Annotated in this window: 51 protein-coding genes, 1 tRNA gene and 1 pseudogene (1 of these 53 running past the window's edge); 32 read left to right on the top strand and 21 right to left on the bottom strand. The window is 45.6% G+C overall.

From position 1 onward, the window contains the following. From AACR11_RS09250 to AACR11_RS09175, 16 genes are all read left to right on the top strand, one after another. Window positions 1-277: the end of a MotA/TolQ/ExbB proton channel family protein gene (locus AACR11_RS09250; protein WP_009696843.1), read on the top strand. The gene continues 1,091 nt to the left of window position 1, outside the view; the window shows 277 of its 1,368 coding nt (coding positions 1,092-1,368); its start codon lies off the left edge, out of view; the stop codon is at window positions 275-277. Continuing rightward, the gene (locus AACR11_RS09245) at window positions 277-831 is read left to right on the top strand and encodes a MotA/TolQ/ExbB proton channel family protein (RefSeq protein WP_005453261.1); all 555 of its coding nucleotides are present in this window, start codon (window positions 277-279) and stop codon (window positions 829-831) included. The genes AACR11_RS09250 and AACR11_RS09245 overlap by 1 nt, the downstream gene beginning before the upstream one ends. Further along, the gene (locus AACR11_RS09240) at window positions 828-1,232 is read left to right on the top strand and encodes an ExbD/TolR family protein (protein ID WP_029789615.1); all 405 of its coding nucleotides are present in this window, start codon (window positions 828-830) and stop codon (window positions 1,230-1,232) included. The genes AACR11_RS09245 and AACR11_RS09240 overlap by 4 nt, the downstream gene beginning before the upstream one ends. Next, window positions 1,232-1,852 carry an energy transducer TonB gene (locus AACR11_RS09235; protein ID WP_005453264.1) on the top strand — a complete coding sequence of 207 codons (621 nt, stop codon included), beginning with the start codon at window positions 1,232-1,234 and terminating at the stop codon, window positions 1,850-1,852. The genes AACR11_RS09240 and AACR11_RS09235 overlap by 1 nt, the downstream gene beginning before the upstream one ends. Next, entirely contained in the window at window positions 1,849-3,021 is a 1,173-nt protein-coding gene (locus tag AACR11_RS09230) for a tetratricopeptide repeat protein (protein ID WP_005453266.1), read from the top strand. Before AACR11_RS09235 ends, AACR11_RS09230 begins: the two co-directional genes overlap by 4 nt. Window positions 3,022-3,233: 212 nt before the next feature. Further along, window positions 3,234-4,079, top strand: coding sequence for a CPBP family intramembrane glutamic endopeptidase (locus tag AACR11_RS09225; protein WP_009703273.1), 846 nt, complete (start codon window positions 3,234-3,236; stop codon window positions 4,077-4,079). A gap of 136 nt (window positions 4,080-4,215) precedes the next feature. Beyond that, complete coding sequence (locus AACR11_RS09220; protein WP_009696845.1) at window positions 4,216-4,845, top strand: PepSY-associated TM helix domain-containing protein; 630 nt, start codon at window positions 4,216-4,218, stop codon at window positions 4,843-4,845. 25 nt (window positions 4,846-4,870) lie between these two features. Beyond that, window positions 4,871-5,410, top strand: a complete 540-nt coding sequence (locus AACR11_RS09215) for a DUF2271 domain-containing protein (protein WP_009696846.1) — start codon at window positions 4,871-4,873, stop codon at window positions 5,408-5,410. A gap of 16 nt (window positions 5,411-5,426) precedes the next feature. After that, complete coding sequence (locus AACR11_RS09210) at window positions 5,427-6,257, top strand: DUF4198 domain-containing protein (RefSeq protein WP_005453274.1); 831 nt, start codon at window positions 5,427-5,429, stop codon at window positions 6,255-6,257. 44 nt (window positions 6,258-6,301) lie between these two features. After that, complete coding sequence (locus tag AACR11_RS09205; protein WP_005453276.1) at window positions 6,302-6,622, top strand: hypothetical protein; 321 nt, start codon at window positions 6,302-6,304, stop codon at window positions 6,620-6,622. Then, window positions 6,619-7,170 carry a DUF6162 family protein gene (locus AACR11_RS09200; RefSeq protein WP_029789614.1) on the top strand — a complete coding sequence of 184 codons (552 nt, stop codon included), beginning with the start codon at window positions 6,619-6,621 and terminating at the stop codon, window positions 7,168-7,170. Before AACR11_RS09205 ends, AACR11_RS09200 begins: the two co-directional genes overlap by 4 nt. 24 nt (window positions 7,171-7,194) lie before the next feature. Further along, window positions 7,195-8,118, top strand: a complete 924-nt coding sequence (locus AACR11_RS09195) for a metal ABC transporter solute-binding protein, Zn/Mn family (RefSeq protein WP_114145636.1) — start codon at window positions 7,195-7,197, stop codon at window positions 8,116-8,118. Then, window positions 8,118-8,843, top strand: a complete 726-nt coding sequence (locus AACR11_RS09190; RefSeq protein ID WP_079324680.1) for a metal ABC transporter ATP-binding protein — start codon at window positions 8,118-8,120, stop codon at window positions 8,841-8,843. The genes AACR11_RS09195 and AACR11_RS09190 overlap by 1 nt, the downstream gene beginning before the upstream one ends. Next, a complete protein-coding gene (locus AACR11_RS09185) occupies window positions 8,843-9,718 on the top strand; it encodes a metal ABC transporter permease (RefSeq protein WP_005453280.1) in 876 nt (291 codons plus the stop codon). The genes AACR11_RS09190 and AACR11_RS09185 overlap by 1 nt, the downstream gene beginning before the upstream one ends. A gap of 16 nt (window positions 9,719-9,734) precedes the next feature. Beyond that, the gene (locus tag AACR11_RS09180; protein ID WP_029789611.1) at window positions 9,735-10,604 is read left to right on the top strand and encodes a metal ABC transporter solute-binding protein, Zn/Mn family; all 870 of its coding nucleotides are present in this window, start codon (window positions 9,735-9,737) and stop codon (window positions 10,602-10,604) included. A 213-nt stretch (window positions 10,605-10,817) separates the two neighbouring features. Next, a complete protein-coding gene (locus AACR11_RS09175) occupies window positions 10,818-11,828 on the top strand; it encodes a porin (protein WP_005453282.1) in 1,011 nt (336 codons plus the stop codon). 74 nt (window positions 11,829-11,902) lie between these two features. On the opposite strand, the gene AACR11_RS29860 is transcribed toward AACR11_RS09175, so the two are convergent. From AACR11_RS29860 to speA, 5 genes are all read right to left on the bottom strand, one after another. After that, window positions 11,903-11,989, bottom strand: coding sequence for a zf-TFIIB domain-containing protein (locus tag AACR11_RS29860; RefSeq protein ID WP_114145635.1), 87 nt, complete (start codon window positions 11,987-11,989; stop codon window positions 11,903-11,905). A gap of 17 nt (window positions 11,990-12,006) precedes the next feature. Beyond that, window positions 12,007-14,172 carry a S9 family peptidase gene (locus AACR11_RS09170; RefSeq protein ID WP_029789610.1) on the bottom strand — a complete coding sequence of 722 codons (2,166 nt, stop codon included), beginning with the start codon at window positions 14,170-14,172 and terminating at the stop codon, window positions 12,007-12,009. Between the two features lie 253 nt (window positions 14,173-14,425). After that, complete coding sequence (gene emrD, locus AACR11_RS09165) at window positions 14,426-15,631, bottom strand: multidrug efflux MFS transporter EmrD (protein ID WP_009696852.1); 1,206 nt, start codon at window positions 15,629-15,631, stop codon at window positions 14,426-14,428. A gap of 262 nt (window positions 15,632-15,893) precedes the next feature. Next, complete coding sequence (gene speB, locus AACR11_RS09160) at window positions 15,894-16,814, bottom strand: agmatinase (protein WP_005432598.1); 921 nt, start codon at window positions 16,812-16,814, stop codon at window positions 15,894-15,896. A 1-nt stretch (window position 16,815) separates the two neighbouring features. After that, window positions 16,816-18,726 carry an arginine decarboxylase gene (speA, locus tag AACR11_RS09155; RefSeq protein WP_009699853.1) on the bottom strand — a complete coding sequence of 637 codons (1,911 nt, stop codon included), beginning with the start codon at window positions 18,724-18,726 and terminating at the stop codon, window positions 16,816-16,818. A 336-nt stretch (window positions 18,727-19,062) separates the two neighbouring features. Here speA and AACR11_RS09150 point away from each other — a divergent pair, with 336 nt between their 5' ends. After that, window positions 19,063-19,821, top strand: a complete 759-nt coding sequence (locus AACR11_RS09150; protein WP_026138192.1) for an MBL fold metallo-hydrolase — start codon at window positions 19,063-19,065, stop codon at window positions 19,819-19,821. A gap of 59 nt (window positions 19,822-19,880) precedes the next feature. Here the strand turns inward: AACR11_RS09150 and AACR11_RS09145 are convergent, their stop codons facing one another. The 3 genes from AACR11_RS09145 to AACR11_RS09135 form a co-directional block, all read right to left on the bottom strand. Further along, a complete protein-coding gene (locus AACR11_RS09145) occupies window positions 19,881-20,309 on the bottom strand; it encodes an ATP-dependent zinc protease family protein (protein ID WP_005432588.1) in 429 nt (142 codons plus the stop codon). Between the two features lie 63 nt (window positions 20,310-20,372). Then, window positions 20,373-21,278, bottom strand: coding sequence for a 30S ribosomal protein S6--L-glutamate ligase (rimK, locus tag AACR11_RS09140; protein WP_005453290.1), 906 nt, complete (start codon window positions 21,276-21,278; stop codon window positions 20,373-20,375). Between the two features lie 323 nt (window positions 21,279-21,601). Beyond that, the gene (locus AACR11_RS09135) at window positions 21,602-22,216 is read right to left on the bottom strand and encodes a TetR/AcrR family transcriptional regulator (RefSeq protein ID WP_005453294.1); all 615 of its coding nucleotides are present in this window, start codon (window positions 22,214-22,216) and stop codon (window positions 21,602-21,604) included. Between the two features lie 155 nt (window positions 22,217-22,371). On the opposite strand from AACR11_RS09135, the gene AACR11_RS09130 reads away from it, so the two are divergent. Both AACR11_RS09130 and AACR11_RS09125 read left to right on the top strand, forming a co-directional pair. Then, on the top strand, window positions 22,372-23,385 hold the full coding sequence (locus tag AACR11_RS09130; protein ID WP_017188527.1) for an MBL fold metallo-hydrolase: 1,014 nt from the start codon (window positions 22,372-22,374) through the stop codon (window positions 23,383-23,385). Between the two features lie 96 nt (window positions 23,386-23,481). Next, window positions 23,482-23,829 (top strand): DUF5329 family protein, encoded by a 348-nt coding sequence (locus AACR11_RS09125; protein ID WP_026000151.1) that lies wholly within the window; start codon window positions 23,482-23,484, stop codon window positions 23,827-23,829. Here the strand turns inward: AACR11_RS09125 and AACR11_RS09120 are convergent. Both AACR11_RS09120 and AACR11_RS09115 read right to left on the bottom strand, forming a co-directional pair. Continuing rightward, window positions 23,794-24,696 carry a LysR family transcriptional regulator gene (locus AACR11_RS09120; RefSeq protein ID WP_009699844.1) on the bottom strand — a complete coding sequence of 301 codons (903 nt, stop codon included), beginning with the start codon at window positions 24,694-24,696 and terminating at the stop codon, window positions 23,794-23,796. The two genes, AACR11_RS09125 and AACR11_RS09120, sit on opposite strands and share 36 nt — an antisense overlap. A gap of 543 nt (window positions 24,697-25,239) precedes the next feature. After that, on the bottom strand, window positions 25,240-25,485 hold the full coding sequence (locus tag AACR11_RS09115; protein ID WP_029789608.1) for a hypothetical protein: 246 nt from the start codon (window positions 25,483-25,485) through the stop codon (window positions 25,240-25,242). Window positions 25,486-25,651: 166 nt separating this feature from the next. Between AACR11_RS09115 and AACR11_RS09110 the strand changes: the two genes are divergently transcribed. Next, entirely contained in the window at window positions 25,652-26,518 is an 867-nt protein-coding gene (locus AACR11_RS09110) for an AraC family transcriptional regulator (RefSeq protein ID WP_079324678.1), read from the top strand. A gap of 714 nt (window positions 26,519-27,232) precedes the next feature. On the opposite strand, the gene AACR11_RS09105 is transcribed toward AACR11_RS09110, so the two are convergent. Then, window positions 27,233-27,571, bottom strand: a complete 339-nt coding sequence (locus tag AACR11_RS09105) for a YggL 50S ribosome-binding family protein (protein WP_005453308.1) — start codon at window positions 27,569-27,571, stop codon at window positions 27,233-27,235. A 255-nt stretch (window positions 27,572-27,826) separates the two neighbouring features. On the opposite strand from AACR11_RS09105, the gene AACR11_RS09100 reads away from it, so the two are divergent. Further along, window positions 27,827-29,863, top strand: a complete 2,037-nt coding sequence (locus AACR11_RS09100) for a PhoX family protein (RefSeq protein ID WP_029789606.1) — start codon at window positions 27,827-27,829, stop codon at window positions 29,861-29,863. A gap of 115 nt (window positions 29,864-29,978) precedes the next feature. Here AACR11_RS09100 and AACR11_RS09095 read toward each other — a convergent pair whose 3' ends face one another. Both AACR11_RS09095 and AACR11_RS09090 read right to left on the bottom strand, forming a co-directional pair. Further along, window positions 29,979-31,370 carry a glycoside hydrolase family 1 protein gene (locus AACR11_RS09095; protein ID WP_009700749.1) on the bottom strand — a complete coding sequence of 464 codons (1,392 nt, stop codon included), beginning with the start codon at window positions 31,368-31,370 and terminating at the stop codon, window positions 29,979-29,981. Between the two features lie 146 nt (window positions 31,371-31,516). Further along, window positions 31,517-33,577, bottom strand: coding sequence for a sensor histidine kinase (locus AACR11_RS09090; RefSeq protein WP_079324676.1), 2,061 nt, complete (start codon window positions 33,575-33,577; stop codon window positions 31,517-31,519). Between the two features lie 178 nt (window positions 33,578-33,755). On the opposite strand from AACR11_RS09090, the gene AACR11_RS09085 reads away from it, so the two are divergent. After that, window positions 33,756-35,105 (top strand): sigma-54-dependent transcriptional regulator, encoded by a 1,350-nt coding sequence (locus tag AACR11_RS09085; protein ID WP_029789604.1) that lies wholly within the window; start codon window positions 33,756-33,758, stop codon window positions 35,103-35,105. A 64-nt stretch (window positions 35,106-35,169) separates the two neighbouring features. Here AACR11_RS09085 and brnQ read toward each other — a convergent pair whose 3' ends face one another. After that, window positions 35,170-36,480 (bottom strand): branched-chain amino acid transport system II carrier protein, encoded by a 1,311-nt coding sequence (gene brnQ, locus AACR11_RS09080; protein ID WP_029789603.1) that lies wholly within the window; start codon window positions 36,478-36,480, stop codon window positions 35,170-35,172. 836 nt (window positions 36,481-37,316) lie between these two features. Between brnQ and AACR11_RS09075 the strand changes: the two genes are divergently transcribed. The 3 genes and pseudogenes from AACR11_RS09075 to lhgO all read left to right on the top strand — a co-directional run bounded on the left by AACR11_RS09075 (window position 37,317) and on the right by lhgO (window position 41,774). Next, window positions 37,317-38,327 (top strand): TAXI family TRAP transporter solute-binding subunit, encoded by a 1,011-nt coding sequence (locus AACR11_RS09075; protein WP_005374185.1) that lies wholly within the window; start codon window positions 37,317-37,319, stop codon window positions 38,325-38,327. Window positions 38,328-38,415: 88 nt separating this feature from the next. Then, window positions 38,416-40,539 (top strand): annotated as a pseudogene (locus AACR11_RS09070) (TRAP transporter permease). An 8-nt stretch (window positions 40,540-40,547) separates the two neighbouring features. Continuing rightward, complete coding sequence (gene lhgO, locus AACR11_RS09065) at window positions 40,548-41,774, top strand: L-2-hydroxyglutarate oxidase (protein ID WP_017188535.1); 1,227 nt, start codon at window positions 40,548-40,550, stop codon at window positions 41,772-41,774. 47 nt (window positions 41,775-41,821) lie between these two features. Here the strand turns inward: lhgO and AACR11_RS09060 are convergent, their stop codons facing one another. After that, the gene (locus AACR11_RS09060; protein WP_029789600.1) at window positions 41,822-42,229 is read right to left on the bottom strand and encodes a cystatin; all 408 of its coding nucleotides are present in this window, start codon (window positions 42,227-42,229) and stop codon (window positions 41,822-41,824) included. 169 nt (window positions 42,230-42,398) lie between these two features. On the opposite strand from AACR11_RS09060, the gene AACR11_RS09055 reads away from it, so the two are divergent. Together AACR11_RS09055 and AACR11_RS09050 are read left to right on the top strand one after the other, a co-directional pair. Next, window positions 42,399-43,643: an NADH:ubiquinone reductase (Na(+)-transporting) subunit B gene (locus AACR11_RS09055; protein ID WP_029789599.1), complete on the top strand. Its 1,245-nt coding sequence runs from the start codon at window positions 42,399-42,401 to the stop codon at window positions 43,641-43,643. A gap of 296 nt (window positions 43,644-43,939) precedes the next feature. Continuing rightward, entirely contained in the window at window positions 43,940-45,340 is a 1,401-nt protein-coding gene (locus AACR11_RS09050) for a tryptophanase (protein ID WP_005453331.1), read from the top strand. Window positions 45,341-45,437: 97 nt separating this feature from the next. Here the strand turns inward: AACR11_RS09050 and AACR11_RS09045 are convergent, their stop codons facing one another. Continuing rightward, window positions 45,438-46,049 carry a DUF2913 family protein gene (locus tag AACR11_RS09045; protein WP_009703776.1) on the bottom strand — a complete coding sequence of 204 codons (612 nt, stop codon included), beginning with the start codon at window positions 46,047-46,049 and terminating at the stop codon, window positions 45,438-45,440. Between the two features lie 29 nt (window positions 46,050-46,078). Next, window positions 46,079-46,162 (bottom strand) — tRNA-Leu (locus AACR11_RS09040). 561 nt (window positions 46,163-46,723) lie between these two features. Here AACR11_RS09040 and AACR11_RS09035 point away from each other — a divergent pair. From AACR11_RS09035 to AACR11_RS09025, 3 genes are all read left to right on the top strand, one after another. Then, window positions 46,724-47,932, top strand: a complete 1,209-nt coding sequence (locus AACR11_RS09035) for a NupC/NupG family nucleoside CNT transporter (RefSeq protein ID WP_029789598.1) — start codon at window positions 46,724-46,726, stop codon at window positions 47,930-47,932. A 208-nt stretch (window positions 47,933-48,140) separates the two neighbouring features. Then, a complete protein-coding gene (locus AACR11_RS09030; protein ID WP_005453335.1) occupies window positions 48,141-49,415 on the top strand; it encodes a sugar phosphate nucleotidyltransferase in 1,275 nt (424 codons plus the stop codon). Between the two features lie 101 nt (window positions 49,416-49,516). Further along, a complete protein-coding gene (locus AACR11_RS09025) occupies window positions 49,517-50,314 on the top strand; it encodes a helix-turn-helix domain-containing protein (protein ID WP_029789597.1) in 798 nt (265 codons plus the stop codon). 39 nt (window positions 50,315-50,353) lie between these two features. On the opposite strand, the gene AACR11_RS09020 is transcribed toward AACR11_RS09025, so the two are convergent. Continuing rightward, window positions 50,354-51,439, bottom strand: coding sequence for a DUF3541 domain-containing protein (locus AACR11_RS09020; RefSeq protein ID WP_029789596.1), 1,086 nt, complete (start codon window positions 51,437-51,439; stop codon window positions 50,354-50,356). 69 nt (window positions 51,440-51,508) lie between these two features. Further along, on the bottom strand, window positions 51,509-52,117 hold the full coding sequence (locus AACR11_RS09015; RefSeq protein ID WP_029789595.1) for an alpha-ketoglutarate-dependent dioxygenase AlkB family protein: 609 nt from the start codon (window positions 52,115-52,117) through the stop codon (window positions 51,509-51,511). A 139-nt stretch (window positions 52,118-52,256) separates the two neighbouring features. Between AACR11_RS09015 and AACR11_RS09010 the strand changes: the two genes are divergently transcribed. Then, a complete protein-coding gene (locus tag AACR11_RS09010; protein WP_005453344.1) occupies window positions 52,257-53,615 on the top strand; it encodes a diguanylate cyclase in 1,359 nt (452 codons plus the stop codon). Between the two features lie 378 nt (window positions 53,616-53,993). Here AACR11_RS09010 and AACR11_RS09005 read toward each other — a convergent pair whose 3' ends face one another. Next, the gene (locus AACR11_RS09005; RefSeq protein ID WP_009696875.1) at window positions 53,994-55,550 is read right to left on the bottom strand and encodes a DUF3612 domain-containing protein; all 1,557 of its coding nucleotides are present in this window, start codon (window positions 55,548-55,550) and stop codon (window positions 53,994-53,996) included. Window positions 55,551-55,724: 174 nt separating this feature from the next. Here AACR11_RS09005 and AACR11_RS09000 point away from each other — a divergent pair, with 174 nt between their 5' ends. Continuing rightward, window positions 55,725-56,303, top strand: coding sequence for a malate synthase (locus AACR11_RS09000; RefSeq protein ID WP_009696876.1), 579 nt, complete (start codon window positions 55,725-55,727; stop codon window positions 56,301-56,303). 124 nt (window positions 56,304-56,427) lie between these two features. Here the strand turns inward: AACR11_RS09000 and gefA are convergent, their stop codons facing one another. Continuing rightward, entirely contained in the window at window positions 56,428-57,441 is a 1,014-nt protein-coding gene (gene gefA, locus AACR11_RS08995) for a diguanylate cyclase GefA (protein WP_005453351.1), read from the bottom strand. Between the last annotated feature and the right edge of the window lie 230 nt (window positions 57,442-57,671).

Here is a 57,671-nt window from a genome sequence, read left to right as displayed (position 1 = left end):
AACGGGTATGATCGAAACTTTCCAAGTTATCACTCAGTTTGGTAATGGCGATCCAAAAGTTATGGCGGGTGGTATCTCAATGGCACTTGTGACAACTGTCCTTGGTCTTGTGGCTGCGATGCCATTGCTTCTTGCTCATAACGTATTGAGCTCTCAAGCAGAGAACATTCGCAATATTCTAGAAAAACAAGGTATTGGTCTTGTGGCAGAGCAAGCTGAACGTGATATGCCAAAGGGTAAAAATGCCTCTAACACGGTAGCGGAGAACGCAGCGTAATGGAGCAGATCCTACTCAACACATTGGGTTTGATCAGTGAGGATTGGGCCTCGACCTTGGCGAGCTTTATGCAGCAAGGCGGGCAGATCCTATGGTGGCTGGCTGCCGTTGTAGCGGTATGCTGGCTGCTGGTTATGGAGCGTGTTCTTTATCTGACAACGGAATTTCCGAAGGTGAAGAGACAGCTTTGTGAACAGTGGCTCGCAAGAGCAGACCACCACTCTTGGTACGCGCATCAAATCCGCGAAGGATGGATTGCAAAGGCACAAATTGAACTGCGCCAAAACCTATCAACCATCAAAGTATTGGTTGCAATTTGCCCAATGCTAGGTTTGTTAGGCACGGTAACGGGCATGATCACGGTTTTTGACGTGATGGCAACACAAGGCAGTAGCAATCCGAAATTGATGGCTTCCGGTATTTCACTTGCAACACTACCTACAATGGCAGGTATGGTTGCAGCACTTGCAGGTATGTTTGTACATGCTCGTTTAAGCAAAGTGTGTGAACGCAAAGCCCTCCAGTTAGAACAATCTTTAAGGAGTCAGAAGTGAGACTCGGACATAGACCAAATCAACAAGATGAAGCCCAGATCGATTTAACCTCGATGCTGGATATCGTATTCATCATGTTGATATTCTTCATTGTGACTAGCTCATTTGTACGTGAGTCAGGTGTAGAAGTTAATCGCCCACAAGCTTCCAATGTGGTCAGTCAAAAAGACGCAGGCATCTTTATCGCCGTGACGGCAGCAAATGATGTCTACATCGATAAACGTTTAGTGGATATTGAGCGTGTTGAAGCCACCATTGAGCACTTACTGCTGGAGCAACCAGACGCAGCGCTTGTAATTCAAGCGGATGAGCATGCTTACAATGGCACAGTTGTGAAAGTCATGGATGCCGCGAAAGGCGCTGGTGTGAAGAACATTGCTTTGGCGGCGGAGAAACCTTAATGAAAAGGCTATTACTCGCGCTACCCGTGTCAGTTTTGATTGCGGTGAGCTTGTTTAGCTTTATGGCGTGGATGGTCGATAAAGGCAATCAGCGAGCACCAAAGCCCTCTGAAGCGGTGCGCTTTGATATGGTTATGATCGAGAATGATGCGGATGTTCAGCGTCGTCAACGCTCGGTTCCTGAACAGCCAGAGCCACCAAAAGCGCCAGAGCCGATGGATTTGTCTCAGGCTCAAACGCAAGTTGAGCCGATGAGTCAAGTGACGCCAATCAGTGCATTGGGCTTGAACACTTCTCTTGATGGTATTGCTATTAGTGCTCCAAACTTGAAAGGCACTATGGGTAATCAGCAAGCGATCCCTTTGTATAGCCCAGAGCCACGCTATCCAAGTAAGGCACTGAAACGCAAAATCGAAGGTTACGTGATGCTACGTTTTACTATTGATGCTGCGGGGCGTCCAAAGGATATCGAAGTGCTTGATGCCAAGCCAAAACGTATGTTTGAGAAAGAAGCGATTCGAGCATTGAAGAAGTCGAAGTATCAGCCGAAGGTTGAAAACGGTGTCTCAATTGAGCAGTACGGGCAAACCCGAAAAGTGGAGTTCAATTTAGCCAAATGATGAAGAAATTCTTAATCGGTGCAGTATTGAGCCTATGCGCTTTTACGACGACTGCCAATGAACTGAGTCAATACACCGCGACTCGTGTTCAACGTGCGCATAATTTGGTTCAAGACGAAAAGTTGCAAGAAGCCATTTCAACGCTTGAAGCATTAGAGTTATCGCGCGGTTATGATCGTGCATTTGTCGCGCGTATGCTTGGGATTTTGTACTGGCAAAATGAGCAAGTGAAGTCGGCTATCAAGCAGCTAGAGATTGCGGTTAATAGCGGTCTCTTAGACGATGATCAAGCTTGGCAAACGCGCAAGATGTTAGCGGATATGTTGCTTAACGAGCAGCAGTTTTCAAAGGCATTACCTCATTACTACGACTTAAGTAAATCTGTTCCTGAAACTCAGAAGGCATATGAGATTTGGTTGCGTATCGCTCAGTCTCACTACCAGTTGAGTCAATGGAACAAAGTCTTGTCTGCGATGGGGCGCTATGAAAAGTTTGGTCAGCCAGATGAAATTGGTCCTTTGTCTATCAAGTTGTCAGCCGAACTTGAGCTGCAAAAATGGAAGCCAGCCATCGGTACGATTAAGCGTTTGATTGCGATTGAACCTGAGCGTGTGGAGTGGTGGCGTCAGCTAGCTGCGCTCTATCTTCGTGTTGATGATAACAAACGCGCTCTTGATGCATTGGCACTTGCAAAACTAAAGGGTGTCGCACTTAGTCAAGATGATTTACGACTTCTTGCTCAGTTATATGGTGCGCGTGGTATTCCAGAGCGCGCAGCTTTGGTGCTAGAAGAGGTGAAAGACATCAACTCAGACAGCAAGTTAAAAGCGCAGCAAGCGACATATTGGCAAATAGCAAAAGAGTGGGACAAATCGATTGAGAGTTGGCATGTTGCGGCTCAATTGGACAGAAAATATAACTGGAACTTGTCCCAGTTATTAGTGCAAGAAGGTCATTACAAAGAAGCGTTAGCGACGTTGGATAAAGTGACTGGTCGTAAGGCTGATGTGGCGCTGGTGAAAGCCCGAGCTTACTACAAGTTGAAACGCTTTGAGGATGCGCTTGCAAATGCGAAACGTGCCAATGAAATTAAGCCTTCGACTCAAGCTGAGAGTTGGGTGAAGTACCTAACGCAATTGCGCAAAGCCAAAGCAAGCCAGAATAGTTAATGCGTATTTCATAGCATCGAAAGACCCGAGTCAGATCTCGGGTCTTTTTGTTTTTATAGAAGTGAGCAGGTTCGATTTCTTTTAATCGCTGCTGCGTTTACAAACTAAGTCATTCTCGTTGCAGCAAATATCTCGAGGTTACTTGGGGACAAGGTTATATTACAACTACCCAGCACTAAGACTGGACCGTCAGTTTTTATAAGGATAAATACATGATTCTTGATTCTGCCATTTTGATTTGGCTACCGCTTGTATTAGCAATTGGCGCGGCATTTGCTCGGCAACAAAGGGCAGCCTTCGCATTGCTTGGACTTACACTGCTAGGTGCATTTGTTTTTGATCGAATTGAGCTCATCGCGCTGATCAGTTCGTTGGTTGTTCTTGGAGTCTCATACCGGTTGCCGATGCTGGCATTGAATCCAAAGATGAAACCTATTTACTACCTAGGGTGGGGGATTGTCGTCCTTTGGTGTGTGATGCTTTTTGTCCATTTGATCCCTGGCTTTAATAATCTGCAAGTTCTCGACAAGGTATCCGCGGGACCACAGAGTGCGCCATTCTCAATGTATCTTAATCTGGACAAGCCACTTGCCTTCTTTGCTCTCCTTCTTGCTTATCCTATGCTGCTTAGCGGTGAGTCAAAAATAAGAATAAAACCTGCGCTGCTGGTGATGATACCCCTGCTTTCACTATTGCCAGTTGCCGTTATGCTTGGTGCTCTAAAACCGGAGTTTAATTTGCCGTCATGGTGGTGGCTGTTTGCTTTGAATAACCTCGTATTAACTTGTGTTGCAGAAGAGGCTTTATTCCGCGGGTTTATCCAGCAGTCATTATCTCGTCGTTTTGATTGGCGATTGGGTTTGGTGGTGGCGAGCATTTTGTTTGGTTTAGCTCATTTTGCAGGCGGTCCACTGTTGATGGTATTTGCTGGACTTGCAGGGATAGGGTACGGTCTTGTTTTCCACTTCACTGGGCGCCTATGGTGTGCTGTGTTAGCCCATTTTGTGTTCAACTTCTGTCACTTGGTTTTCTTTACTTACCCAATCTTAGCTCGATAAGATTTTCCTATAGGCTCTTGCCTCCATGTGCGGGAGCCTTTCTATTCTATCAAACGTAAACAATGTAAATTAAATGCCAATAAGAATGATTATCACCTAAATTAAGCCCTCATTTATTGGTGATGATTGTTTTTTTATGTTGCTCAAAAGCAAAGGCGTCCAAACTTGGGCTCGCCGTCTGCACATTTACGTTTCCATGGCTCTTTTATTGGTGACCTTGTTTTTTGCCTTAACGGGCATCACCTTGAACAGACCAACATTGTTTGAGCGCAGTGAGCCAATCATTCAACAACACACACTCACGATCCCTTCAAAGCAACTTTTTGCAACTGAAGGCAGCTTCCAACCCAATCGTTCGGCTCTATTGAACTTCCTAACTCAAGAAACCCATTTGCGTGGCACTCCGTCGGCTTTGGATGTTTATACCGAAATCGAAGATGGAGAGTTAGTGATTGGCGAGCTTTCTTTGGATTTTAAAGGTCCGGGTTATAACGCTACCGTTTTTGTCGATATGACCACGGGAGAGGCTGAAGTTGAAACAACGAATTACGGCATTGTCGCGCTACTGAATGATCTGCACAAAGGTCGCAATAGTGGCGATGCTTGGAAGTGGTTCATTGATATCACTGCATTATTGATGGTGTTCTTTGTTCTAACCGGAGTGTGTTTGCTACTACCAAAGAAAAAGACTTTAAGAACGTCGATGCAGTGGATGGCTTTTGGCACCTTGCTGTCGCTCGTTATTTATTTTGTTGCTGTGCCATAACAGCCTCTATTCAGAGAATTCCCCTATGTTAAACACAGACCGATTTTTGCGTCGCAACTCATTAAGCAAACTAACACTTATTGCTGCGCTGATGCCTCTTTCGCTTTTTGCTGCCCCCTTGCCTGATCGTGCCAAAGTCGATTTTGAATTCGAGTTGCCAAAAATTGATACATCAATGTACGCCCGCCCTTATGTTGCAGTATGGATTGAAGATGATAAGCGCAAGCCGGTAAAAACCATCCAGTTATGGGTTGGTAAAGATGAATGGCTAAAAGATCTTCGAAGCTGGTGGCGAAAGGTGGGTCGTTATGATCGCGAATTAGTGGACGCCGTGACGTCTGCTACTCGTCCCGCTGGTCAATACCGTTTTATTTGGGATGGCACCAATGATGAAGGTCTGCGACTCGAACAAGGCACTTACACGTTGCATGTTGAAGTGGTACGCGAGCACGGTGGACGGAATTATTTGCGACAAAAGATGCAACTAGCGGACAGCGAAGTTCGTTATCAAATCAAACCAACCCAAGAGACGGGCATGATTACCGTCAACTACCAAGTTAAGTAATAGAGAAGGAATAACGATGAAAACCAAAATGAAAGCGGTGGCACTAGCAAGTGTAATGGCGATGGGGCTAGCAGCTGCAACAACAGCACAAGCGCACCCTCGTTGGGTTTTGCCTTCTCACTTTACAGTATCAAAAGAAGGTGGTGATTGGCTGACGTTTGATGTGACTGCCTCTCACGGTACGTTTGTTTTTGATAAACCAGCGGGCAGCGATCAAGCATTTGTGATCATGCCGGATGGTCGTTCGGAGCGTCCGAACTTTGTTGTTCGTGGTAAACGTCGTTCGATGTTTGATTTCTACTTTGAGGAAGAAGGCACACACAAGGTCGCGATCAACAACCAACCAAGCTACTACACCCAATACAAAGCGGGTCGCCGCGACACAGTTAAGTGGGCTCGAGCAAGTAAAGCTGATCGCGCAAGTGTTATTCCAGAAAAAGCACGTGATGTTGTTACGCAACTGAGCTATACCCGAGCGGAAAGTTACGTGACTGTGGGGATGCCGACAGAAAAAGCGCTGGAAATTGAAGGCAAGCTGCTAGAGATGAAACCGATCACTCACCCATCAGACATCATTGAAGGCGAAGCGGTGACTTTCCAATTCTTCTTTAATGGTGAGCCTCAACAAGGTGTCACAGCCGAAATTACTCGTGAAGGTACCCTTTACCGAAACCACCAAGAACAAATGGATGTCGTGAGTGATAAAGAAGGCAAAATTACGTTTACTCCAGAGGTGGCTGGTCGCTATTTGATGAAAGCCAACTACAAAGGTGAGCTGAAAAACGATCCTCTCGCAGATAAAGCCAGTGTGAATGTTCATCTAACGTTCGAAACGCAATTAAATTAATCAAGTTTAGGCTCAGAGCTCCACTGAGCCATTTTGGATACACCATGAAAAACAGCTCTATTCTTATCGCTTCCGCTCTTTCGGGCGGCTTACTGTCCTTTCAAGCTGCGGCGCACTTTCCATTAATGAGCTGCCATTTAGAACAAGACAAAGTCATCTGTGAAGCAGGTTATTCCGATGGTTCTACCGCAGTGGACTATGACGTTGAAATGTACGATTACGATGACAACTTGATTGCCAAAGTAACCACAGACAAGCGCTCTATTGCTGAGTTCACTCATCCTCAAATGGATTTTTATCTTGTTTTCGACGCAGGGCATGAAAACCCAGTAGAAGTTGATGTGGTTGAGTTGAAAGAGAAATGATCACTCAGAAAATTCGACCGGATAATGGCAGTCGTGAAGGTAAATGGGTGGCATTAACTATCGCCGGCATTCTTGCTGTGTCTGCCGCCTTATTACCCTATCATCAAACCGAAGTTGAGCACGCAAAAGCACTCGAGCATCAAGTGTTGATGACTGACCTTGGGCAAGAAGAATTGGCAATGGTTGCAGAGCTTAAACTTGCCCATGAGGAAATTCGTGATCTCCACATTGATGAGGGTAAGTGGCCTGAAGTCAGTGAACTCGAAACGTTTTGGCTCGCTCCATTTGTTAAAGACCAAAGTTGGCAGCGCAAAGGTTCTCATCAATGGCAGATGTTGGATGCAGGACTTTATCTTGGCTTGAGACAGGACGATGAAGGTTCAGCTTCGATGCTACTTGATTGCCGTCACGAGCATGCTGATATCTGGTTTTCTACGGCTGTTTCTATCGATATCGAGGGTTTAACTCAGCAAAGTCAACGAAAGCTAAGTGGTTGGCAACAAATCGTGTTAACGCCTTCTTCTCCTGCAAGCCCTCATAAGCATTAAGCAATAACCAACATGATAACAACTATGAAGACACGCTCTCTCTTACGTCGAATTCTAACGGCTAGTGCTTTACTGGTCGCTTCCGCTTCAAGTTTTGCCGAAACGCTCAACATTGGTATCACTTTGCAACCTTACTACAGCTATGTAAAAGCGGTGGTCGGTGATAAAGCTGAGAGCATTCCTTTGGTCGATGCAGGGTTCAATCCTCATAACTATTTGCCCCAACCCAATGATCTTAAAAGACTGAATCAGATGGATGTGATTGTCGTCAATGGTATTGGGCATGATGATTTTGCTCTGAAAGTTATTCAAGCTGCGCAGCGCGACGATCTGGTGGTGATTGAGGCAAATAAGGAAGTTCCACTATTGCCTGCTATGGGACAATCCGTTGGTAAAGGCGCAGTGAATCCACATACCTTTGTTGGACTATCCACCACGATTCAAAAGGTTTACACCATTGCCAGTGAGTTGAGCGAACTTGACCCAGAAAACGCAGCTTTTTATCGAAAAAATGCGCGAAAGTACGCAAAAACGTTTCGCCTTTTAAAGCGTGATGCGATGTTGTCTCTAGGGCAGCTAGATACAGCAGGTATGAAGGTCGCAACAACGCACAATGCTTATGGATACATTCTGCAAGAGTTTGGCGTCGATGTAGCCGCGGTAATCGAACCTGCTCATGGCGTAGAGCCAAGCGCTAGTCAGCTACAGGAAACCATCGAGAAGATCCGCCAATCTGGTATTGATGTTCTATTTTACGAGCTGAATATGCCAAATCGTTTTGTTGATACAATCGAAGAAGCGACGGGCGTGAAGCTATATCGCTTTTCTCACATGACGCACGGGGAATACGAAGCCGACAAAGTCGAGGTGGAGATGCGCGACAACGTAGCAACCTTAATAGAGGCGATGAAGTTTGTTGCAAGCAAGCATGAGCAGGAGAAAGCCTAATGCGAGGTCCTTCGATTTCTCTTGATAAAGTCTGCTTGCAGTACGGGGACAACCTTATTCTGCAAGACATTCAGACTTGCTTTGAAGCGGGTCAATGCCATGTGATTATGGGACCAAACGGCGGTGGCAAAACGTCATTATTACGTTCGCTTTTAGGACTTACGCCATTTTCGGGTGACATCTCGGTGCATTGGGTGGAGGCTGAGCAAGCCGGAAAAATAGGTTACGTACCACAAAAAGCCATGTTTGAAGCCAGCTTACCTTTGACAGTCATGGATTTTGTACTGCTTAACCAAACGCGTGTGCCTCTGTTTTGGCGCCGTAAAACCAAGCAAGCTCAACAGGCGTTAGCTCAATTAGAGCGTGTTGGTATGGCAACAAGAAGTGATCGTCGTATGGGACAACTATCTGGCGGTGAGCAGCAGCGTGTTCTCTTCGCCCAAGCTCTACTCGATAATCCAAGCTTACTTGTTCTAGATGAACCGACAACGGGTATGGATGAGCAAGGGGTACGTTATCTAGAAGGTTTGATTCATGAAGTGGTAGCAGAAGGTAAAACCGTTCTTGCTGTCCATCATGACGTAACAGCGGTGCGCCGTTTGGATGCGCAGGTGCATGTTGTCAATCGTCAAATCGTCGCTTCGGGGCATCACTCTGAAGTATTGAGTCCTGAGCGTATTGAGTCTCTGTTTAAGCACTACACGGCAAAAGTGGAGGCGGCGTAATGGATTGGTTAAGACAATTTGCCCTCAACGGAGTAGAAGCCGGGTGGCTCAGTGACAGCTTCGCTTATGCGTTTATGGTTAACGCAATTGTTGCAGCGCTAATTCTTGGTCCGTTATTGGGCGGTTTGGGCACCTTGGTCATCGCGAAGCGTTTGGCGTTCTTTTCTGAAGCCGTTGGTCACGCAGCGCTGACTGGTATAGCGATCGGTGTGCTACTTGGTGAACCACCGGAAAATCCATTTATCGGGTTATTCAGCTTCTGCATGATTTTCGCGCTATTGCTGCATTTCGTGCGAAATCGAACCAACGTTCCCTACGATACACTCGTGGGTGTGTTCCTCGCTCTTGCTTTGGCAGTCGGTGCTGCCCTGCTGATGTATGTGGCACGAAAGATCAATATTCATATGTTAGAGAACGTTTTGTTTGGCTCGATCCTGACGGTGACAGACAGAGACATAACGATTCTTGCGGTGAGCTGTTTGATCATTCTATTGTTACTGATTCCGACCTTTAACCGAATCTTACTGACTTGCATTAGCCCTGACATCGCGCGTGTTCGTGGATTCAACACCAGCTTTTATGACTACCTGTTCGTCATGATGATTACGCTCGTGACAATCGCAGCAGTGAAGATTATCGGTGCGGTTTTGGTTGGAGCGTTACTGCTTATTCCGGGGGCAACGGCACGCTTGCTCACTAAGCGAATGGGCAGTTTTGTTTTGCTTTCATCCTTATTGGCTACCGTTGCCTGCTTGGTTGGAACCGTTTTGCCAATGGAACTTGAATTGCCGGTACCGTCTGGCGCCTCAATTATTATTGTCTCTGCTGCGTTTTTCCTAACGGCAACGATCTACCGCATTGTGCGAAAAGCTTAAATCTGGATAACCAATTATGAAGATGAAAAAACAAATCATAACAATGGGCTTGGTTTTGACGAGTACATTTGCACCGTTCTCTTATGGCAAAGATATTATTACCAGCACGCCTGTGACTTACATGTTGTCTGAGCAACTGATGCAAGGCACAGGCATTGAAACCAGTTACTTGCCACCTAAGCGATATGGCGTTGAACGTTTGTTGAACTGGTTTGCAAGTAAAGGTCAACAACAAGCCATTAAAGCCGGGCAGGAGGCGACCGTTGCGATTACGTTGGGTGCTATTTGGCATCAAGACCCAACTTTTGTTTATGCTCGTCAGGGGAACATTCGCTTGATTGAGATTGACGCGTCTCAGGCGATCTCTCCAAGAGCACCGGGCGTTGCGGCACTTACGTTAGACAATGGTGATACATCTAAGTATGCGTGGATGAATCCTACTAACTTAATTCGAATGGCTGCGATCGTGGGTGAGGATCTACAAAAGGTTTATCCTCAATATCAAGCTCAAATAGAAAAGAACCAGCAAGCGTTGATGTTAGAAGTACGTGAGCTGATTAATCAACAACAGGACGTTATCTTTGCGAAAGAGATTGATTCAGTGGTCTTGCTAGGGGAATCATTAGAGGATTTTGCGTCTGGAAACCAACTGTTCGTTGTTGATCGTCAATTCAAGCCTGAACTGGAATGGTCAGAAGCAGAGAAACTGTCTTTAAAAGCTCAGTTTGAAGAAGATAAAACTCTGTGGCTAATTACAGATAAAAGACCCTCAAAACAGCTACAATCGATTATTTCACCAGATCGCATACTGCAAATTGACGTCATTGATCGTTGGGGGAGTAAAGGAATAAAAACTGAGAAACCACTCGCGCGCTGGCAGTTGTAACACGAAAAACACCACAAAAATTATGAAGGGGACTGAAAAGTTCCCTTTTTTTATGTGGTTTTGATCAAATTTTGAGCGATTAATTGGATTGGTTGCATATAATTTATTTGTTTCATTTATGTTTCATTACTACGTTGTATGTGTTCGTTGTGTTGAAAATTTTTGTCTTGCTGTCGTAACGAACCGGTATAAACAACTATATGGATGTTAAAAATGAAAATGAAAACTCTAGCCGTTGCAGTGGCGGCACTAGCATGTGGTTCTCAGGCTTTCGCAGCTGAAGTTTACAATAGCGAAGGCACATCTCTTTCTATCGGCGGTCACGTTTCAGTGGGTGTTGGTGAGTACTTTGAGGAAGATGTTCGCATTCATGACGTATCTCCTCGTATCAATGTGGGCGGCAAACAAGACATTGGTAATGGCGTGACAGTTGATGCCAAGGGTGAATGGTCTATCAAATTACTGGACGGGGGCGCGAGCTCGTTCAACACACGTTTGGGCTACATTGGTGCAACGCATGAACAGTTTGGTCGCGTGGTAGCGGGTACACAATGGTCACCATATTACGATGTAGCTGGTGTTGCGGATTTACCAATCGCGTTTGCCAACGACTTCTTGTATGCAGACCAATATAATTTAGGTTCCGCTCGTGCTGAGCGAATGCTGAGCTACCGTAAAGGTTTTGAGTTCGGTGAAGGCTTTGGATTTAACCTCGGTCTTGGCTGGCAAGGCGAACATGATGAATACGATGCTCGTGGTCAGATTGCAGTTAGCACAAGCCTTGCCGGATTTGGTCTTGGTTACGTATACAGTGGCGGTGACCGTGACATCGGTTCTAAATCAGAATCAGCGACATCTCATGTCTTCTCTGCTAACTACGGTAAGTACGGTTCAGGTCTGTATGCGGCAATCGTATATGGTATGAATGATTATTTCTTTGATTACAAATTCCCAGGCGCAGCAACTTCTGTTCTTTATCAAGAAACGGTACAACTTGAAGGTCTATTAGCCTACGGGGTGAATGATTGGACGTTCAGTGTGAACTACGAAGCGGTAGAAAATGATAAAGACAGCAAGACTCTATACAGTGAAGCAGCGTTACAAGCTGAGTACGCAGTTACGCCTTCATTCTATACCTTTGCTGCTTATGAATTTGACCTCGGAAATGACTACAACGTGGAAGAGAACGACTACTGGACAATCGGTGCTCGTTACTACTTCTAATCAATAGGACAGTTTCTACTGCCTAAACACATTTATTGTGTTGACGCCTATTCGCTGTGAATAGGCGTTTTTCTTCAAATAGACTGAGAGTCAACAAAAATGCCCGCACAATGCGGGCATTTTTTAGTGGATAACCCCTTTTGTAAAAATGGGTGCAACACTTTTTAGGACGCCAGGTTTACTTTGTCTCTAAAAGATCAAGGAAGAAAGCGTACTCCAGTGCGTCTTCTTTTAATCGCTTGAATCGACCTGACGCACCACCGTGACCAGCTTCCATATCCGTTTTGAATAGCAAGACATTGTCATCGGTCTTCATCTCGCGGAGTTTTGCTACCCACTTCATCGGTTCAAAGTATTGAACTTGTGAGTCATGCAAACCCGTCGTCACTAGCATGTTCGGGTAATTCTGAGCCTTCACATTGTCGTACGGCGAGTAGCTCAGCATGTAGTCGTAGTACGTTTTATCATTCGGATTACCCCATTCATCGTATTCGTTGGTCGTTAGAGGAATCGATTCATCCAACATGGTCGTTACGACATCAACAAAGGGAACGTGCGCGCCAATACCACGGTAGAGATCCGGTGCTTGGTTAATGATCGCGCCCATTAATAGACCACCGGCAGAGCCACCAACCGCAAACACTTTGTCTTTTGCGCCGTAACCTTCTTCAACAAGCCCTTTTGTTACGTCAATAAAGTCATTAAAGGTATTTTGCTTAGTGAGCTTTTTGCCATCTTCATACCAAGGGCGTCCAAGCATTTCTGAGCCGCGAATGTGAGCGATAGCGTACACGAATCCGCGGTCAAGTAAGCTGAGGCGGGTTGAACGGAACGTTGGTTCAATTGTTGATCCGTAAGAGCCGTAGCCGTACTGGTAGATTGGATTGGTCCCGTCTTTCTTAAACAGATCCTTGCGATAAACCAATGATACTGGCACTTGCTTTCCATCACGAGCGGTTACCATGATGCGCTCTGATTGATAGTTATCCGCATCGAAATCGCCTAGCACCGGTGTTTGCTTCATGATTTCAGATTCACCTGTATTTAGGTCGAAATCGTAGTAAGTTCCCGGTGTCGTCAGGCTGCTGTAGTAGATGCGAACTTTAGAATTATCGAGTTCATAGTTGCCTGTTAGATAAGCAGCAAACGCGCTGTCGTTAAATTCAAGTGGGAACTCTTTGCCCGTTGATAGCTGGCGGATTTTAACTGTTGATAGACCATTCGCACGTTGCTCGTACACAAGGTGGTCATCAAATAAGTCGAAATCGACAAGTTGAGTATTGTCGTCTGCTGGGACGACATCGACCCATTTAGAACGATCATGCATCTCTTCTGCTTTGACTTTCATTAAACGGAAGTTTACTGCTTGATAGTTTGTGTAGATGTAGTACCAATCACCTAATTTAGCGATGCTGTACTCAATGCCTGTTTCTCGTGGGTAGAAAGCTTCAGCTTTTGCGTTTGGATTGTTGGCGTCAATGACTGATACACCACTCGTTTCGGTGCTTGAGTGCCAAATGTACACTTGCTCGTCATCTTTACTTTTACTCAAGTAAGTGTAGTAAGCACTGTCGGTTTCTTCGTAAATCAGTTCATCGCTCTTTTGCGGAGTGCCTAGTACGTGGCGGTATACTTGATAACCAAGCAGTGTTTGCGGATCTTTCTTGATGTAATAGAAAGCCTTGTTGTCGTTTTGCCATGCGATAGCACTCGACGCACCTTCAATTTCATCTTGTAGATATTCGCCGGTATTAAGATCTTTGATTTTGATGGTATAAACACGACGGCTTAACGTATCTTCACCGTAAGCCAGCAAGTTCTCATTTGGGCTCACATATAAGCCTCCAGTGCTAAAAAACTCGTGCTCTTTCGCCAGTTCATTTACATCTAGGATGACTTGCTTGTCTTTGCCTGCAAAGTCTTTCGCACGCATGTGCACTTCGTATTCGTTATCGCCTGTTACTTCATTTGAATAGAAGTAGTTACCTCGACGTACTGGTACTGAGTTATCGTCTTTCGCAATACGACCTTTGATCTCTTCGAATAATTGCTCTTGTAGTGCTTCAGTATGTTTTAGAACGGTTTCTGCATACTGATTTTCTTGCTCAAGATGTTGCAAAATCTCTGGGTCTTGGCGCTCATCATCGCGCATCCAATAGTAGTTATCGATTCGGGTGTCACCATGAATCGTCATTGCATGTGGCACTTTTTTAGCAACAGGTGCTTGAGTTTGTTGAGCAACGAGTTGAGATTGAGAGTAATGGTTCATGGTTGGTATTCCTTGATTGCTGCATCCGGCGACAAGCGCGACCGATACGGCCAACGTAGTTAAAGTGAAACGCATCTGTGTGTCCTTATTGTGTACCTTACTCTTGTTGTATCGCCATTCTTTTATTTAAGAGTTAAAGCACAGGTTTCTTCCAATGAATGTTGAATGGCAAATCTATAAATGTGTGTAAGCAACTGTTCTTTTTAGCAAAGATTTACAGGGATGTTAAATGTAAATGCTGGTGGATGAGAACTGGAGGGCAAGATGCGTGCAACAAAAAAGGGACACACTTTTCAGCATGTCCCCTTTGGGTGATGAGAGGCAGGTTTTAAATTGCCAATGGCATTTCGTTTGAATGGTCGTGCTTGCGATTAACCCAACGTAGACCAAGCATGGCGATGATCGACATTGCCATCATCAGACAGCCAAGTGGCATTTGGTCTTGCGCTGGGAAGAAGGAAGCCAATAGCGTTGCGATGCCTGCGCCTAGGTTTTGCATACCACCCAAAATGGCACCGCCAGTGCCTGCGTGGTATGGGAACGGTGAAAGTGCGCCGGTAGTTGCCGCTGGGAACAAAATGCCTGCACCCAAGAAGTAAATGGTTGCACCGCCAATCAGAGTCAACGCCGTTGTTAGACCAAACAGACCCGGAATCAATACCACTGCTGAGCCAATTAAGATAGCCACTAGACCAACATTCAAAGCACGGCGCTCAGAACGGCGTTGTGCAATATAGCTCGATAGACCAGCACCGACTAAGTAACCCGGTATCGGCAAGACAAATAGCAAGCTGACCGTGGTTGCTGGCAAGCCAAGTACACCACCCAACAACACACCTGCTGCTGCTTCAAATACTGCAACGCCTGCAAACGTGGCAACCAATACCAATAAGAAGCCTTGGAAGCGTTTGTCTGATAGTACGAACTTGTAGCTCTTCGCAACAGATTCATGTTTGCGGCGCTCTTTAGGCAAGGTTTCCATCATGCTTGTCATCATGGTGATCACAACGGCAATACCGAATAACGCAAGGAATAGGTAGCTAGATCGCCAGCCGAATGCTTCGGTTAGATAACCGCCCAATACTGGCGCGATCAATGGCGAAAAAATCACACACATACTGATCAAGCTGTTTGCGCGGTGCAGTTCAGCGCCCTCAAAGCAGTCACGAGTCAGTGTACGAGACATAGCTCCGCCACAGCCAATACCCAAACCTTGGATGAAGCTGCCTGCTAGAAACCATTCGTACTCATGAGCAAACAGCGCTACCAAAGTTCCAAGAATGTAGATGATCAAACCCGCAATGATGATTGGCTTACGACCAAGGCGATCGGACAGCGTGCCGTATACAAACTGCGATAGACCGTAAGGGATCAGGTAACACGCCATCACAGCTTGAAGTGAAGACGCTGATACCAAGAACTCACCCGCCATATGACCGATAGAAGGCACGTACATCGTTTGAGTCATTTGACCTACGGCAGTCAGAATTGCGATTAAAAAGGTAAGTTTCGCTAATGGAAACGAGGCGGACATTTGCGTATCTCTCCAGAAATTTAAGACGTAAAAAGCCTTAGCGCTCCATATAGGAGAGCCAAATAAACAAAGTAATTAGGGAATCTAGGCGCGAGATATTAGAGCTTGAGTGCGGACTTAGCAATCAAAAAGTGTGAAGTTGAGCAAGATAAAAATCTATGATTTGGATTAGAAAATCTAATCTATTTTTGTTGAGTGATGAAAACGAAAAAGGGAGCCGAAGCTCCCCTTGAAATACTGCGCTCATTTAGAACAACTTTCGTTATTCGCGACCTGAAGCGTAGGCGTAAAGCAACTCAAGTGCGATAGTTGCGCCAGCCAAGGCCGTTACATCGCTGTGGTCGTAAGGAGGTGAGACTTCCACCACGTCCATACCTACGATGTTCATGCCAGCGAAACCACGGATGATCTTCAGAATTTTATCTGAGTTCAGGCCGCCACAAACTGGTGTACCTGTACCCGGTGCAAACGCCGGATCCAGACAGTCGATGTCAAAAGTGACATACACTGGCTTATCCGCAACCGTGCGACGAATCTCTGCCAGTATCTCTTCTACCGACATGTCGTTTGCTTGCATCGCGTTGATGACATTGAAGCCATGATCTTGTTGGTCATATTCAGTACGAATACCAATTTGAACTGAGTTCTTCGCAGAAATCAGACCTTCTTTTGGCGCATGGTAGAACATAGTTCCGTGGTCGTAAGAACTGCCGTTTGCGTAAGTGTCAGTGTGCGCATCGAAGTGAATCAATGCCATTTGACCATGGTGTTTTGCGTAAGCACGTAGGATCGGTAGCGTGATGAAGTGGTCACCACCCAAGCCTAGCATTGTCTTACCGCTCTTTAGAATCTCACTTGTTGCCGCTTCTAGACGGTAAGTGAAATCTTCCGCGTCACCACAATCGAATACAAGGTCACCTGCGTCGATCACTTTCAATTTATCAAATACGTTGAAGTCCCAAGGGAACTTCTTGCCTTCCCAAGCAAGGTTTACTGACGCACGACGGATCGCATCTGGTCCCATACGCGCACCAGGACGACCAGAAGTCGCCATGTCCAGAGGAACCCCTAGCACCACAACGTCTGCGTCTGCCGATACTGGATTTTTGATGTACGGTCGACGTAGAAACGACATAGAGTTGGAGTAAAGCGAATAATCGGTTTTCGTAAACAAATCATTCATATCAGAAGTCCTCTAAATAGGTGTAGCCTGCCAAACCTTGTTCCAGTTCAGCTAGGATTTGTTCTTGTTCATTGGTTTCAACTCGTTCTGAAACCAATTGTTTGTAATTGTCACGAATCGCATCTACGTCGATGTGAACGTAGCGCATCATGTCTTCTACGCTATCACCTTCGTTGATGTAGCTGATCTCGAATTGACCGTCTTCATCAACATTGACTACTGCACTGTGGGTATCACCAAATAGGTTGTGCATGTCACCAAGGATCTCTTGGTATGCGCCTACTAGGAAGAAGCCCATTAGGTACGGTTTGTCGTTGCTCCATGCTGGTACTGGTAGCGTGCTCTCAATGCCTTGACCATCAACATAGTGATCAATCGCGCCATCGGAGTCACAAGTGATGTCCAACATCACCGCACGACGCTCTTCCACATCACCAAGACCAGAAAGCGGTAAAACAGGGAATACCTGATCAATACCCCATGCGTCTGGTAGGGATTGGAAAAGAGAGAAGTTCACGAAGAACTTGTCCGCAAGACGTTCGCTCAACTCATCCAAAATAGGACGGTGGAAACGGTTCTTGGTACTCATTTGACGACTTAGCTCGAAGTAAATACGCAGAGACAGTTGTTCTGCCCACGCACGTTGCTCAAGGTTCAGTACGCCAGTAGCGAATTGCGAGTGAACCTCGGCCAAATCGCTTTGGGTATCATTGTAAATTTCAATTAATGCACGTGCATCGGTACCATCCTGCAGGTTTTCCCAACTACGCCACATGTTTTGTAGCAAGATTGGTGCATCTTCTGCAGGTTCGAATACTTCTTCCGGCTGGTATGTTTCAGTACCAATGACGTTAGAAATCAACACAGCGTGATGAGCGGTTAGAGAACGACCCGATTCAGAGATGATCACTGGCATTGGTTGGTCGTAGTGCTGACAGACATCACCGACCGTATTCACGATGTTACGCGCGTATTCTGCAAGACCGTAGTTCATCGAGTTCGAAGATTGGCTGCGTGTGCCGTCGTAGTCTACTGCTAAACCGCCGCCAACATCGAAGTAATCAATGTTTGCACCCATGGCACGTAATTCACAGTAGAAACGTGCGGATTCATTCACACCATTGCGTACGTCACGGATGTTTGCCATCTGTGAGCCAAGGTGAAAGTGAACCAATTGCATGGTATCCAGCTTGTCTTCGTGTTTTAGACGATCAATCACGCTCAATACTTGTGATGCCGATAGACCGAACTTCGATTTCTCACCGCCGCTTGCTTGCCACTTACCTGCACCTTGAGATGCAAGGCGGATACGCAAGCCAAGACGTGGAGTTACACCCAAGCTTTTCGCTTCTTCAAGCACTAGATCAAGCTCAGATAGCTTCTCTAGTACGATAAATACTTTGTGACCTAGCTTTTCACCGATCAGTGCTAGACGCACATATTCACGGTCTTTGTAGCCATTACACACGATCACGGAGCTGCCTTGTTGAGCCAATGCCAGTACCGCCAATAGTTCTGGCTTGCTGCCTGCCTCTAGACCCAGCTGTTTATTTTCTAGCTGCGCTTGGCTCGCTAAGATTTCATCAACCACTTCACGCTGTTGGTTTACTTTAATTGGGTATACCAACAGGTATTTGTTTGGATATTGGTATTCTTCAATTGCTTGGTTGAAAGCTTGGCAAATGCCATGCACGCGTTGGTGCACGATTTGCGGGAAGCGCACTAGCACAGGCAGGTTCAACTGCTTAGCTTCTAGCTCTTTTACAATCGCACTGAAAGGGATTTGGTGTGCACGGTCACTACGAGGAGATACGTAAACCTCGCCTTGGTCATCAATTCCGTAGAAGCCTTGGCTCCAGTAGTGAACGTTGTAGTCCGCGCGGATGCGGTCTAATTTAGTTGCTTTTTCCAACTCGATTCTCACAAAAATGTATTTAAACCCTCGCTGAAATAGGAGGAGGAAATACAAAAAAGCAAATCATGAGGCGCTAACCTCATACCCTGACACGAACTCCGTGTGCGCGCATTAACGGATAAAACCCAATCAGAGTCTAATGATTAAAATTTGTTCTTTCGATTAACAACTGTTGTCGAGTCGCGGTGTAAACATTTATTTAACAGAGTGTCCATTCTGCTGTTATAGTTGGTCTGACCAGTAAGGATTTGGTCGCAGAAAAACAAGAATAAAGACCCAACAAAACAAGGATATGTTTTGCAGCTGCATAGAATTCAGGGATACATCCAAACCATGTATCTCGCCGAGTATCCAGATAAGTTAATGTTGCTTGATGGCGCCAGTCGAGCCGATATTCCACACCTCAAAGATTTTATTGAGCATCAGCTTAATCGTTCGTTCACCGACTTAAAAATGGTGGTGGTCACGCATATGCATCCTGACCATGCGGGGGCTGCGCACAAGTTGCGAGAGCTTACGGGGTGCCAGATCTTAGCTGCGAAACGAGACACTCATTGGTATGGCGGCTTTGATGGTTGGTTGATGCATTTGACCGATTTGATTTTGGCGCGTTGGATGGCGAATCGAATGCGTAAACCAAAGCGGAATCTATGGTATTCGCGAAAACTAAGACCAGATATTGAGCTGGTGGATGGTGACGCCGTGCCTGGATTTTCTGATTGGCAAGTATTGGAAACCCCCGGACATACTGATAGAGACTTATCGGTTTTTCATGCTGAGCAGGATGTGCTTTATGTCGCGGATTTAATGGTGCAGGTAAAAAGCCATTTGATTGCGCCGTTTCCTATTTTTCATCCCAACCAATATCGCCGGTCGTTAAAGCGAGTTTTTGAGATGAATCCGAGTTGTTTATTGGCCGCACATGGTGGTGAAGTTGAGTTTGATGAAGATGCTTATCAACACATCATCAATACCGCGCCGGTTAGACCCATTACGCATTGGCGAGTGACGAAGATAAAACTTAAAGGGTTAATGCGCTCTGTACTGAGAAGTAAGAATATGAAAGAGGAGAATGGCGAAAAGGACAGCTAGAAAAGTACAGAAGAGCCAGATGAGCGACCACGGAGTTCGCTCATCTGAAGCTACGGGGATTATGGAGCCAATAAGTGAGATTGGCTCGGGTCTACCAGAACTTTGTCTGCCATACCCTGACGACCTAGCAACATCATGTAGGTCATCTTTTCACGGTTAGTCAGCGTGATGTCGATAGGCCACTCTTGGTCGCCCATACGTAGCATCGTTGTGATCACGCAGCGGTGTTCGAACGTTCCGTTTGATGATTTCACCTTGCGGTTCGCCTTCAGTGGAGCTTTACAGCGAACCACTTGTTCTAAGTGGTAAACATCTGGGTGTAGATCGAATTCTACGTATGACTGACCGTCTTGCTCAGTGCACTCTAGATTATCTACGTGCAGAGAAGAAGTCTGTGCGCCTGTATCAATACGCGCTTCAAGGTGAGTAATCCCTAACTCAGGTAAGCAAATTGCTTCGGCGTTCCCAATGATCATTTTCTGATTCATAGTGTCATCCTAGCGATGAGTGATAAAGAGAGCCTAGTCTATAGGCTCCCACTCAAACAATTATCAGCCTTTACCGCGAGTACGGTTAGCGTTTGGTTTTGCGTTCTTCTCGATGAAGTCGAAGATCATACCTGCAACGTCTTTATCTGTTGCAGTTTCGATACCTTCAAGACCTGGAGAAGAGTTCACTTCCATCACAACAGGACCGTTTTTCGATTGAAGAATATCAACACCACATAGGTTTAGACCCATGACTTTCGCTGCGTTGATTGCGGTTGCACGCTCTTCTTTGGTTAGTTTCACTAGCTGAGCAGAACCTCCGCGGTGAAGGTTAGAGCGGAACTCACCTTCTTTTGCTTGACGTTTCATTGCTGCGATAACTTTGTTACCTACAACGAAGCAGCGGATATCCGCACCATTTGCTTCTTCAATGAACTCTTGCACCATGATGTTCGCTTTTAGACCCATGAATGCTTCGATAACGCTTTCTGCCGCTTTCGTTGTTTCAGCAAGTACAACACCGATACCTTGAGTGCCTTCAAGTAGCTTGATGACCAATGGTGCGCCGCCAACGTTTTTGATCACGTCTTGAATGTTATCAGGGTGGTGAGCAAAACCAGTACGAGGCAGACCAATACCTTTGCGTGATAGCAACTGCATAGAGCGTAGCTTGTCACGAGAGCGGCTGATTGCTACTGACTCGTTCACACAGAATGTGCCCATCATTTCAAACTGACGTACAACCGCAGTTCCGTAGAAAGTGATAGATGCACCAATGCGAGGAATGACCGCGTCATACTTTGGCAATTCTTCACCCATGTAACGAATCTTAGGGTTGTTACTCGTAATATCCATATAACAGTGCAGAGTATCGATCACATCAACTTGATGTCCGCGCTCTTCACCCGCCTGCTTTAGGCGCATGGTTGAATATAGATTCTCATTACGAGAAAGAATAGCAATACGCATGGCAATTCCTTAGTAAGTCAGTACCAAATTAAAAATATAAATATAGAGTATAGTGAGTGGGTTTAATTGATGTGACAGAATCCACTCGCTTCAACGATTTAGAATTGTGGTTGGACAACCACGTCGTCAGAGGTGCGCACCTTAGGGCGTTTTCTCATGAGATGAAAACGAAAAAATATCGTCGATACGACAAAAATAATTTATCGAACTCTCGCGCCTTGCTGTGTGCGACTGTCAAGGGCGAGAAAAAGAAAATTGAGTCAAAAATTCATCATTTTTCGATGTGAGAAAACTAAAAAAAGCGGCTATTTGACCGCTTTACTTTAGTTGTTTTTATAGTGACTTAAGAAGAGTTCAGCCGTTTGGGTGGCTAGCGCTCTGGACTCTTCCTCTGTTAAAGAAGCACGCATCCCCATTAACTGTGGCCAGAATGCACTGCCTTTAAGTAAGTTATGTAGCTGAATGCTTGCCACATCCACATCTTCGATCTTAAGCGCACCGTTTTGGGCATGTTCGGTGAGCCAACGATGTAACGCGGTTTCTTGTTTTGACATGCGTTCAGCTTGTTCTTTGAGATCTTCCGGCTTAAACAAAAAGTGTCCAAACGCGACTTTTGCTAATTCAATGTAGTTAGGTTCCGTTACGACGACGATCTCACTGTAGAGCAATTCAATCAATTGCTGTTTCAGCGGCAGTGTGGGTAAACGTTCAATATCGCTGTCCATCATTGATGAGCGCCAAAGCTCCGTCAGCAACTCGGTCACGATCGCCTCTTTAGAAGGGAAGTGATTATAGACGGTTCGCTTTGATACTTGAGCGATTGAAGACAGCTTATCCATGCTGGTGTTTTGCACCCCAAATTCTTGAAACGCTTGTTTTGCCGCGCAGAGAATCGCTTCTCTTTTGGTCTCGCTACGACTTTTTCTTTTTACATTCATAAACTTGTTAAGTTAGGAAGATCATTTCTGGATCTATTTTACACTAAGTAGTTTACTTTTGATAATTTGAATGTAAACTGCACCGTGTAGTTTACTTTTGTTCGGGTTTACTTTTTATGAAAAAAACTTTGCTAGCCACAGTAGGAGCGTTCGCGATGGGTACATCAATGATTTCTTGTTCTAATGTTGATACTGAAAAAGCGCCAACATACCCGGACAAATTTGCAAACACCGAGTTGGAATACAAAAGCAGTTTGGGCGATATGTTCGGTATCATGAAAGCTTATTTCACAACTGAGCGTGCGAATCCAACCCCAACAATTGAAATTCCAGTGCATGCGATGACTGCGACACAACTACTAGAAGAACAAGATGACGTCATATACCGTCTTGGTCATTCGAGCGTGTTGATGAAGCTTGATGGTAAGTTGGTGATGACCGATCCTGTCTTTAGTGACCGAGCATCTCCTGTCCAATGGGCAGGACCAAAGCGTTTCCACCAAACACCAATCACTTTGCAAGATTTGCCAAGTATCGATGTCGTGGTGATCAGCCATGACCATTACGACCATCTAGATAAAGCCTCGATTAAAGAGCTTGGTGACAAGGTTGGAACCTTCTTGGTGCCTTTGAAAGTGGGGCAATTACTGGTGAATTGGGGCGTGCCTAAGGAAAGAGTGGTCGAGCTAGATTGGTGGGAGTCACATTCTGTCGACGGTATTGAATATACACTGACTCCGACTCAGCACTTCTCTGGTCGAGGTTTGACAGACCGCGATACGACGCTGTGGGGCAGTTGGGTTATCAACGCACAGCAAAATAAAGTGTTCTTTAGCGGTGATTCAGGTTACTTCAATGGCTTTAAAGAGATTGGTGAAAGGTACGGTCCATTCGATTTCACAATGATTGAAACGGGCGCATACAATGACCTTTGGTCAGATATTCACATGTTCCCGGAGCAGAGTGTCCAGGCACACATTGATGTGCAGGGTAAAGTGATGATGCCAATTCATAACAGTACATTTGATTTGTCAATGCACGATTGGAATGAACCAATGCAACGTGCGTTAGACATCAGTGAAGAACGTGGTGTGACTTTAGTTAGCCCTGAGATTGGGCAACGTTTGGCGCTTGCTGAGCCTCAGCCAGTTAAGGCGTGGTGGCAATAATTGCCGAGCTAAACAGCCAAACAGTTGAATAGTTAAGCCACTTATTAGTAGTTACTTGGTAGTAGTTACGTGGTCAGGGATAAGGATAAAGCTATGATGAAAGCAAAGTGGTCGTTGCTACTTACATTAAGTATTCTGCCTACCTTTGCATTAGCAGAGGTAGAGGAAGATATCTCGACGTTGATAAAACGAGTTGAGCAATCCTCTTGCACCTTTATCCGTAACGGCAAGGCGTATACCAATCGCGAGGCGGCAGAACACATGCGCAACAAATGGGATTATGCCAAAGATGACGTTGATTCTGTGGATGTGTTTATAAAAGAGGTGGCGTCAAAGAGTTGGTTATCTGGCAAGCCATATTGGGTGGATTGCCAAGATAAGCGTATTACTAGTGAAGAATGGCTGACATCATTGATGAACAGCAGTACCGATCACATTCAATAAGACCTGCTTGATGGTTTGGTAGCGCAGTGGCAATGTGCGGCTGCGTTTTCTAACCAAAAATAAATCTTCATATACCGGTTGCTTTAATTCGGCGACATATAACTCTTCTCTTAATGCAAAGCTCTCCACCGCACTGCGCGGTAAAACGGTAAAGCCGAGTCCTTTACTCACTGGCAGTAAGATCTGGCTTAACTGGTTGACGTACCCGGATAACGGCATGTCGCTGACTTTGATCTCTTTTAGTAAGGGTTCGGCACATTGATCGAAAAATAGCGTCATGTAATGTTCAGCATCTGGGTGACCAATCACACCACAGCTTTTCAGTAACTCCGGTGTGAGCGTTTTTCCTCGGTAGGATTTAGGTAAGATCAAACATAAAGTCTCTCGACCAATTTGTTCGCTTTGGAACACGCTTTTATTTGGTGAGTAGGTTACGATGCCCATATCAATTCGACCCTCAGCAACGCCATTAAGAATAGATTGGTTGGGCGCAGCTTCTAGGTGAATCGATAAGCCTGTATGTTGTTTCTGTTTTTCAAGGAGCGGATCAAACAGCATCAAGGCAAGCGCACCAGAGCATGCGAGTTTGCAGTATCCAGCATGTGGATCATCAAAGCTCAAATCTTCTAGTAGGCTTTTTTCTTTTTCTTCAAGTTCTAGCGCGTAGGCATACACCATGCGCCCTTGCTCCGTAAGTTCAAAGCTTTTGTTCTCGCGCTTAATCAATGGATGCTGACAAGCTTGCTCCAGCTTTTTAATGTGCTGGCTGACACCGGGTTGAGTCATATAAAGCTTTTCTGCCGTCTGCGTAAAGTGACCGACTTCAACTAGTGTTTTGAATGTGTGTAACCAAACTGGATTCAGCATAGGGCGTCGTTTGCTCGATGTTTATTAAAGAAAGCGTCTATCAGAGAATGAATCTGCTAAAGAAATTGCTGAAATAATAGCATGATGCAAGACCGAACGTAGAGAGGAGCATAAATGACGGGCAAAATAAAACCCCGCCTGGTTTCCCAGACGGGGCTTATTCTTTTTCGCAGCAATCCGGCTACTAATAGGTGCTCCCTGCATCTATCCTTGATTGTGGCTAATTCCTTTAACCGAGTTCCTTGTTCATCGCCTTCCTAGCGGTGTCCATTCTTGCCTATCATCCTGACGGGCGAACTCTATCCTAGAGCTTAACTACATCCTTGCTGATAACTCATCCTAAGCTACCAAATCTTCATCCTGAAGATACCCAATCCTTTAGGCTTTTTTCCTGTTCCCGCCAACATCCTGTCGACATGTTTAGTATTGTTGTTTTGCTGATTACTCTCAATCAGCTAGGTAAAAAAACTTTGGCAGCGAATATTGCTTAAAAAAGGATAATTAATAATTTTCAATTAGTTAGGTTTATTGGTTGATTTGTTCTTAGTCAAAAATGGTCTTTTTACTTACATCGCTTGTGAGAGATCTCGCACAAGGTGTCGAGCGAATGTACGAATCGGTGTCTTTTTCGTCTTGTTTAAGAGTTTGCTCAAGATCACAACTCGAGTTGTAGCCATAAGATTTAGCGACAGTGTCGGATGAAATTCCCATCTCTTTTACTGCAAATATTGCCCATTCATCACGAGTTTTCTGCATGATCCGACGCAGCTTAGTTTTGAAGTTACTCATAACAGCTCCTTGGTTTGCCTTCTTTTCAACGCAAGGATAAGGAGCGTGATGGAGCTAAGTTGATAGTATACCGCTCAATATCAATACTATTGAGGCGTAGTAAAGAATGTGTCGGTAATACTGATATTATTTGCGCGTATAACAATACTATCTTGTGGAGTGACAAATGGCGCACATCGAAAAAGTACCGCAGAGACCTGGCTTTTCTTGGCGCTATCGTCGTATTGATGAGCCTAAAAAGGAGTATGACTTCCATTTTCATGATGATGTGTACGAGTTGGTCATTCATCGACACTTTTCTGGAACTCTGCACATTGGTCATCACGAGTTGGAGGTGACCCACAATCAAATGTTATTGATTGCGCCGGGTGTTCCTCATTCTATTCATTCCACGTTGACAGAAAATAACTGTGAAACCCATGTAATTTGGTTTAAGCGTGAGTGGATTGCCAATCTGATGTTTTATTGCACGGAACTGCGCAAACTCGATCCGTTGCTCAAGGCAGCAAATAAAGGAGTAGTGTTCTCTGAGCGAACTGCTCAACAAGTTGTAGAGCTTCTTCATGAGTTGATGAAAGTACCTGCGATGGAGCAACTAGCTCGCTTTATTCATGTACTTTCGTTACTTGCGCATGATGAAGCAGCCAAAACACTGATGACGCATTCTTATCTCTCGATGAGTGAACATGAGCAACAAGAAAGAGAGCGTGTTGCTAAGGTGAGCGCGTATCTAGAACAACACTTCGCTCGCAAGATAACACTTGCCGATCTCGCTAATGATTTATCGTTGAGTGAAAGTGCGGTGACTCGTCTGTTTAAAAAGCACTTTAAAGAACCCTTTAGCCAACGCTTGATGAAACTGCGTATTAACCATGCCGCCGACTTGCTGCAATCAACTGAGTTGCCCATTGGCATTGTGTTTGAGCGAGTAGGGTATCGCAATCAAGCTTTGTTTAATCGCCATTTTAAAACCTACAAGGGGCTGACTCCGCGAGACTACCGACAACATTACCAGCAGCGAATCCAACCTTAGCTTGATCACATGCGTGGTATCGTTATGCGCAACTGGTATATTAATTGCTAGGCTATTCGAGAATCATTATTAAGATTCAATGACAGATGGAATAGGGAACTTGATTGCCATTAATCTGTCATATTCAGTGGATAGGTTAACCCTTGCCATACGATAAAACACAGTCGAACTGTTCAAAAATTGACTGCAACATGGCGTGTTTTGTCATTATGTTGTGAAATTAATCACGGTTAATTTATTCGTTCCCCGATAGATTGGAGGGGAAAACAACCTTAGACAATAAGCTCATGATGAGCGCTACCTATATAGATGAGGGAGATTGCTATGAAAAAGATGAGAAAAGCACAGTTGCATCGTGTACGTATCCAATACTGGAAAGACACAAAAACTGACGCTAGCAAAAAAGCATAGTTAACCACACTCGTGACACTGAGCTGGCAATGGACGGATAACCTTCCATAAAATGCCAGCTCTAAAATTATCTAAAACTACCATTATTTCTCGCTCACCACATTTTCCAGATATCTACGTATCCCCAAATACCAAGATACCCCCAAAGATTAACGGTTCCCAGATTCCAAGCCATCAAAGCGGTTCGCGCTTCCGGTTCTCAGTACTTCAGAAATTCACGGCTTCTAAACGCAAAAAAGCCAGTCCGAGGACTAGCTTTCTCATTACTTGCTCAACTCTGTTTATTACAGAGTGACCCTGCAATTACAGGTAGTTTGCGTCAACCAATTCGCCTGCTTTCGCGCTGCTTACTTCTGGGCGAGCTTCTAGCCAAGCGACAACTTGTGCTTTTTGCTCTTCTGTCGCGCTGCCGTAACGCTCAGTTGAACATAGGAAACCTTCAAACAGTTCTAGACCGCCGCCGCCGAAGCATAGATCTAGACCATCAATGTAGTCGATAAACTCATCTACGAATGCATCGTAACGGTCGAAGTCGTTGATGTCTGTTTCACAGCTGATTTCAAAACCTAGGATTGCGAATTCACCTAGGAATAGCTTTTTACGCAGACGACGATTTTTGTTATCGATTTTATCTAGTTTCATGATTATCTCTCGTGGATGATTTGAGTACACCTTATACCCCCAAATCTGGCTTAGCCCAAGCAAAATCGGGAGTACATAGAATAGATGTGTGTTTTGTAACATTTTCTAAACACAAAGTTCATAAAGATAGACTAGTTCTGTCACTTTTCTCTTCCAAACTTCCTCTCGCTCAATGACAACGCTCTGAATCCTGCATCTTGAAGTCACTTGGGTATACAAACCTATAATTCAACCTAACACTGGGAAAGCAACACCATGAGTAAGGAAACCTTCGACGCGACGCGTTACAACCAGAGTAATAACAAGCCTTTTGAAGAAGTACTGGAAGCGAGCCTATCTCGACGCAGTATCCTGAAAGGTGGTTTGGGGGTCGTTGCAATGACCGCTTTTGGTGCATTTGGTCTCTCTGGGTGCAACTCCTCTAGCTCGGGCACTTCGGCGGGGAATGGCTCTGGCGTTTCAAGTGCAGTCCTCAATTTTGATTCGATTCCTGGCTCACTGACAGATGCTGTTTCGATTCCGCAAGGTTACGTCGCACAAGTGTTGGTGCCTTGGGGGACGCCTTTAAATGCACAAGGTAATGCTTGGAAAGACGATGGCAGCAACACGAGTGCCGATCAGCTTAATGCGCTTGGTATGCACCATGACGGCATGCATTTCTTCTCACTAAACGACAGTGACACCGATGGATTACTGTGTATTAACCATGAATACATTGATACCTCAGCATTGCACCCAAGTGGTCCTACTGTTGTGGGTGGTGTGCGCACTATCGTCGATGAAGTACGTAAAGAAATTAACGCCCACGGTGTCTCTGTGGTTCGCGTTCAACTTGAAGACAACATGTGGAAACTGGTTGATACCGATCCACTAAACCGCCGTTATACTGGTGCGACAGTGATGGATCTCTCGGGACCAGTGGCAAATACAGACCTGACTGTTACTCGCTTTTCGCAAGATGGTAGCCAAGCACGTGGCACATTAAACAACTGCGGTAATGGTTTTACGCCTTGGGGCACTTACCTTACGTGTGAAGAAAACTGGCCGGGCTATTTCGTTAATGCTGGTGTTCGTACTGAAGAACAAGATCGTATTGGTGTTGATGATGAGCGAACTCGTTATCTTTGGGAAACGTTGGCTGGTAATGCTGAAGAGCGTTTGGATGAGTTTACACGATTTAACGTTGAACCAACCGGAGCAAGCGCATTGGACGATTACCGTAACGAAGCGAATGGTCATGGTTACATTGTTGAAATCGACCCATACACGCAAAACTCGCGTGCGAAGAAGCGTACTGCACTAGGTCGTTTCCGCCATGAAGGCTGTACGTTCGGTAAACTTGAAGAAGGCAAACCTGTGGTGTTTTACTCAGGTCATGATTCTCGCTTCGAGTACTTATATAAATTTGAGTCGGCGGCAGCATGGGACCCAGCAGATGCAAATCCGACAAACCGTTTGGTCACTGGCGATAAGTACATGGATGAAGGCACACTATATGTGGCGCGCTTTAATGAAGACAGTTCTGGTACTTGGTTACCACTGACACTAGACAGCGCGACAGTCTCTGGTGGCACATTGGCAGACAACTTTAACTCGTTGGCTGAAATTATTCTTAACACAGCAGGTGCGGCGGATCTTGTCGGTGCGACGCCAATGGACCGCCCTGAGTGGTGTACTGTTGACCCATTCACAGGCTCGGTTTATCTAACGCTGACGAATAACACCAAACGTACGGATGAGACCAACCCTGCGAACCCACGTTTGAACAACAAGTTTGGTCACGTAATTCGTTGGGATGAAGGGGAAGCGGCGACAGACTTTACTTGGGATATCTTCGTGTTTGGAGCTCCTGCTAACGGCGATGCAGACACTAACCGTTCCAGCCTGACAGAACTGAATCAATTTGCGAGCCCAGATGGATTGGCGTTTGATCCTCGTGGCATCCTGTGGATTCAAACGGATAACGGCGCAGATGAAGTGACGTCTTACACCAATGACCAAATGCTTGCTGTCGTGCCTTCAAAACTGACGGATGAAAACGGTACGCAAGAGGTGATTGGTGCAGAAAACCAAGCTGAGCTGAAGCGTTTCTTTGTTGGCCCTAACGGCTGTGAAGTGACGGGCTTTACCATTAGCCCAGATTACAAGTCCTTGTTCGTGAACATTCAGCATCCGGGTAACTGGCCTTACAGCGACAATGCTGCGGAAGAAACACCTGCGGGTATGAAACTGCGCCCACGTGCCGCAACGGTGGTTATTCGCCGTGAAGACGGTGGTGAAATTGGCGTTTAGTCATGTGACTGAATTGAAATCGGGAATAAGAAAAGCCCTGCGTTTGCAGGGCTTTGCTGTTTTATATCTAAATAAACATGCACTTTGTATCTAGGCTTGTATCTAGATAATAAGCTTAGTTTTTCAGTGAGCCGCCCGCAGTGCGAATCACATCTTGATACCAGAAGAAGCTCTTCTTACGTTTACGTTCTAATGTACCTTGACCATCGTTGTGGCGATCAACGTAGATGTAACCGTAACGTTTGCTCATTTCAGCGGTTGAGTTTGCGACCAAATCGATGGGTCCCCAGCTAGTGAAGCCCATCAGCTCAACGCCATCCAGAATTGCTTCGTGTGCTTGTACAAGGTGATCGTTCAAGTAAGCGATGCGGTAATCATCTTGAATCTCACCGTTTTCATCGATTTCATCACGTGCACCTAATCCGTTTTCTACGACGAACAGTGGCTTTTGGTAGCGATCGTGAAGGAAGTTCAGCAGAACGCGCAGGCCTTTTGGATCGATCAACCAACCCCATTGGCTCTTTTCAAGATATGGGTTTGGTACGCTATCGACGATGTTACCCACTTCTTTCTGTTTTGGATCCGCACTTGCACAGCCACTTGCGTAGTAGCTGAATGAGATGAAATCGACACTTGCTGATGCGATCTCTTCTAAGTCGCCTGCTTCCATTTGAATTTCAATGCCATTTTCACGGAAGTAACGCTTCATGTAGCCAGGGTATTGGCCACGTGTTTGTACATCACCGAAGAACAACCACTTGTTGTTTTCATGCATTGCAGCAAGCACGTCATCAGGGTTACAAGTGTACGGGTAGTTGATTGCGCCAAGTAGCATGTTACCAATCTTGCCGTTTGGTACGATGTGCTGACACAGTTTTACCGCTTTTGCGTTTGCGACTAGTTGGTGGTGAATCGCTTGGTAAATCTCTTGTTCACTAGCGTCTTCTTGCAAACCAACACCAGTAAATGGTGCGTGCAGTGACATGTTGATTTCGTTGAACGTTAACCACAGCTTCACTTTGTCTTTGTAGCGTTCCAGCACGGTGCTAGCATAACGTTCGAAGAATTCGATGACGCGGCGATCACCCCAACCGCCGTAATTTTCAACCAGTGCGTAAGGCATTTCGTAGTGAGATAAGGTCACGAAAGGTTGGATGTCGTGCTTCGCCAGTTCGTCAAAAATTTTATCATAGAACGCTAAACCTTCTTCGTTAGGTTCTAGCTCGTCACCGTTCGGGAAGATGCGGCTCCATGCCAAAGACAGACGCAGACAGTTAAAGCCCATCTCTTTAAATAGCGCAATGTCTTCTGGGTAGCGGTTGTAGAAGTCGATCGCCACGTCTTTGATACCCTGCGTACGTTCTTCACGGGTTTGATGCGGACTCAAAATACCGTTTGGCAACATGTCTGATGTCGATAACCCTTTACCCCCAAGGTTGTATGACCCTTCTACTTGGTTTGCAGCAATAGCACCGCCCCAAAGAAAATGTTCAGGAAACTTAATCATGTTTCTCACTCTTTATCGTTTTGAAGTGTATGTTTTCTGTGTTCGAGAATAGTGTAGGTCAAGGAGGGATTCTTGTATCGAGATCGTGTTTTTCTCAAACGACGGGGATGCTTAGTTCTAACGGTGGTTTTGTAATCGATCCAAAATCACGCTGACTTGAACAATAAAGTGAAAATCAGCCCATTTTGTTCATTTTTATTCACGATAATTTGCCCGTTCATATCGCGCATATTATTAGCGGTGATCGCTAATCCCAGTCCTAATCCCTTACCAATTTTCTTTGAGGTTTGGAATGGTTCGAACATGGATTCAAGCATTTTATCCGAGACGCCGCAGCCATTATCACTTACCGTGAGCTCTACTTGATTGTCGGTTGGAGTGACGATCAAACTCAGCTGTGGATTGGCGGTTTGGTCCATTGCATCCAATGCATTCGACACAAGGTTGCCAAGGACCTGCAGAAGCCGTTGTTCTTCACCCATGATGTTAGGTAAGTCATGAGGAACGCGCACACGTACGTCCACGTTCTCTAATTGGGATTGGTACACCCGCAAAGTATCTTCGAGTGCAGAGGTGAGAGAAATTGCCTGTAAGCTTTCTGGTTTGTTGTAGGCGAACGTCTTTAGCTGACTGGTCATGCTTGCCATGCGATCAATCAGCTTCTGTACCAAAACATTGTTGGCTTTCATCATCTCCGTTTCGCCACGTTCTGCCAACAGTTCGTTTGTGGTGAGCAGGGTACGCAAGCCTGTCAGTGGCTGATTGAGTTCATGAGTGATCGCGCTCGACATGCGACCCAAAGCGGCCATTTTGCTCGATTCAATCAACTGGCTTTGCGCTTCTTTTAGCGCTTGAGTACGCTCTTCTACCCGCTGCGCCAGCTCTTGGTTTACTCGTTGCAGCGATTGCTCAGCTTTTTTCCGCTTAGTGATGTCGATGATTGTTGCAAGGAAATACTGCTCACCATGCCAAGGGAAACTGGTCAGCGAGAACAGTACAGGGAAGACGCTACCGTCACTGCGTCTGGCAATGGTTTCAACCGTGCTGATCTCTGCGAGCTCTTTATGTTTAGGCAAGTCCTTTAGTAACTTAAGTGTGGTGGAATTGGGATTACCTGCGTCGAATAATTCCCAAGCAAAAGCGTGTCGATTGACGCTTTCTGGCAAACAGAACAAGCGCTTTGCCATTGGGTTGAGATCGAACAGTTGTCCTTGTTCATCAATCAATAGCAAACCTACGTGGGTCTTATTGATCATCTGTTTCAAGCGGCGTTGGGACTCTTCCAATAGGGCTTGAATTCGCTGTTGGTTGATGTGCTTTTGGCGACGTTGTAGACCAATGATGACGAGTAATACAACCAATAAGAGCAGCGCCGCTACGCTCCAACCAATCACGTTTATGGTTTGTTGAATCGGCTTAGAAGGGGTGAGGTAGCTGACGTACCAATTCAAATCATCCAATTTAACGGTATGCGCAAAGTAGCGTTGTTGGTTGAGCGTCCACACACTGATATTGGTGTTGTCGTATAAGCGTTGCGTTTCTAACTGAACGGTGTTGCTCGGTTCGTTAAACCAGTCAGCGTTATAAAGCGAGCTACTCGATAGGAAAAAGCGTTGTTGGCGATTTTGCAACGTAATGATGTCTTGGCTAGTAATGGTCTGTTCGGTCAACAGGCTGAGGTTGATTTGCACCACCACAATGCCTGCGATATCCAGACCGTCGTAGATAGGGGCTGCAAGATAATACAACGGGCTCGAACCTTTGGTTTTGTTCACCAAGGAAACACCGCCGCCTTGATTGTGAATTTGTTCCACAATGGCTTTCCGGTCAGACAGGCTAAAGCGCTCTTCGATCAAACTCGATACCAATACTTCGCCAGAGTTAGACAGGATTAACCACCCTTCTGTATTGGCAGCTTTATCGAGTTGAGTCAGCTGGGTTTGCAACGGTTCGTAATAAGTTCGGTTTCCTTTCACAAACGCGATGGTTTCTGGATTGTTGGTAACAAGGTAAGGCAGATGGTAGAAGCGTTTAAGTGCACGGCGAACTTCACCAATATAGTCGAGCAGCTTTTGTTGAGCTTCGGTTTGAGTTTGCACACTTAACCATTGACGGGCGACCTCTCTACTGGCGCTATAGCAAGACAACATCAGCACTGCCGCAATTGCGACCACAAGCCATGTTTTGCCATTCCTTTTGCGCTGCATACCGACTCCATTCAGCTAGTGCGTTCTCACCGAGAGTCATTAAAGAGTGCGCCTAACTGGTTGGATGTTAAAGACTTGTAAGCAAGAAGTGAGATCTAGCTCCTTTTCTCCTCAGTGGTTTTTGCTACCGTTAACAAAGAGCGATTTCTTTCCCACCCAATAAAGCAGGCAGTAACTCATGGCTTTTGACGACATCCCTAAAATTGCACTTATCGAAGACGATGACATTGTTCGCCAAGCTACCAGTCAATGGCTGCAACTGGCGGGGTTCGACGTGACCGCGTTCAGTTTGGGGGAGGAGGGCAAAGCCGCCATTCTTAGCCAAGAATTTGATGCGATTGTCAGTGATGTTCGCCTGCCGGACACCGATGGTTTGTCGATACTAGAAAGCCTGATTGCCAATCACATTCCAACGCCGATTATCTTGATCACCGGACATGGTGACGTTGATATGGCGGTAGGCGCATTACAAAACGGTGCGTTCGATTTTATCGAGAAACCTTTTCAACCTGAGCGCTTATCCCAACGAGTGACCGAAGCGGTAGAGAGCTATCGCGCACAAACGTCTACTCAAGATCGCCAAGAGTATCTATCTAGCGTTAGCGGCTTAGAAGAAGTGCTGATTGGGCGAAGCCGAGTGATGCAACAGCTTAGAGAACAAGTTGCCAAGTTAGCACGCATTGATACTAACGTGATTATTTACGGTGAAACAGGTTGTGGTAAAGAGCTGGTAGCGACCAGTTTGCACAATGAAAGCCAACGCAGCCCCCATCATTTTGTGCCAATCAACTGTGGTGCTATTCCTGAGAACCTGTTTGAAAGTGAGCTGTTTGGGCACGAAGCAGGGGCATTTACCGGGGCAGGTAAAAAGCGCATTGGTAAATTGGAATACGCGGATAAAGGCACCTTATTCTTTGATGAAATCGAGAGTATGCCACTGTCTATGCAGGTGAAAGTCTTACGTTCATTACAGGAACATACGGTTGAGCGCGTTGGGGGTAATCAGCAGATCTCGGTTGATTTGAGAGTGATCGCCGCTGCGAAAGAAGATCTCAATGATCATGACGAGTTTCGTCAGGATTTGTACTACCGCCTCAATGTGGCGCAGATCTATTTGCCACCACTACGTGAGCGAGAAGAAGACGCGTTGATCTTGTTCGAACACTTTGCTCTGAAAAGTAATCCAGGGAGTCGTCCGCTGAGTGAAGCCGATAGAAAAGCCATTCTTGCTTACGCTTGGCCCGGTAACGTGCGTGAGCTGAGGAATGTCGCGATGCGTTTTGCACTGGATGAAACCGTCTCCGTGATGGAAATTCTCTCCAGTCGACCATCTTCTACAACCGAAGAGACACAAGCAGGCGTTCCATTGGCGATTCAGCTACACAACTTTGAACGTAAAGTGCTGCATGACTCGCTAGTTCGACACGAAGGACGAATTACGGATGTGATGGTCGAGCTAGATTTACCGCGCCGAACCCTCAACCAAAAGATGCAGAAGTTTGGTTTAAATCGCTCTGACTATACATAGAAAAAACGGCTTCTGAGGAAGCCGTTTTTTGTTGAGGTACTTATTTGTTAAGGTACTTGCCAATCTAGGCTTGGTTTACCAACTCGGTGTGTTGTTGGTTTGCCTTGCGGGTAAAGACTACACCTACAACCACCATGACAATCGTCGGAACAATCCAGCTTGCAAAGTAGTGGTACAGCGGCATGTTGCTGTCTAACCATTGGTTTGCGGCTTCTGGCATGTAACCTAGGATGTGCAGCGCATCAACACAGCCAAACGTTAGAGCAGTGAACGCTGTCGCGACGACCATGATTTGCGACATCTTGTTGCGCACTGGTGCCATGATCATCAATGCAATCGCTACTGGGTGAAGCGCCACAACCGCTGGCAATGTGATAGCCAATAGTTGCTCCAGACCTACGTTGGCGATCAAACCTGCCAACACCATGGTCGTGATAACGCAGCCTTTGTAGTTCACTTTGCTGAAAGTGTTGTCGTAAAACTCACTGCCTGCTGTGGTTACACCGATAGCAGTAGTCAAACACGCTAATACCATCACGGCACCAAGTAATAGTGAACCAAATGCGCCGAAGTGGCTGAAGGTGAATGCCGTTAAGATGTCGCCACCATTGCTGAATTCAGAACCTAAGTATGAGCTTGTTGAGCCAATGTAAGCCAATGAGATGTAAACAAATGCCATGGCAACGGCGTACATCAAAGCTGCAATTAGCGTGTATTTTGCGGTGGCTTTCGGACAATCCACACCCATGCTGCGAATCGCTCGGAAGATGATCCAACCAAAACCGATAGAACCTAGCGCGTCCATGGTCATGTAGCCTTGGGTTAAGCCTTCAGCAAATGCGCCAGATACATATGGTCCCGTTGCAGTAGTAAGCTCGCCGGCTGGATAAACCAGAGCGGTTACAGACATGATCACTAAAATAGCCATCAATGCCGGGGTTAAGATCTTGCCTAGGTTGTCGACTAATTTGCCCGGGTATAGCGCAAACAAAATGGTGATAACACAGAAAGCAATTGTGAAAGGTACCAAAGCGGCATCACCAAACATTGGTGCAAAGCTAAATTGGTAAGCCACGGTAATCGCACGTGGTATTACGAATGCAGGACCAATCACGATAAATACCATTACCCAAAAACTGGTCGCCAAAGGTTTAGGTAGGGCGGCGGTTAATTTGTCTGAACCGTTTACGATAGCGACCATCACCAGTGCCATTGCAGGCAGACCTACGCCCGTTAAGAGGAAGCCAGACATCCCGCTCAGAAAGTTTTCACCTGCTTGGTAACCCAAAAATGGAGGGAAGATCAGGTTACCCGCGCCTAAGTACATGGCGAAAGTCATGAAGCCCAAAGCGGCGATATTGCGTGCGCTTAACATTGTTATTCCTCTTATGTTTCGCTTGGAAGAAACTGAAAGGAATGGGAGGAGTATGTGGTGTTCCCGTCAGCTTCTTCTCAAGCTGACAGAAAGTTTAGATATAGCCTGTCAGCTCTGAATCAGTTCCAGAGAGAGCAGGAGGATCGCAGCAGCAACGCCAGATGGGCGTTTTAAAGCGAATTGTGATTGCGCAGTTGCTGACATGAGTGATCCTTAGTGACAAAAAAGCACCAAGGAATACGTTTGCCTTGGTGTGTAGTTACCCTAACGAACATGAGGCTATTGGCACAACCCCGAAGTAGAAAATAAGTTGATACGGTCAATGTTTGTTTCTGAACTGGTGGATCGAACTGGTTTTTAAACTCAAAATCAGAATAAATGACTTTTCATTTCATTAACATGGATTGTTTTGCTGTATTTTTGTGCTATTTGTAGTCGTTTAGGCTATAAACCTCCGCTGGTAAAGTGAGCAGTTTAGAATGATGCGCTTTTTATTCTTATTGTTAAGACGCTCATTAGTTGTAGTCCAATCCAAAATCACGTCGGCAAAATATTGCTTATCAGCCAATCGTGCATTTATTTTGTCTTGATCACATTTTATTAACCTTTTGCGATCTAGGCGTGCAACCTTCTCCTCTTGAATAAGCAAGATCTTGCTCATCGCTTTGCTATCAAGTCAGCATAATTTTGCTCATTTTTGATGTCTTTCTGTACTTATATCAATAAATACAATGACTTAAAAGTTGGCATTTCAATTGCTCTAGGGAGTTTGTTGTTAATAAAGATTTAACATGATGTAAATCCCCAATCGTGGAACGACTACACGGAGAGTAATAATGAAAATGAATAAGCTGGTAAAAGCTTTGGCTGTCGCTGTGACTTCTTTTGGTATTGCTGCTAACGCTGCGGCAGAAGATCGTAGTTACATTCTTGCAACGGCATCGACAGGTGGTACTTACTACCCTGTGGGCGTAGCGTTGGCGACGTTAAGCAAAGTGAAATTGGCACCAAAGCACCACTTCTCCCTTTCTGCAATCAGCTCTGCGGGCTCTGGTGAAAACGTCAAACTGCTGAACGAAAACGAAGCACAGTTCGCGATTCTACAAGGTCTTTATGGTGCGTGGGCTTGGTCTGGTGAAGGTCCTTATGAGAAGAGCGGTCGTCAAGAACAACTGCGTTCAGTCTCTATGCTGTGGCAAAACGTTGAGCACTTTATTGTTCGCTCTGACTTAGCAAAAACTGGCACAGTGACTGACCTGAACAACCTAGATGGCAAGAAGTTCTCTATCGGTAAGAAGAACTCTGGTACTGAGAACTCGGGTCGCCAAATCATGAAAGGTCTGAAGGTAGACCCTGATAAATTCAATCTTGCTTATATGGGCTACGGCGGCAGCGCGAGCGCACTTCAAAACGGTACCATTGACGGCATGAACACGCCTGCAGGTGTACCTGTTGGTGCGGTTACTCAAGCTTTTGCTGCGTTGGGTAAAGACATTTCGATTCTTTCGTTTACTGACGAGCAAATCAAAGAGGCGAACGGTAACTACAACCTATGGACGAAGTACGAGATCCCAGCGAACACGTACCCGGGTCTAGATAAACCGATCACCACCATTGCACAGCCAAACTTCTTGGCTGTTCGTGAAGATATCTCGGAAGAAGACGTTTACCAGCTAACCAAAGCGATCTACGAGAACCTGCCGTTCCTACAAGGCATCCACAAAGCAACAAAAGCAATGGCGATTGAGAAAGCGATTGCTGGTTTGCCAGTGCCTCTTCACCCAGGCGCAGCGCGTTACTACAAAGAAATGGGCATCGAAATCCCATCAGACCTAATGGCGAAATAACGCCAACTTCGCCTCGAGTTTCGGCTCGGGGCATTTTATCCCTATCGATTTCTAAGATGGAAAAAGCCGCCAGAGCTTGGAGTATGAGATGAGCGACTCAATAGAAAAGGAATTGCAGAAGTTTGAGCTGCCCACGCGCACTGATTTTCCGTGGGTAACCACTACAATCACTGTGTTTGGCGTGGTGTTGTCTGCTTTGCACATTTGGTTTAATACCTTATCGACGTTACCAGAGTTATGGATTTCCGCGACCCACTTTGCTGGCTTTGCGGTGATTTGTGCGCTTTGGTATCCGGCTCATATCTCTCTCAAGCAGAGTAAGGTTGCACTCGGCATCGATGTGTTGATTGCCATAGGCGCGGTCGCGTGTTTGCTCTACATTCCCTATGCCGAAGATGCGCTATATGAACGCGGTGTTAAGTTCGTGACCAGCGATTGGGTCTTCGCCATCATGGCAATCCTGATTGTTATTGAGCTGATCCGACGCACCATGGGTTGGTTTATTCCTGTGCTGATTGTGGTGTGTTTAAGCTACGTTGTGCTTTGGGGTAAGTGGGCGACAGGTATTTTCCACTTCCCGGGTTTGAGCATGGAAACCTTGCTCTACCGCAGCTTCTAGTCTTCTGAGGGCATGTTTGGCTCTATCTCGCGCATCAGTTGGACTTTCGTATTCATGTTCATTCTGTTTGGGGCGTTTCTCGTTCGCTCTGGTGTCGGTGATTACATTATCAATGTGGCACGTGCTGCGGCTGGCAAAATCATTGGTGGTCCCGGTTTTATCGCAGTGATTGGCTCTGGTTTGATGGGCTCAGTATCCGGCTCAAGTGTGGCAAATACGGTTTCCACCGGTGTTATCAGTATTCCTTTAATGCAAAAAGCAGGTTTCCCTTCGCGCTTTGCGGCGGGGGTGGAAGCTGCGGCGTCAACAGGTGGTCAGTTGATGCCTCCAGTGATGGGCGCGGGTGCTTTCATCATGGCGTCTTACACGCAAATTCCTTATGTCGATATCATCGCAGTTTCTTTTATTCCTGCTCTTATCTATTTCTTGTCTGTGGCGTTCTTTGTGCGTATCGAAGCCAAACGCAGCGGCGTTCAAAAAATCACGACCAGCGATGAATCTCTACTGAAAGTGTTGATCAGCGGTTGGCACAATCTTATCCCACTGGCGGTATTGGTTACTTTGTTGGTTCAAGGCTTTACGCCAACTTACGCTGCGGGCTTGTCGATCATTTCTGTGGTGGTGGCTTCTTGGTTCTCGAAAGATCACAAGATGGGACCAAAAGCGATCATCGAAGCGCTATCGCAAGGTGCGAAAAACATGGCGACAACAGCCGTATTGCTGGTGGGTATCGGTTTGGTGATCAACGTGATCAGTACAACGGGCATCGGCAACACCTTCTCATTGATGATCGACGGTTGGGCGAATGGTGATTTGTTCATCATGATCGTTCTGATTGCGCTCGCTTCTCTTGTTTTAGGTATGGGTTTACCCGTGACAGCGGCGTATATTGTATTGGGCACACTGTCCGCCCCTGCGCTTTACAAGTTGATTGCGGAAAACCAATTGCTTGAATTGATGGTGTCGGGTCAATTGCCTGAACAAGCAAAAGCCATCTTCATGTTGGCGGCGCCAGAAAAGTTGGAACTGCTAAATGCACCAATGGCGTTGGAAACCGCGAAAGAAATGGTGGCGCTAGTACCTGCGGACTTTATGGAGACGCTACTAGAGCAAAGTTTGGGTATGGAAGCAGTAGGCTTGGCATTGCTGGCTGCTCACCTCATCATCTTCTGGTTATCGCAAGACAGTAACGTAACGCCTCCAGTGTGTTTGACCGCATTTGCAGCGGCAACCATCGCGAAAACACCGCCAATGCGCACCGGTTTGATGGCATGGAAAATCGCCAAAGGTTTGTATCTTGTGCCGTTACTTATTGCCTACACAGGCTTAGTCAGTTGGGATGTGACGTCGGTGATTACTGTAGGCTTCTTTGCCATCATCGGTACCTATGCATTGATTGGTGCGATTGAAGGTTACTTGGAAGGTCCTCTAAACATTCTGACGCGTCTCTTTTTGGTAGTGGTAGGTATATTGCTGGTTTGGGACGACATCCCAATCTTGGTTCGTGTGGCAAGTTGCGCGGTATTTGTCGCGGTGTTCATTTACAGTGGTCGCAAGTTCAAATTGCAACAATCTCAACTATCGGTTTTATAAGAGGTCGTATGAAATCAGTCTATGATTACATCATTGTTGGTGGCGGTATCGTTGGTGTGTCGACAGCATGGCAACTGCAGCAACGTCACCCAGACAAATCCATTTTATTGGTTGAGAAAGAGTCCGGTTTTGCCAAGCACCAAACCGGACACAATAGTGGCGTGATTCATGCCGGGGTGTACTACGCTCCGGGCAGTTTGAAAGCAGATTTTTGTAAGCGTGGGGTAGAGCGAACCATTTCGTTCTGCGCTGAGCACGATATTCCGGTGGAGAACTGTGGCAAGTTACTGGTTGCGACCAACGAGCAAGAAGTCGAACGCATGAATGCCCTCTATGAGCGCTGTCATGTCAACGGCATTGACGTAAAGCTACTCGATGAAGTCCAACTCAAGCTGGCTGAGCCAAACATCACTGGCTTGGGCGCGATTTATGTCAAAACCACCAGTATTGTCGACTATCGTTTGGTCACTGAGCAGATGGCGGAAGAGTTCCAAAAGCTCGGCGGGCAAATTAGCCTGAGAACTAAAGTGGTGGCTGCCGAAGAGAAGGACGAAGAAGTCCAATTGACCTGCATTTCAGACGGCCAAACCATGCAACTTAATACCAAGTTCTTGGTTACTTGCAGCGGCTTGATGGCGGATCGCATGACTAAGATGATGTCTATTCCAACCGATTTCCAAATCATCCCTTATCGTGGTGAATACTACCGTTTGGATAGTAAGCACGACCAAGTCGTGAATCATCTTATTTACCCAATTCCAGATCCTGATTTGCCTTTTTTGGGTGTCCACCTAACTCGCATGATTGATGGCAGTGTGACTGTTGGTCCAAATGCGGTGCAAGGCTGGAAGCGAGAAGGGTACGACAAGGTCAACTTCAGCTTGCAAGATACCATGCAAATGCTCAGATTCTCCGGTTTCTGGAAGGTAACACAAAAGCATCTAAAAACCGGATTGGATGAGTTCAAGAACTCGTGGTGGAAGCCGGGCTATCTCAAACTGGTCAATAAGTACTGCCCAAGCATCAAGGTCGAAGACCTCAAACCATATCCTGCGGGTATTCGCGCGCAAGCAGTGTTATCCGATGGCACTTTGGTTCATGATTTCTTGTTTGCCGAGAGCGCAAGAAGCCTACACGTTTGCAATGCCCCATCTCCCGCAGCGACATCGGCAATGCCTATTGGGGAGTACATTTGCGATAAAGTGAATGAGAAGATAGAGGCGAAAACGGTATAAAACAAAGGCGACTAAACTGTCGCCTTTGTTGTATTTGAATCTGGGAATTAGGAGTTGCCATCTTTAGGGCAAAGTTCGCCCTTCTTGGCGTGTCTTTCGATCATGTAATCGCCGCGGGCGCTGTGCAACACAATCGCATTCCACACTTCCCCGTCTTTGAGTTCAAACTCCATCGCGTAGTGTATGCCGCCAACGACTTGAGTTCTTACATCATTGATTTGTTTTAGCTTATCCGTCGCGTTCATTTGATGCAGAATCATACTGAGTGAGCGCTCCGCATCTGGTGTAACTTTCGCAATCTGCCAACCACCTGGTACACCACCTTGTGAGCTGCAGATGGCTTGCATTTTCTTCTTCAAAGCTGGTGACATTTGTTTGTCGACTGCAAATGTGCTGGTTGCAAATGGCAGGGCAGATAACACCAAAACAGCCGTCCACATCATCCTTAACTTCATAATTCACTCCGTTGTTTTGTTATTGATTGAGTATAAGCACGACTTTCACGGTTTACATAATCACGAGGCATTCCGTAACAGCTCATAGATACGTATCGGAAAGATGAAAGAGTTAAAAACGATCGCCTTTCGATGGCTATTCGTAACACTCTTTAGAGGAGGAGACGTTATGAGTCTGAAGCATTATTTTGAAAAGGTCTCACCAAAGTTTGAACCAGGAGGCCAGTATCACAAGTTCTACCCACTCTTCGAAGCTGTTGTAACCCTTTTTTATACGCCGGGTAAAGTGAATCATGGCGTTACCCATGTTCGAGACAGCATCGATTTAAAGCGCATCATGATCATGGTGTGGCTAGCCGTTTTCCCTGCGATGTTCTGGGGCATGTACAACATAGGGCAACAATCCAGCAACGCTCTGCTCTATGTCTTTGACCAAGTGGCAGCGCAGCAAGCCATTGATGCCTCTTGGGGGCTAAGCTGGGTTTGGGGCTCGGTAGAAGTCGCAAGCCAAGCAGGTTGGGCAAGTAAAATGCTTGTCGGCGCCACGTACTTTCTGCCTGTCTACGCGACAGTGTTTGTGGTTGGTGGGTTCTGGGAGGTGCTGTTTGCTATCGTTCGTAAACATGAAGTGAATGAAGGTTTTTTTGTCAGTTCTATTCTTTTTGCTTTAATTCTCCCGCCTACCATCCCATTGTGGCAAGCCGCGTTGGGTATCACTTTTGGCATCGTAGTGGCGAAAGAAATCTTTGGCGGTACGGGGCGTAACTTCCTAAACCCAGCATTGGCTGGTCGCGCGTTCTTGTACTTTGCTTATCCCGCTAACATGTCTGGCGGCGCTGTTTGGGTTGCGGCAGATGGTTACTCTGGCGCTACACCGCTGAGCCAGTGGTATGAAGGTGGTCAAAGTGCTTTGACGAACAACATGACGGGACAACCAATCTCATGGATGGACGCATTTGTTGGTAACCTTCCGGGTTCAACGGGGGAAGTCTCGACCTTGTTGATTGCGCTCACAGGTTTGGTGCTGATCTTTATGAAGATCGCTTCGTGGCGAATTGTTGCTGGGGTCTTTGTGGGTTTAGCTGTGACATCGCTACTGCTTAATGCGATTGGCTCGAATACTAATCCTATGTTCTCTATGCCGTTTTACTGGCACTTTGTGATTGGTGGTGTTGCGTTTGGTACCTTCTTTATGGCGACAGACCCAGTATCCGCTGCGTTCACTAACGGTGGTAAGTGGGCTTACGGTATCTTGATTGGTGTGATGACGATATTTATCCGTGTACTCAACCCCGCCTATCCGGAAGGCATTATGTTAGCGATTCTGTTTGCCAACTTGTTTGCTCCTTTGTTCGACTACATGGTCAAAGAGAACAACATCAAACGCAGAATGAAAAGGGTGAGACCTTCGTAAAATGAGGTAAGCTTCACTGAAATTTGGTTGAGAACTGCACTATATTGAAAAGGTCAGAAACATGGGGTTTCTGGCTTTTCTTTTTATCAGGAGGACGAAGACGATGAGAATTAAGGATATTCTCGATAGCCGTTTGGTGCTGTCGTTCTGGTACAACCTAGACTACTGCTTGTCTCTTCTTAGCAAAATCTCTGCACGTTAATTTCCTCAATGCTTCCGCATTGAAAAACAATTTATCAGTTTGTTTTTAATCTTACGCTTAAGTGCGTAGGGTCGTGCGTATAAGGAAATTAACAATGAAACGTATCCCAGAACCGTTCCGTATCAAAATGGTAGAGCCAATCAAAATGACGACCTTGGCTGACCGAGAAGTTGCCCTTAAACAAGCGGGCTTCAACCCATTTCTTCTTCGTAGTGATGATGTCTACATCGATCTGCTGACCGACTCTGGCACTGGTGCTATGAGTGACAATCAGTGGGCAGGCATCATGATGGGCGATGAGTCCTATGCTGGCAGTCGTAACTATTACAATTTGTGCGATGCGGTAGAGCATTTCTTTGGTTACAAGCTTACTGTGCCAGCGCACCAAGGTCGCGGGGCGGAGCAAATTCTATTCCCAGCTTTGATTGAGCGTATGCGTCAGGTTCGCGGTGGTGAAACGCCCGTATTTATCTCGAATTACCACTTCGATACCACTGCGGGTCACATTGAACTCAATGGCGGTAAAGCGATTAACGTGGTGACGGAAGAAGCGTTTGATACCACCACACCATACGACTGGAAGGGTAATTTTGACCTCAATAAGCTGGTGGCAACGATTGAAGAACACGGTTCTAACAATATCTGTGCGATCATCACGACGGTAACGTGTAACAGCTCTGGTGGTCAGCCTGTGTCGATGGAAAATATGCGCAGCGTGTACGAAATCGCAACCAAGTACGACATCCCTGTGGTGATTGATTCGGCTCGTTACTGTGAGAACGCTTACTTTATCAAGCAGCGTGAAGCGGGTTATGAGAACAAATCGATTCTCGAAATCATTCGCGAGATGTACCAATACGGCGACATGCTCACTATGTCTGCGAAGAAAGACCCGATGGTGAACATTGGTGGTATGTGTTGTATTCGCGATCATCAAGAGCTTTTCCAAGCGGTTCAAACACGATGTGTACCGATGGAAGGCTTTGTCACTTACGGTGGTATGGCGGGTCGTGATATGGAAGCCTTGGCTCGCGGGTTGTATGAAGGTGCGGATGAAGACTATCTTCACTACCGTATTAGCCAAGTACAATATTTGGGTGAACGTCTACGCGAAGGGGGTATTCCAATTCAATACCCAACAGGTGGTCATGCTGTCTTCGTTGATGCGGCGAAGATCTTACCGCATATCCCCGCGGATCAATTCCCTGCACAGGTGCTGTGTAATGCCTTGTATTTAGAGGCAGGCATTCGTGCGGTAGAGATTGGCTCACTGTTGCTTGGTCGAGATCCGGAAACGGGTAAACAAAAAGCTTCAGAACTTGAGTTGATGCGTTTGACCATTCCACGTCGTGTCTACACCAACGATCACATGGATTACATCGCCGATGCGATCATCGAGTTGAAGAATCGTGCTGATGAACTAAAAGGATTGACGTTTGAATACGAACCTCCAGTACTTCGCCACTTTACGGCTCGTTTCCGCGAACTGGATTGAGAACTCTTCGGGTTGTCGATACGTCAGAGATTGATAAACGTTAATTAAGCAAAAAGCCGCGAACTTCGCGGCTTTTTTAACTCATCTGGGTGTCGAGTTATGCTAAATCCAGCGTGATTCGCACAAACTGCTCGTCTTGGTACAGCACTTCGTAATTGAAGGTATTGCTGGCATAAATACTACCTAAGAATAGAGAACGTTGACTCATAGGTCCACGGAAAAGCATCGAAATAGGTGCGATTAAGGCGTTATTATCGTCGAAGTGTTGGTTTAAGTTATCAGACAGAACACATAGCAAACAACCATGTTGGTCGTGGGATAAATCGACATCTTCAGGACGAGAAAGCAGAACCGTCGTACCCAATTTCTTCTCGACTTCGTTGATCAGCAGTAGGTAGCTATCGAGGTGAGGTTGTGGGTTACTAGGTTTATCGGCACCTACACAACGTTCAAGTAAAGCTTCTAGATTGCCATTTTCCCCTTTTGCCTGTTGAGTCAGAGACTTTAATGGCTTTTTAATCAGTTTGTAGCGATTACTTTTGAGCTTAGGCTTAAGCCATTTTTGCAGTAGGTCGTTACGTTCTTTAAGAGGAAGAATTCGCGATGATGCGTGGATTTTGAAGTGCAGGTGTAATAAGGCGTGCACCGCAAGCTCGCTAAGTAATTGATTAGCGTCAGCGGACTGTTTTGCCTGTTTAGAACTTTGCATTACACTCTAAATTCTTTGAAAGAAAGGAATGGTGCCGAGAGAGGGACTCGAACCCTCACACCTAAGGCACTAGCACCTCATGCTAGCGTGTCTACCAATTTCACCATCTCGGCATCATGATGCTCTGAATACACAGAGGCTTCGAAATGAAGCGTTCCAAATTGTATATCCAAAATCCATAGATTGGCGAGAGCAAAATTGCTCATTTTTGGTCTTTGGTGTTCGATTGGACATTTATTGTTCATTTTTGGTGATTTCACTATTCGTCACCCTCCTAATACCCCTATTTTCCCTACAAGTATGACCACAAAATAGCATCTTTGCTTAAATTATGAACGCTTGAACGTTTGCGTAAATAAATGTGATGAATATCTCTTTTTGTTGGCTATACTTGCGACCCGTTTAAGCGGGAATTAGGGTTCGTTGTTCAGGACCCTTACCCATACAAGCCGTCACATGGAGCAGGAAGAGTCGAGAGCTCTCCAGCAGTGAATGACCCCACGGACCGGACCAGCTACGTTCAATTGCTTGTATAAGGTAAAAATAAGATGTCGAACTATCCGTTCTTCCTTCAATTTGGATCTACGAGTGCGTTGTCACTCGATGCGTTGTCCCTTTCTTCTGCCAATGCTTTTGGCATTCCTTTCTTTTTCAACGTTCAGTAGGTCCGATTCATGAGTGTTCTATTTAGTCTATTTGGTATTGTTGCACTACTAGGTTGTGCGTTCCTGCTGTCAGAGAGCCGTTCTTCAATCAATTGGAAAACCGTGTCTCGAGCATTGCTGCTTCAAATGGGGTTCGCAGCCTTGGTGCTCTACTTCCCTTGGGGACAAGCGGCGTTAGCCAGTTTGAGTAATGGTGTCGCTGGGTTATTGAGTTTTGCCGATGAAGGCATCAAGTTCCTCTTCGGTGACCTCGCTTCTACTGGTTTCATCTTCGCGGTTCGCGTTCTTCCTATCATCATCTTCTTCAGCGCTCTTATTTCTGCCCTTTACTACTTGGGTATCATGCAAAAAGTGATTCAATTTATCGGTGGTGCCATCCAAAAGTTCTTGGGGACCAGCAAAGCAGAATCTCTTGTTGCAACAGGTAACATCTTCCTCTCTCAAGGCGAATCGCCACTTCTTATCCGTCCTTTCTTGCAAAACATGACTCGTTCAGAACTGTTCGCGGTAATGGCTGGTGGTATGGCGTCAGTCGCAGGTAGTGTACTAGGTGGTTACGCAGGTCTAGGTGTAGAGCTGAAATACCTAATCGCAGCGAGCTTCATGGCTGCTCCAGGTAGCCTGTTGATGGCAAAAATCATTGTGCCAGAGCGTCAAACGCCAAGCGATTACAACAACATCGAATTGGATAAGTCTGAAGAGAGCAACGTGATCGACGCGCTAGCAAGCGGCGCGATGGGCGGTATGAAAGTTGCGGTTGCGGTAGGTACGATGCTGATCGCATTTGTGAGTGTGATTGCAATGGTGAACACGGGTCTGGAAAACCTAGGCGAAATGTTCGGCTTTGCGGGCATCACGCTACAAGCGATCTTTGGCTACCTATTTGCCCCTCTCGCTTGGTTAATCGGCGTTCCGGGTCACGAAGTATTAGCGGCAGGTTCTTACATCGGTCAGAAAATCGTAATGAACGAATTTGTTGCATTCATCGACTTCGTACAACATAAAGCAATGCTGACTGAACACACACAAGTGATCATCACGTTTGCGCTGTGTGGTTTCGCGAACATCGGTTCTATTGCAATTCAACTTGGCTCTATCGGTGTGATGGCTCCAGAACGTCGTAAAGATGTAGCGAACATGGGTCTCAAAGCGGTAGCGGCTGGTACATTAGCGAACTTAATGAGTGCGTGTTTAGCAGGTATCTTTATCTCGTTATAAGGAACGCCTCCACATAAACAGCCATTCAAAACCCGCCACTTCGGCGGGTTTTATTTTATAAATTATTTGAATGAGAGCTAGGTTAAATATTAGGTAGGCTATTGCTCGACAATATTCATTATTGAGTAAATTCACATCAGGATTGAATAGTGCTTGCGTACGGTTTGCATTTACTTTCTAATTTATTAATAGAATAAGGAAGTCGTACGTGACGTCAAAAGTCGTATCGGTAGTATTAACCGATAAAGGTTGGACAGGGTTAGGTCCACTCACTCAAACATGCTGTAAATCCATCACACCTTTCGTAGGTTCTCACCGTTTAATTGATTTTTCGCTAACCAACCTCATTCAAGCAGGAATAAAGCGTAATCTTGTCCTCAGTCGTTTTTATTGCGCACCGTTAGTTGCTCACCTTAAGCATGCATGGCAGCACTACAAATCGAGAATCGAAGTGCTCGACCCCATTTATTCTCAAGCTAAGTTATTACCTAAGTTGCAACAGAATTGGACTGATGTTTTATTGCAGCATTTAGATGTCATCAATCGACCCTCCGATGAACATGTCTTGCTGGTCGGTGGTGAGCAAATCCATCGCAATTACATTTCTTCTTTGTTGCACTACCATCAAATCCAAAATGCCGAACTCACGTTAGTTGTGGCTCAGGTTCCTGTCGCACAAGCGTCTCAGTATCATGTCGTTGAGTTAGATGAACACCGTCAAGTCATTGATATTCAACACCAGCCCCCAATTCCAGCAGAAATTCCAAACAAACCAGGCTTTGCCATGGTATTAACGGAAAATTACCTCTTTCAGCGCCCCGTGTTGGTCAAAGGTTTGTTCAATAATGCCAAGAAGCTGGATGGTCAGCATGATTTGACCAAGGACATCGTTGCACTGCTTGCGCGTAGAGTAAAAACCGTGTTGTTTGACCTCGGCGAGATTGACGCAAAGCAAGCGCCTATGTACTGGCACAACGTCAATAACATTGATGATTATTGGCGACTACAAATGATGATGCTGGCGGAACAAAGTGATACTAGCAAACCATCTACCAGTGCGTTGCTGAGCCGACAAATTGAATCGCAACGACCAAGCCAATATTGCGATATTGAAGGGATCAAAGTCCGCGTTAAGGACAGCTATATTGCTTCTGGTTGCCATATTGAGGGGGCGTGTTCAATTCGCTCAGTCATTGGTGTGGATTGTGAGCTGGGTAAAAACAGTATTCTGCACGAATCCGTATTAATGGGACGGTGCAAAATAGGAGAAAATAGTCGCATTACACGTACTATCATTGAAGAAGATGTTCAGATTGCTCCGGGTACCGTGATTGGGGAAAAGCCGGAGAGAGACAAAGAACGTTTTCACATTACGGATGGTGGATTAGTCGTGATTCCGAGGGGCAGTCGCGTTGGTTTTGAACAAGAAGCTTCTCCACTGCATGCGAATTACCCCGAAGGCGTTACAGATAACGTCGTGTAATACGGGTATTTTGAGTTGAATTGTGATTGACGTACAGAATCAAGATTTGGTGTGTAAATATACATATTTTCGAAACTAACGGCGTTTGGCTAGGAGAAAAAATGCAGTTCGACCGACTTCAATTTGCTGATGCATTGAAGCACTTTAGAAAGAAATATAAATACTCACAAGACAGTTTGGCGGAGCTGCTTTCTTCTTCACACCGTGTATTCTCTAGCTTGAATCAAGCAACGCTGAGCCAGTGGGAGAGGAGGAAAATAGAGCCGACGTTACTGCGACGTCTCGGGATCGCACATTTCTTTCAGCAACCATATCACTACGATACTCAAGAGCTGAAGAGTGTTAAGAAAGCACTCCAACATCCGGTCAACTTCCAAAATTTAAGTACGGTGTACGAGTATGAGATCACGCATACCAGTCACGTATCTTTGGATAAATTGGAAGGAGAAGATAGATCATTAGTTATGGATTCCCATCAACGTTTGAATGGGAACGAGCTTGTCGAAACTCTGAATGAGCTTGAGCTTCATCAACCTAAAATCTACTGTTTCTATTACCAAAGAATGCTGATTGGACATGTGGTGTATGAACAGAAGAATAACGCCATTTACTTGGTCAGCGTTGTATTTTTGACCAAGTCAATTCGAACTCAATTACTCAATCATATTGCTGAAATTAGTAAAGATTTGATGGTGTTTTTCCCGATTCGGGATCATAGCTTGAATCAGTTTATGGAAGATTGTTTTTTAGAACGATGTTGTTCAAGTCATTGCATCACTTTCTACACAGGAACCAGCCGGCAATTTTTTGAGAACCCAATGATCCGGAGCGTGATGCAAGGATTTCAAGATTTTCGCTTGGTTCGCTACGAGCAAATGCTTAAGAAGCAGAGTGTTTAGCTCTGCTTCCTGATCTCAAACTAGATTCAGTAAGGTTGATTACGACTTGGGTACCAATCCGTATGGTACTGAACTAAACGCTTGTGGTTGGTTTTTTACCGTCGGTGCTTGATGCACTCCTTGCCAATCTAACAGCATGATCGCGAGGACATTACGGTGTTCACCATAAGTTAGGTCGAACTCACCATCCACAGAAGGGATCATGCCTTGCTCAGTATTAAGGGCGCTTTGAATCGCTTGACGCGTTTTTCCAACAACCGGATCGTTATCCAAACCAGCCAACAAGAAAGTAATGCCGACTTCAGCAATCACATCTTCTTTTGAGCGGAGAATGATGGTGTCTATGTTGTCGCGAAAGTAGTCATAGATCCATTGATGATCGGCTTCGTTAACCTGTTTTTGGTAGTACTGAGAATCTCCAAAAATGATGTGTGTCATGCCGTAGATCTTATTGCCGTATTGTTGCGGTGAGAGCTTCTTATCTAGGCTATCTGGGTAGGTGCTTCGGAATGCATCTGTAAACGCTTTAACGACATCTTGCTCGCCGAGTTGACGCAACCAATAAACCTGATTCGCCAACTGAGCTGCCCAAGCCTCAATCATGGCGGGGTCAGTGGCGTAACGAGCAAAGTCATAACGTTTTAGTATGCTTCTCAGCGTTTTGTCTTGCTTGTGTTTTAAACCATACTCATCGGCTCGTGCCATTGCGCCAAGTAAATCAACACCTAAATACAAGTATTCTGGTTGATGTTTGGTAACGGTATAACGGCGCTGCCCGCGCTCGTCTTCGTCGTCATGGTAGCTGGCTAAACGTTCCTCTGAATACAGAAAAATCTGTTCTGGTGTGGTGACATCGCTGGCAAAGCGATTTAAACGGCTGGCAACTTGCGCCATGTCAGTCCATACCGCAGGTAAGTATTTATCATCCAAAGTTTGGCGGTACATACGAAGACCGAAATGCCCTTCTCGAAACGCTGGTAAGGTATAGAGCTGTGACTCATAGGTACTTTTGATCAACTGAGCAGATTGTGAATAGGTCAAAGCTGGAGACTCTTGAGAGGCTTGCGCCTGAAAAACCAGTGAGCATGAGAGCAACACGGCTAAGCTGAGAGGTTTGATACGCATATACACATTCCGTTAGAAAGCCAGAATTCAAACCTACCATCAATGCTTTATCGGTATGTAATGGCTCAGTCAATAGTTAGTCACGATATGGCGGAACGTTAGGTTGATGCGTTCTCCTTTGGTTTTTGCAGTTTTTGGGACAGCATGCTTCCAATGGTGCTGAAGCTCACCTGCCATGATAAGCAGTGAACCATGGCTGAGTTCATACTCTATTTGGGTTTTACAATGTAAATTCCTTAGCACAAACCGACGAGTTTCCCCCAAATTAATCGACGCAATAATCGGGTTTCTTCCCAATTCTGGTTCGTTGTCTTGGTGCCAGCCCATTGAATCTTGTCCATTGCGATACAGATTTGCCAATACTGAGTTGAACGAAACGTCTGCAATGGTTTCGCAGCGTCCTTTGAGATCACTAAGTTCTGTGGTCCAAGGGTGAGGTACCATTGTGAGCCCGGAGTAGGTGTACGCTGCATCGCCGTGCCATGCTTGCAAACGAGGTTGTAGAACTGAGCGACCAAACATCATGATGCTTTCTTGTTGCCAAGGTAGGGTTGTTCGCAATTGGGAAAAGTAATGGTCGGCTTCTGAATGACTCAGAAAGTGAGGATCATGGTAGATCTTGCCTTGTGCTACTTCTTGCCAAAATGAGCTTTTGAATAAATCGCCTTGTACCTGCATCTCACTTTACCTTTCTCTTTTATAAAATGAACAAATATTTATTACCTTTACGATGGCTATTGGTTATTCTTTTAGTAAATAAGTATTTTAACAATAAATAAAGAAAACTCTTGGTTTGCCATGAGTTAGTGGGGAACAGATGCGGTACTCACCGAAGAAGCAAGGTTACTTTGCATTGTTCTTCCTCACTTTTTTTGCCCTGTGCGTTGGAGTTATTGAGCTATTACACCAAAATCAGCTCAGTCTGCACCGAGAGCGAGTTCAAGTTGAGGCCAAAGAACAACTTTCTATGCTCCGTTCCAATTTGGAAGCGGAACTGATGGCTGACATTTATAAAGCCAGTACTCTCGCTACGCTTATCACATTGCTGCCGAACAGCGAAACACACAAGCTGAATTTGGCGGCAAATCGTATCTTAAGCAAAAGTAATCACATTACTGTTATTGGCATCGCAGAAAATGATGTCGTCGGTTATATATACCCTCGAAAGGGCAATGAACGTGTGATTGGTCTTGATTATCGTAGCGTGCCTACTCAATGGGTTCAGGTACAAAAAGCCAAAGACATTGAAGAGATATTTATCGCCGGTCCTGTCGAGCTTGTACAAGGCGGTAAAGGGTTGATTGTGCGCGTTCCTGTGTTCCGCGATCCTCCGACTAATAAAGACTATTGGGGCGTTATTAGTGCGGTAATCGATTTCAATGGTTTGTTGAGAGAAACGGGTGTCATTGATTTTTCTTACCAATATCAAATGACGATGCGTGGCTACGACAGTGGCGGTGAGCTAGGTGATGTTATCTTTGGCAATCCGGGAAGAGAAGAGGACATTTATGCCAAAGAGCAAGTGTTCTTCCCATATGGTGGCTGGAGTCTAGCGGTGTACTCCAATGGTGAGTTAGAACAACAAGTGCCTTGGTATGTATTACAAATGGCGCGTTTAGTTGGCTATCCGATCGTGCTTGCTTTGAGCATTGCGCTCATTGTTATCTATCGCTTATACATTGTAGCGGACAGCCGTGCATTGCATGATGAGCTTACTCAGCTGCCAAATCGTCGTTACTTTATGAAGTCTTATCAACAGCAGTTTGAGATCGCCAAGCGCTATAAAAAGCGTTATAGCTTTGCCTTGGTGAACATCGACCTCGATCATTTTAAGCATATTAACGATACCTATGGGCATGACGCAGGGGACAAGGTATTGGTGGCGTGTGCAGAAAGAATCAAAAGCACATTGCGCCGATCAGATATTGTGGCGCGAATGGGGGGCGACGAGTTTCTTATCATCGTGCATAACCCTAAGACTGAAGAAAACATTCAAGCGTTGTTGAAAAAACTGAGGTTTGCCTTGTGTTCAACGCCGGTGATCTATGAAGAAGAATTGATATACCTGCGAACCAGCATGGGCTACGCGATGTTTGACCCTGAAATGATTTCATCTCAGCAAATGATGAAAATCGCCGACGAGCGAATGTATCAACAGAAACACTATGGCGGCTAAAACGAATGGTATAGCACCCGCTTAAAACATTTAAACGGAAAGCCTCGCACACTTAGCGAGGCTTTTTCATTTAAGCCGTTCTTATCACTAAGAAAGGACATTGCTGACAAAGGGATTAGTAGCAATGCATGTTGTGGCATATTTTGCATTTGTTTGCATTTTGCAAATGCGATTTGCAAAATGTGTGGTTAATAAACCATCAATATGCATCAAGATCGAAGAAAAAACGCAGTTTTAAAAGTTGGCACGCATCGTGCTTTATACAGAGTGACCCTTATTAAGCCGAGGGTCACCTAGCCAACTGACGTTGTTAGTGAATACACATTGTTCACAAGTATATACCGCCAATCACCTCATTGTGATTGGCGTTTTTTCTTTTTAGAGTTCAATAATTTGCCTCTCATCGCCCGAATCATCTGATTCGCCACACTTGTTATAACAACTTGGTTGCCTTGGACACACTGCTCCTCTTGAACAAATCAATCTTGCTTGAGTTTGAATCCCTCGTTCGATCCAATTGATGTTGAGAATTTTGGCAATCGTTGTGAGATCTTTCTTGATGTGCTGTGGAATCACAGTACTACCACCGGAAGACACACACAGTGACTTCAACTCTTCAGCAATCGCAATCGCATCACCACCTTGGGCTGAAATCGCTGGATTGAGGTCAATACCTGCACACAGAACGCGATTATTACCTGCAGGGTCAAATACGTTGACCGATTCACAGCAATAGATGCGGGGTTCGTTACCGACGTTAAGAATCGAAATTTGCGCCGAGCTGGTGTCCAGCGGTTGTGATAAGCGGCGGAATACCGCCCAGTGCTGACAAGGGTCATTGACTTTACGCATGTTCCCCCAAGGCAGAGGGATACCATTACCGCGATATACGGCTTTCAGTTTGCCTGGACCATAGGCATCAAAGTAATGCCAGTGTGGGTATGGCGACACTACCGTCATGCGGCGCATCGCGACAGAAGGCGAGACGCCCGCTTTTTTGTGAACATCAATTTCATAGCCAGAGCGGTCAAGTAACTGACGAAATGGCACTTTCGGACACAACAACGCCCCAGCAAAGAAACTCGACTCGAAATCGCGCCACGCTTGTAAAATATCTTGTGAGTTGAGTTCAGAGTTAGAAACCTGCGAACCGCTTTGTTCCCAGTTGTTCTGGTGACCAATCGACAACACGTTATTCATGCCGTCACTGCTGTGCAGCACTCGGTGCCCAATGTATACCGCTAAGTCGTACTTCAATCGAGTCGGGTAGTCTCGCATGCGCTTGTTGAGGTAGATGGTCCCTGGTGCTTCCATAAACGAGGTGATCAACTGCTTGGCACTCACACCGAGTTCATCAATCACATCTTGTGGCGCGCGGTCTACCCAGCGAATATCCAATCCCATGCTTTTCGCAATATCAATCAGATCCTCTACCGAAAGATTAAGACGTTTTAAGCCAACCTCTTCTGCAGCTCGTTCTAAGTCCGGGAAGTGGTTTTGGTGGTTCTCTTGATGCGCTCGAATCAAGAGATGAGCGAACTGACGCCCCGTGATGCCGGTTTGAGAGAGCATTTCCGGTATCGCGATTTGTAGGATGTCGTTAGAGAATAAAAAGCTTGGTTCGAGCGCCATTCCGTTGATGCCACCACGATTACCTTTGTTGGGGGTAATGGCTTCTAGCTCTGGTTCATCGTCCAAAAACCAAGCGGGTTCTTTTTGGAAAACTTCGGCAATCACTTCCAACATATCAATGCTCGGAACGCGTTTTCCACGTTCGATCATGGATAAGTAAGAAACTGACGGAGCGTATTCAGGATTAATCCTAACGCAACGCGCAGACAAATCTTCCATCGTTAAATGGTTGTTCTTCCTTAGGTTACGAATTTTCGTTCCTAAGAAGTGAGATTGGCGGATAAGACTTTTTGACACAGACATTTTGTAAAATTCACATTGTAAAATTTTTGTTGTGAAATTGTAGTCAATATTTCGCTAGTCTACATAATGAGCAGGCAAGGAAATTAACCATCAACTTCACAGATTTGCCTGAAACTTAAACAGAGGTTTTAAGTTTTTACTCTAGGAAGAGTGTTTAAGTGCGAGGAAACGACGATGAATATGCTGAACTTCGATAAAAAAGACATCCAACAACAAGAACGCCCATTTATCGCTGAAGCCGTATTTGCCGTCGAGGCGGTAAGTGCTGAGCAGCAGAGCGAGAAGCAAGTTAAGGCGAAGCAACTACTGGACCGTATGTTCCCATTGGAGAGTGGGTCACACCAAGATGTATCAAGTTACGTGATCGACTACAGACACGTAATGGCGTACTTCAAGGACGGCACACACAGTGGTCTGAAAAGTCCAAAGCATTTTGTGGCGTACACAGGAGAGAAAGAAGATCCAAAATCGATCCTATTCAAAGATGAATCAGGCAGTCACGTTGAAGTAATGTTCGGTTGTCACAAAGGCACGGGTTGTGTGGAGTTGATGGACATTGACGACATCCAACTGGAAACGCGTACTACCTTTAGCCCTGAGCTAATTGGTAATGCACCGACCGCGATGCGTCATTGGATCAGCTTAATCAAAGGCGATAAGAAAGGAAAGCCAATGGCGTGCAGTGAAGACAAAGAGTACACTGCGAAAAATGGCGACGATTACTTCTTAAGCTACTGCTATAGCATTGATTAATGAGCTAAGAAGTACAGAGAATAACGAGCCAGCCCAAGAAAGACAAAACCCCAAGCACTTGCTTGGGGTTTTGTTTATATTTTCAGCCAGTTCGAATGGCTTTCGCCTGTTCGTTTTGACTGTGTTAAAGCGGCATTACGCGGTTACGACCGAGTTGTTTCGCTTCATACAATTGTTTATCAGCTTTGTTTACGATGCTATCGAGCGTGTCACCAACTTCAAATTCTGCAACACCAAAAGAGGCGGTGATGCTTTGTACTTGGCTCCCTGAACGTTTGTCACGAACACGCAGCTTTTCAATCATTCGACGAAGCGTATCAGCGTATTGTCGACCGATTCGCAGTGACTTGTTTGGTACGATAAGGGCAAACTCCTCACCCCCAAAGCGATAAGCACTGATGCCGTCACGACAACTTTGTTGCAGTCGACGAGCAATGGCTTTGATCACGGTATCTCCGAATAGATGACCGTAGTTGTCATTGAATGCTTTGAAGTGGTCGATATCCAACATGATCAGCGTCATTGCTTGGTTGTTATCGATCAGCATTTGCAGGTCGTTATCGAAAGCGCGACGGTTATACAGGTTGGATAAGCCATCGAACAAGGCGTCTTTCTGCACTTCTGCTAGCTGATTCTTAAGGCGAGAGATCTCTTCGCTAGCCGTTGTGAGTTGGCTATTTAGGAACTTCGTCGAGTGGCGTATTTCACGAGACTCTGCAACAAGCTGACGCACTACATTCATCACTTCTTCGATGCTGAGGCTATTGTCTTCAACTTTTTCTAGTTTGTTAAAGCTCTTATCCACCATGTCGGAGAAGGAGGAGGTGTCGGTAATCGTGTCAGTCATCGAGCTAGATACTTCGCCCAAAAGCACTTCTACATTTGTTTTGAGTTCTTCTAAGCTGGTTTCTGCTTTACTCGCAACATAGCTGTTATAGAGCTGCTTATGCATTGCTGGTGGGCAGACGTCATAGTTCTCAAGAACCATATCTAATTCTTGATTCAGCTCTGGGATAGTTTTGTCTACGTAGGTGTACCACAGTGCGTAGTTGGCTGGTGTTGCCGCTACGTGGTTTTTAATCATCAGTGGTACCGCTTTTTTTAGGTTCGCGGTTGATTTCTTAAATTCGTCGGTCATTTCTGCAGTGTTACAAGCAAAATGGAATTAAGCTAAGGGTAACGGATATAAAACAATATCGCTTTATTTTTTGTCATTTTTGCTTGGTTTTCTTAAAAAATATGAGCAAATAATCAAATGGTTTCATGAATATTAGTCTTGATTTTAAAATTTCATAAAATCCTTCGTAACATTCTATTTACCATAAACACCCCTGATATTAGATGTTAGAAAAATCCTTAGAAAAGCCT

This window comes from Vibrio sp. L85 (genome assembly GCF_963871815.1).
GTDB lineage: Bacteria > Pseudomonadota > Gammaproteobacteria > Enterobacterales > Vibrionaceae > Vibrio > Vibrio harveyi.
This window is presented reverse-complemented; position numbering and strand designations above follow the sequence as displayed.

What these genes read in the sequence shown, in the direction of transcription:
- AACR11_RS09225 (WP_009703273.1), top strand. Translation starts at nt 3,234, where the DNA reads ATGATTCTTGATTCTGCCATTTTGATTTGGCTACCGCTTGTATTAGCA.
- AACR11_RS09090 (WP_079324676.1), bottom strand. Translation starts at nt 33,577, where the DNA reads ATGCAGCGCAAAAGGAATGGCAAAACATGGCTTGTGGTCGCAATTGCG.
- speB (WP_005432598.1), bottom strand. Translation starts at nt 16,814, where the DNA reads ATGAATGATTTGTTTACGAAAACCGATTATTCGCTTTACTCCAACTCT.
- rimK (WP_005453290.1), bottom strand. Translation starts at nt 21,278, where the DNA reads ATGCGTATTGCTATTCTTTCTCGTAATGAGAATCTATATTCAACCATG.
- AACR11_RS09125 (WP_026000151.1), top strand. Translation starts at nt 23,482, where the DNA reads ATGAAAGCAAAGTGGTCGTTGCTACTTACATTAAGTATTCTGCCTACC.
- AACR11_RS09235 (WP_005453264.1), top strand. Translation starts at nt 1,232, where the DNA reads ATGAAAAGGCTATTACTCGCGCTACCCGTGTCAGTTTTGATTGCGGTG.
- AACR11_RS09025 (WP_029789597.1), top strand. Translation starts at nt 49,517, where the DNA reads ATGCAGTTCGACCGACTTCAATTTGCTGATGCATTGAAGCACTTTAGA.
- AACR11_RS09185 (WP_005453280.1), top strand. Translation starts at nt 8,843, where the DNA reads ATGGATTGGTTAAGACAATTTGCCCTCAACGGAGTAGAAGCCGGGTGG.
- brnQ (WP_029789603.1), bottom strand. Translation starts at nt 36,480, where the DNA reads ATGTTAAGCGCACGCAATATCGCCGCTTTGGGCTTCATGACTTTCGCC.
- AACR11_RS09190 (WP_079324680.1), top strand. Translation starts at nt 8,118, where the DNA reads ATGCGAGGTCCTTCGATTTCTCTTGATAAAGTCTGCTTGCAGTACGGG.
- emrD (WP_009696852.1), bottom strand. Translation starts at nt 15,631, where the DNA reads ATGTCCGCCTCGTTTCCATTAGCGAAACTTACCTTTTTAATCGCAATT.
- AACR11_RS09135 (WP_005453294.1), bottom strand. Translation starts at nt 22,216, where the DNA reads ATGAATGTAAAAAGAAAAAGTCGTAGCGAGACCAAAAGAGAAGCGATT.
- AACR11_RS09020 (WP_029789596.1), bottom strand. Translation starts at nt 51,439, where the DNA reads ATGCGTATCAAACCTCTCAGCTTAGCCGTGTTGCTCTCATGCTCACTG.
- AACR11_RS09085 (WP_029789604.1), top strand. Translation starts at nt 33,756, where the DNA reads ATGGCTTTTGACGACATCCCTAAAATTGCACTTATCGAAGACGATGAC.
- AACR11_RS09005 (WP_009696875.1), bottom strand. Translation starts at nt 55,550, where the DNA reads ATGTCTGTGTCAAAAAGTCTTATCCGCCAATCTCACTTCTTAGGAACG.
- AACR11_RS09215 (WP_009696846.1), top strand. Translation starts at nt 4,871, where the DNA reads ATGTTAAACACAGACCGATTTTTGCGTCGCAACTCATTAAGCAAACTA.
- AACR11_RS09145 (WP_005432588.1), bottom strand. Translation starts at nt 20,309, where the DNA reads ATGAATCAGAAAATGATCATTGGGAACGCCGAAGCAATTTGCTTACCT.
- AACR11_RS09205 (WP_005453276.1), top strand. Translation starts at nt 6,302, where the DNA reads ATGAAAAACAGCTCTATTCTTATCGCTTCCGCTCTTTCGGGCGGCTTA.
- AACR11_RS09035 (WP_029789598.1), top strand. Translation starts at nt 46,724, where the DNA reads ATGAGTGTTCTATTTAGTCTATTTGGTATTGTTGCACTACTAGGTTGT.
- AACR11_RS09075 (WP_005374185.1), top strand. Translation starts at nt 37,317, where the DNA reads ATGAAAATGAATAAGCTGGTAAAAGCTTTGGCTGTCGCTGTGACTTCT.
- AACR11_RS09170 (WP_029789610.1), bottom strand. Translation starts at nt 14,172, where the DNA reads ATGCGTTTCACTTTAACTACGTTGGCCGTATCGGTCGCGCTTGTCGCC.
- AACR11_RS09220 (WP_009696845.1), top strand. Translation starts at nt 4,216, where the DNA reads ATGTTGCTCAAAAGCAAAGGCGTCCAAACTTGGGCTCGCCGTCTGCAC.
- AACR11_RS09100 (WP_029789606.1), top strand. Translation starts at nt 27,827, where the DNA reads ATGAGTAAGGAAACCTTCGACGCGACGCGTTACAACCAGAGTAATAAC.
- AACR11_RS09115 (WP_029789608.1), bottom strand. Translation starts at nt 25,485, where the DNA reads ATGAGTAACTTCAAAACTAAGCTGCGTCGGATCATGCAGAAAACTCGT.
- AACR11_RS09095 (WP_009700749.1), bottom strand. Translation starts at nt 31,370, where the DNA reads ATGATTAAGTTTCCTGAACATTTTCTTTGGGGCGGTGCTATTGCTGCA.
- lhgO (WP_017188535.1), top strand. Translation starts at nt 40,548, where the DNA reads ATGAAATCAGTCTATGATTACATCATTGTTGGTGGCGGTATCGTTGGT.
- AACR11_RS09015 (WP_029789595.1), bottom strand. Translation starts at nt 52,117, where the DNA reads ATGCAGGTACAAGGCGATTTATTCAAAAGCTCATTTTGGCAAGAAGTA.
- AACR11_RS09010 (WP_005453344.1), top strand. Translation starts at nt 52,257, where the DNA reads ATGCGGTACTCACCGAAGAAGCAAGGTTACTTTGCATTGTTCTTCCTC.
- AACR11_RS09150 (WP_026138192.1), top strand. Translation starts at nt 19,063, where the DNA reads ATGTATCTCGCCGAGTATCCAGATAAGTTAATGTTGCTTGATGGCGCC.
- AACR11_RS09105 (WP_005453308.1), bottom strand. Translation starts at nt 27,571, where the DNA reads ATGAAACTAGATAAAATCGATAACAAAAATCGTCGTCTGCGTAAAAAG.
- AACR11_RS09060 (WP_029789600.1), bottom strand. Translation starts at nt 42,229, where the DNA reads ATGAAGTTAAGGATGATGTGGACGGCTGTTTTGGTGTTATCTGCCCTG.
- AACR11_RS09245 (WP_005453261.1), top strand. Translation starts at nt 277, where the DNA reads ATGGAGCAGATCCTACTCAACACATTGGGTTTGATCAGTGAGGATTGG.
- AACR11_RS09180 (WP_029789611.1), top strand. Translation starts at nt 9,735, where the DNA reads ATGAAGATGAAAAAACAAATCATAACAATGGGCTTGGTTTTGACGAGT.
- AACR11_RS09055 (WP_029789599.1), top strand. Translation starts at nt 42,399, where the DNA reads ATGAGTCTGAAGCATTATTTTGAAAAGGTCTCACCAAAGTTTGAACCA.
- AACR11_RS09000 (WP_009696876.1), top strand. Translation starts at nt 55,725, where the DNA reads ATGAATATGCTGAACTTCGATAAAAAAGACATCCAACAACAAGAACGC.
- AACR11_RS09050 (WP_005453331.1), top strand. Translation starts at nt 43,940, where the DNA reads ATGAAACGTATCCCAGAACCGTTCCGTATCAAAATGGTAGAGCCAATC.
- AACR11_RS09110 (WP_079324678.1), top strand. Translation starts at nt 25,652, where the DNA reads ATGGCGCACATCGAAAAAGTACCGCAGAGACCTGGCTTTTCTTGGCGC.
- gefA (WP_005453351.1), bottom strand. Translation starts at nt 57,441, where the DNA reads ATGACCGACGAATTTAAGAAATCAACCGCGAACCTAAAAAAAGCGGTA.
- AACR11_RS09210 (WP_005453274.1), top strand. Translation starts at nt 5,427, where the DNA reads ATGAAAACCAAAATGAAAGCGGTGGCACTAGCAAGTGTAATGGCGATG.
- AACR11_RS09175 (WP_005453282.1), top strand. Translation starts at nt 10,818, where the DNA reads ATGAAAATGAAAACTCTAGCCGTTGCAGTGGCGGCACTAGCATGTGGT.
- AACR11_RS09045 (WP_009703776.1), bottom strand. Translation starts at nt 46,049, where the DNA reads ATGCAAAGTTCTAAACAGGCAAAACAGTCCGCTGACGCTAATCAATTA.
- AACR11_RS09200 (WP_029789614.1), top strand. Translation starts at nt 6,619, where the DNA reads ATGATCACTCAGAAAATTCGACCGGATAATGGCAGTCGTGAAGGTAAA.
- AACR11_RS09130 (WP_017188527.1), top strand. Translation starts at nt 22,372, where the DNA reads ATGGGTACATCAATGATTTCTTGTTCTAATGTTGATACTGAAAAAGCG.
- AACR11_RS09230 (WP_005453266.1), top strand. Translation starts at nt 1,849, where the DNA reads ATGATGAAGAAATTCTTAATCGGTGCAGTATTGAGCCTATGCGCTTTT.
- AACR11_RS09195 (WP_114145636.1), top strand. Translation starts at nt 7,195, where the DNA reads ATGAAGACACGCTCTCTCTTACGTCGAATTCTAACGGCTAGTGCTTTA.
- AACR11_RS09120 (WP_009699844.1), bottom strand. Translation starts at nt 24,696, where the DNA reads ATGCTGAATCCAGTTTGGTTACACACATTCAAAACACTAGTTGAAGTC.